This is a genomic window from Cellulosimicrobium sp. CpK407 (assembly GCF_051844275.1).
In the GTDB taxonomy this organism is placed as follows: domain Bacteria; phylum Actinomycetota; class Actinomycetes; order Actinomycetales; family Cellulomonadaceae; genus Cellulosimicrobium; species Cellulosimicrobium cellulans_G.
This window is the reverse complement of the sequence record NZ_JBGNYC010000001.1, coordinates 1-57,284: the sequence shown is the minus strand read 5'-3', so window position 1 is coordinate 57,284 and position 57,284 is coordinate 1. Positions and strand designations below refer to the sequence as shown.

The following is a 57,284-nucleotide window of genomic DNA, read 5'->3' as shown; positions in this document are numbered from 1 at the left end:
TGCTGCGCACGGGGCGGCGCGCGCTCGTCCTCGGAGGCCTCTCGGCGCTCCTCGTCACGACGACGGCCCTCGTCGGCGTCCTGCTCCTCACCTGACAGGTCCCCGTCGGCGGAGGACCTGGTCACGCGAGCGAGAACCGTGGTGGCGCGAGGTAGAGCCCTGGTAACGCGAGGTAGAGCCCTGGTCATTGACCAGGGCTCTACCTCGGCGGACCAGGGCTCTACCTCGGCGTGGAGGCCTCGGCGCGGGCGTGGACGGCGATGCCGAGGGTCGCGGGCAGGTCGACCAGGGTGTGGACCACGTGCACGCCCGACGCGCGGGCCGACGTCGGGTCCTCCGGGTGCGGGCCGCCGCGGCGCGTGCCGGGTCGGTCGAGCCAGACCCCGACGAGGCCGGCCGCGAGCGCGGCGCGCGCGTCGACGTCGAGCTCGTCGCCTACGTACGCCGTGCGGGCCGGGTCGGTCCCGAGCCGGCGGCACGCCTCGGCGAACACGCGCGGGTCGGGCTTGCCGAACCCGAGCGTGTCCACCCCGACGAGCAGCGGGACGTCGGGCAGGCCCGCGGCCGCGAGCTTGCGGGTCTGCAGCTCGACGCGCGCGTTCGTCAGGGACCCCACGCGGACCCCCGCCGCGACGAGCGCGTCCACGACCGGGCGCGCGTCCTCGAACCCTGCCCACGAGGCCTCGAACGTGCCCCAGAAGAGGTCCTTCCAGTCCACGTACGCGGCGTCGTCGAGCAGCTCGCCGCCGAACGTCGCCTGGAGCTCGTTGGCCCGCGCCATGCGCTGCGCGTCGAAGTCGACCTCGCCGCGCGTGTACGCGCGGTAGTGCCCGTTCGGGTCGGCGCGCCACAGCGCGAGGACCTCGTCGTACCGGCTCTCGGGCAGGTGCGGGAGCCACACGCGCGACGCCGCGGCGATCGCCTCCGCGAACGCGGCGCGCGTGTCGACGAGCGTGTCGTCGACGTCGAACAGGACGCCCTCGAGGGGCGCGGCGACCGCCGAGAGGTCGCGATCGGTCACAGTGCGTCCCGCAGGCGCACGAGGCGCTCCAAGGTCGAGCTCTTGCCGAGCAGCTCCATGGACTCGAACAGCGGCGGCGAGACGCGGCGGCCCGTGAGCGCGACGCGCAGCGGCGTGAACGCGAAACGCGGCTTGACGCCCATGCCCTCGACGATCGCGTCGCGCAGGCGCTCCTCGATGGCCGCCGTGACGAACTCGCCGTCCTGCAGCACGTCGAGCGCGGCGATCGCGGCGGCGAGGATGTCCTTCGCGTCCTCGCGCAGGGCGCCGCGCGCGTCCTCCTCGACCGTGAGCGCGTCGTCGGCCGTGAAGAGGAAGCCGAGCATCCCGACCGACTCCCCGAGCAGCACCATGCGCTCCTGGACCAACGGCGCCGCCGCGGTGAGGATCTCCTGGTTGCGGGGCGACAGGTCGGCGAACGAGTCCGCCGGGACGAGCCCGCCCGCGTGCAGGTACGGGACGAGGCGGTCGCGGAAGTCCTCCGGCGCGAGCAGGCGCACGTGCGTCGCGTTGATCGCCTCGGCCTTCTTGAGGTCGAAGCGCGCCGGGTTGGGCAGCACGTCGTGGACGTCGAACGCCTCGACCAGCTCGGTGACGGTGAAGATGTCGTGGTCCGGCGAGATGGACCAGCCGAGCAGCGCGAGGTAGTTGAGCAGGCCCTCGGGCGTGAAGCCGCGCTCGCGGTGCAGGAACAGGTTGGACTCGGGGTCGCGCTTGGAGAGCTTCTTGTTGCCCTCGCCCATGACGTACGGCAGGTGGCCGAACTCCGGCATCACCTGCGCGACGCCGATCTCCAGCAGCGCCCGGTACAGCGCGATCTGGCGCGGCGTGGAGGACAGCAGGTCCTCGCCGCGCAGCACGTGCGTGATGCCCATGAGCGCGTCGTCGACCGGGTTGACGAGCGTGTAGAGCGGCTGGCCGTTGCCGCGCACGAGCGCGTAGTCCGGGACCGAGCCCGCCTTGAACGTGATCTCGCCGCGGACGAGGTCGGTGAACGTGATGTCCTCGTCCGGCATGCGCAGGCGCAGCACGGGCTCGCGGCCCTCGGCGCGGAACGCGGCCTTCTGCTCGTCCGTGAGGGTGCGGTCGAAGTTGTCGTACCCCTTGGTCTTCACGCCTGCGGCGGCGTTGCGCGCGTCGGACTCCTCGGGGGTCGAGAACGACTCGTACACGTACCCGCCCTCGACGAGCCGCGCGATGACGTCCTGGTAGATGTCCGCGCGCTGCGACTGCCGGTACGGCTCGTGCGGGCCACCCACCTCGACGCCCTCGTCCCAGTCGAGCCCGAGCCAGCGCAGCGCGTCGAGGAGCTGCTGGTAGCTCTCCTCGCTGTCGCGCGCGGCGTCGGTGTCCTCGATGCGGAACACGAACGTGCCGCCCGTGTGCCGCGCGTAGGCCCAGTTGAACAGCGCGGTGCGGATGAGCCCGACGTGCGGCGTCCCGGTCGGGGACGGGCAGAAGCGGACGCGGACGGGCGAGGAACCAGGTGCGGGGATCACGGTGCCCAGCGTAGTTGCCCGACGCCGTGCGTCGCCCGGGCGTCCGGCGTCACCCGCGTCGTCGTCTCAGTCCGGCGCGGCACACGGCACGACGGCGCCCCGGCCCCTCCGCGCACGACCGTACGACCCGGGGCGCGTCCCAGGGTCAGTGGCGTCGGACGACCGGGTTGCTCAGGACGCCGATGCCCTCGACCTCGCACTCGACGCGGTCGCCCACGTCGACCAGGCCGACGCCGGCGGGCGTGCCGGTGAGGATGACGTCGCCGGGCAGGAGGGTCATCGCCTCGGAGATGTACGACACCAGGAAGGGGACGTCGAAGATCATGTCGCTCGTGCGGCCGTCCTGCTTCACCTCGCCGTTGACGCGGCTGCGCACGCCGACGTCCTCGGGGTTCAGGTCGGTGTCGATCCAGGGGCCGAGCGGGCACGACGAGTCGAAGCCCTTGGCGCGGGCCCACTGCCCGTCGGTGCGCTGGGCGTCGCGCGCCGTGACGTCGTTCGCGACGGTGTACCCGAGCACGTACCCGGGCGCGGCCTCGGGCGAGACGTCCTTGGCGAGCCGGCCGATGACGACCGCGAGCTCGGCCTCGTAGGAGACCTCCTGCGAGAAGTCGGGCAGGACGATCGGGTCGTCCGGGCCGACGACCGAGGTGTTCGGCTTGAGGAACAGCAGCGGGCTCGTCGGGACGTCGTTGCCCATCTCCCTCGCGTGGTCGGCGTAGTTACGGCCCACGGCGACGACCTTGGAGCGCGGGATCACCGGCGCCAGCAGCCGGACGCCGTCGCCCAGCTCGATGCGCTCGCCCGTCGGCGTGACCGGCATGTAGAGGGGGTCGCCCGTGAGGACCGCGAGGTACGTGCGATCCCCCTCCTGCTGGACGAGGGCGTAGCGGGGGTCGTCTCCGGTGGTGAATCTCGCGATGCGCACGGGCCCAGGCTATCCGGCCTGCGCCCGCGCGACCGCGCGGGACCGTGGCACGACCGTGCTCACGCGCGGGCGAGGACCTCGCCGTTGAGGACCGCGAACCAGCCCGCGGGCTCCTCGGCCCAGCGCAGCCAGTCCTGCGCGAGCTGTTCGAGCGCGACGTCGTCCGCGAGCGCCGACTCCTTCGCCTGCACCGCGAAGTTCGACGCGACGCAGCGCTCGGCCCAGAGCCCGCCCCACCAGGTGCGGTCGGCCGGGGTCGCGTAGCACCACGTGCTCGCGCTGGGCACGATGCCGTCGAGGTCGAACCCGGCGTCCTGCACCCAGGAGAACAGGCGACGACCGGCGTCGGCCTCGAACCCGTACGCGTGCGTGACCTCGTGGTAGAGCGTGTTCCACTCGGTCAGGCCAGGGGACTCGGGGTACCAGGTCATGGCGGCATAGTCGGCGTCGCGCACGGCGACGAGCCCGCCGGGCTTGGCGACGCGCTTCATCTCGCGCAGCGCGGCGATCGGGTCGGACAGGTGCTGGAGGAGCTGGTGCGCGTAGACGACGTCGAACGTGCCGTCGGCGAACGGCAGCTCGTACGCGTTCGCGTGCTGGAAGGTGATGTTCGCGGTGCCGCGCTGGGCGGCGAGCTCGCGCGCGCTCTCGAGGACGGCCTCGGACGCGTCGACCCCGACGACGCGTCCCCCGGCCACGCGGTCGGCGAGGTCGACGGTGACCGTCGCCGGGCCGCAGCCCACGTCGAGGACGCTCATGCCCGCCCGCAGGTGCGGCAGGAGGAACCCGGCCGAGTTCTCGGCGGTGCGCCACCGGTGCGAGCGCAGCACGGACTCGTGGTGCCCGTGCGTGTACGACTCGGACTCCTGCGCGGGGTCGCTCCCGGCCCCGGTGGGGGCGTCGGCGTGGTGCTCGGCGGCCGCGTCGGCGCCGTGGGGGGTGTGCGTCATACCCGCACCGTAGGCCGGACGTGCATCGTTCTCGACCCCGTTCTCACACTCTGGGCGCGCGGTCCGCGCGGGGTCGCACCGCCGTCCGCTCCGGCGTGGCGGCCGGGTGGGAGCGCGCCCGCGCGCGGACAATCCCCCCATGACGGCCGCGACCGGCACGACTCCCGCCCCTGGCGAACCCGCTCGCCCCTCCCTCGGGTTCGCGCGGCGGCATGCCGCCCTCCTGCTCGGCGGGCCGGGTCGAGTGGCGGGGGTCGACGTCGCGCGCGGGATCGCGGTCCTCGGGATGTTCACCGCGCACGTCGGGTACACCTCCGACGACTTCGGCGAGGTGGCCGGCTGGCTCTCGCTGTCGCACGGGCGGTCGTCGATCCTCTTCGCGCTCGTCGCCGGGGTGTCGCTCGCGATCGTCTCGGGCGGGCGCACGCCGCTCGACGGGCTGCCCGCGCTGCAGACCCGGACGCGCATCCTCGTGCGCGCCGTGATGCTCCTCGGGCTCGTGGGCCTGCTGGACCTGCTCGGCACGCGCGTGCTGCTCATCCTCGGCTTCTACGCCGCGTACTTCGTGCTCGCGCTGCCGTTCCTGCGCTGGCGCCGCCGCGACCTGCTCGTGCTGGCCGGAGCGGTCGCGGTGGTCGGGCCGGTGCTCGCGTACTGGCTCCCCGAGGTGCTCGCGCGCGCCGGGCTGCACCTGCCCGACGACGGGTCGGGAGCGCTGACCGACTTCTTCGCGTCCGGGCACTACCCCGCGGTCGTGTGGATGGCATACGTGCTGGTCGGGATCGCGATCGGACGCTCCGACCTGTCCTCGACCGCGACGCGCGTCGGGCTCGTGGGCGGCGGGCTGCTCGCCCTGGGCATCGGGTACGGGCTCTCGGCGACGATGACCGGACCCCTCGGCGGGGCACAGGCCGTCGAGGACGCCGCCGCGGCGTGGTCGAGCACGTTCCGGCCCGAACCCCTGGGCTGGTCCGACCCGTGGCCGACGAGCGCGTACCTGTGGCTCGCCGGCCCGCACACCGACACCCTGCCGGAGGTCGTGGGCTCGGGCGGGTTCGCCGTCGCGGTGCTGGGTCTGTGCCTGTTCGCGGGCCGGGTCGGGCGCTGGGTCCTGGCGCCCGTCGCGGCGGTCGGCGCGATGGCGCTCACGGTCTACTCGGCCCAGATCGTCGTGCTGTGGGCGTGGGGCGACGCGGCCTACGAGCAGACGACGAACGGTCCCCTCCTCGCCCTCGTGCTCGCCACGCTCGCGGTCGCGACCCTGTGGCGCTGGGCGCTCGGGCGGGGGCCGCTCGAACGGCTCTTCGCGGCCGTCGCGGCGCGCGCGTCCGCGGTCACGACCGACCGCGGCGCGTCGTAGGGTCGCCGCATGACGACTGCGAACGACGGAACCGCTCCCCGCCCCGCCCTGCGCCGCCTCGGCCGGTCCGGCCTGGCCGTCTCCGCCGTCGGGCTGGGCTGCAACAACTTCGGCCGCCCGACCACCGCGACGGAGACGCTCGACGGGACGCGCGCCGTCGTCGACGCCGCGCTCGACGCCGGGGTGACGTTCTTCGACACGGCCGACACGTACGGGGGCCGCCCCGGGCTGAGCGAAGAGCTGCTCGGCCAGGCGCTCGGGTCGCGCCGCGACGACGTCGTGATCGCGACGAAGTTCGGCATGTCCATGCGCGGCACGGCGGGCGACGACTTCGACGCCCGCGGGTCGCGGCGCTACGTCGTGCGCGCCGTGGAGGGCTCGCTGCGCCGCCTGGGCACCGACCGGATCGACCTCTACCAGTTCCACACGCCCGACCCGCGGACGCCGGTCGAGGAGACGCTCGCCGCGCTCGACGACCTCGTGCGCGCGGGCAAGGTGCTCTACGTCGGGCACTCCAACCGGGCCGGATGGCAGATCGCGGAGGCGGAGTTCACCGCGCGCAGCGCCGGGACCGTGCGCTTCGTCTCCGCGCAGAACCAGTACAACCTCGTCGACCGCGCGGCCGAGCTCGAGGTGCTGCCCGCCGCGGCCGCGTACGGGCTCGGGGTGCTCCCCTACTTCCCGCTCGCGAACGGCCTGCTCACGGGCAAGTACGCGCACGGCGCGCGGCCCGACGACGGTCGCCTCGTCCGGACCAAGCCGCACCTCCTCGAGTCGGCGCCCTGGGAGGCGCTCGCGCGTCTCGGCGCGTTCTGCCAGGTGCGCGGGATCACCGAGGTCCAGGTCGCGTTCGGGTGGCTCCTGTCGCGCCCGCAGGTGTCGAGCGTCATCGCCGGCGCGACGAAGCCCGAGCAGGTGCGGCAGAACGCCGCGGCCGGGGCCTGGGCGCCCACGACCGAGGACCTGGCCGAGCTCGACGAGATCTTCCCGCCGCTCGGGAAGGTCGCGCCCTACTGACGCACCGCGGCCCGGCCGGGCCGCCGACCCTCTGGTCCGTCGTCGCCGAGCGGCCTACCGTGGTGGCATGGCCTCGTGGGAGGACGTCGCGCGGATCGTGGCGGTGCTGCCGGACACGGACCTCAAGGGTCCGCGCCAGTGGACCGTGCACGGCAAGCTGTTCGTCTGGGAGCGGCCGCTGCGCACGAGGGACCTCGACGAGCTCGGCGACGCCGCACCCGCCGACCCGCCCGTCGCGTTCCGCGTCGCCGACGAGGGAGAGAAGGTGGCGCTGCTCGGCGACGACCCCGCGGTCTTCCTCACGACGAGCCACTTCGACGGGTACCCGATCGTCCTCGCGCGGCTCGACCAGGTCGCCGTGCCGGAGCTCGAGGAGCTGCTGCAGGACGCCTGGCTCGCGCGCGCCCCGAAGCGCCTCGCGCAGGAGTACCTCGACCGCACGGAGTGACGCACGGCGCACCACCCCGGCGCGGTCACCACGAGAACACGGCCACCGCGTAGTTGCCCCAGGTCGGTTCGACCCCGACGACGACGTCCTCCGGGTCGTACACGTTGTAGACGAGGTCCCACTCGGCGCTCGTCCCCCGGGCGATCGTGTCCGGGTCGTCGAGCAGCACGTCGGGTGCGTAGTCGTAGACCGTGCGGGCGACGAGACCGCCCGACACGGGCTGCAGCTCGAGCCCGTCGGGGTCGATCTCCTGCCCGGTGCCGTTGGTGACCCGCACGCGCAGGCGGACCGCGTGCGGGTAGTCGTCCTCCCGCTTGGTGGCGTCCTCGGTCGGGGTGTACGGCTGCGGGGCGGACACCGCGACCACCAGTCCGTCCGCGTAGCGCACCGACTCCCCGTACCAGACCCGGTCCGAGGCAGCGCCGATCTCGGGCCCCTCGTCGTAGCCGCCGCCGAACGGGTACCCGCGCAGCGAGCTGCCAGGACCGTAACCCGGACCGCCGGCCGTCATGACGTCGACCGTCACCCACGCGGTGAGCACCACGGTGCCCGCCAGGAGCGCGACGAGCGCGCGCGTCGCGCCCACCACGCCGCGCGTGCCGCGCCACCACACGACCGCGCCCACCGCGACCACCGCGGCACCCGCGACCGCGTAGAGGCCCCCGACGTGCGCCCAGCCGCGCCGCGCCGTCACCGCCTCGGTGGCGAGCACGGCGACGACGAGGAGGACGCCGAGCGTCGCCGCCACGAGCGCGGCCGTCGTCCACGACCAGCGCCTGCGGTGGCCGGAGCCCGTAGCGGGCTCCCCCGACCCGCCGTCCGTCCCGGCGTGCGGATCGCCACCCGGGGCCGGGCCTGGTGCCGCAGCAGGTGTCGACGCACTCGTCGGGGCGGGTCCGGCCTCGGGCGCGGTCCCCCAGGCCGGCGCGCGGCGCTCGCCAGGGTCGCTGCTCACGGTGAGCCCTTCGGGTGGTTCGGGTCGTCGTGTCGCGGAGCGGGCAGGGTCGTCATCCGAGCGCTGCGAGCACCCCGCCGGAGAAGGCGGAGTCGTGGAGCTCGATGCTGACCGGCGCACCGTCGAGGGGCACGTCGAAGACGACGCGCGGCGAGATCGAGTTGCCCGGGTTCACGGGCTCGATCCACGACTGGACGTCGTCGCCGAGGTAGAGCCCCGCGACGTCGTCCGCCGAGTACTCCTGGCCCGCCGCGTTCACCGTGTACTGGTTGCTCCCGAAGAACGTCTGCGCGGAGTCGCCCACGTTCGTGACGGTCAGGGACACGATGCAGTACTGACCCTGCGGTGTCTCGGAGAAGTAGTCGTCACCCACGCGCATGACCCCGCACTCCATCCCGCCGACGACGAACTCGAAGTCCCCGTCACGGACCGGCGTGCCGACGGCCGGCAGCGCCGGAGTCACCGGCTCCTCGACCGGGAGCGGCTGCGACGCCGCCGGATCGTCGCCCGGCGTCTCCGCGCCGTCAGACGTCACGACGTCGGGCTCCGGAGTCGTCGTCGCGCTCTCGGCGGTGTCGACCCAGGTGACCTCGGCGGGCTGCATCGCGGCGTAGGCGACCGTCGACACGATCGACCCCAGTCCCGCGACGAGACCGAGGCACAGTCCTGCGATCGCCGTGCCGGTCCCTCGGGGCACCCGACCCGCGCGGACGAGCCCGGCGATGCCCAGTCCGATGGCGACGAGGGCGAGGATCCCGGCCACGACGTTGACCACGGGCACGAGGCACAGGAGCAGCGCGACGATCCCGACGACGAGCGCCGCGACCGCGGACCCGTTACCGGCCGGCGGCCGCGGCGGCGGCCCGCTGCTCGGCGCGAACCCCGCCCCGTAGGGAGCAGACGGGTGCGCGGCCTGGGCCGGCCACGTCGGGGCCGGCCCACCGTGCCCCGGCACTCCTGGGCCCGCGCCGGGTGCGGTCGGGGGCGGCGGAGCGAAGGAGCTCGGGTGCTGGGCTCCCTGGTCTCCCCACGTCGGGTAGGTCACGTCGTTTCTCCGCTCTCGTGCCAAGCCGGTCCGGCACCGTGCCGGACCGGGACCGCAGGGTGGATCAGTACGCGCTCGCCTGCGTGACCTCGAACGTGGCCGTCTTCATGGCCTCGAGGTTCTCGGCGTCGATGACGTCGAAGATCTCGACGGTCTCCGAGGCGCCCGGCTCCAGGGTCTCGGAGTAGGCCCAGTCGCTCTCGATCACCGTGCCGTCGGCGGCGACCGCGTCGACGTCGATGTCGAACGTGAGGGGCTCGTCGGACGTGTTGGTGAACGTCACCGGCAGCGCGGACTCGACCCAGCCGTACTCGTCGGCCGTGCCCTCGAAGGTTCCGAACTCGACGCCGAGGTCGTTGGCGAGGACGTCCTCCGTCGCCTCGCCGAACGCCCGGTCGGAGTCCTCCTGGATCTCGGACAGCGTCTGCTCGTACTGCGTCGAGGCCTCGTTCGCCGCGACGACGAAGACCACCCACATGAGGATCGTCGCGAGGACGGACAGCACGCCGAGGACGATCGCCGTGATCGAGAAGCCCTTGCCCGACCTGCCCTGCTTCACCTGGGACAGCCCGACGAACCCGAGCACGACGCCCGTGATGCCGAGCAGCGCGGCGAAGATGTTGACGAACGGGATCCAGCTCCCGAGGAAGCCCAGGATCGCGAGGACGAACCCGACGATCGCGATCGTGCTCGTCGACGGGGCGGGCGCGGTGTACGCCGAGTAGCCGTTCCCGTAGGGGCTGCCGTACGGCTGCTGCGCCGGGTCGCCGTAGGGCTGGCCGTACGCCTGCTGCGCGGGGTCCGGGTACGGCTGCGGGTACGGCTGCTGCGCGGCGTCGCCGTACGGCTGGCCGTACCCGGTCGGCTGGCCGTACGCCTGCTGCTGGTCCGCGCCGTACGCGGGCGCCTGGCCCGCACCGTAGGGAGCCTGCTCGGGCGCCGCGCCGTAGCCCGGGGCGGCGTACGCGTCGTCCGCCGAGCCGTACGGCTGCGTCGGCGCCTCGCCCTGCGGCGCCCAGGCGTCGTGCGACGGCGCCTGCTGCGCGGGGTCCGCGCCGTGCGGGCGGTAGGGGTCGAACTGGTACGGGTCCTGCGGTGCCGTGGGCGGCTGCGACATGGTGCTCCTCCGCGGCCTCGCCGCGCGTATCGGTCGTTCGGGTGGCGGGTCGACGGTGGTCGGCCGCGCGGACGCGCCGGGTCTTCACAGCACGTTCACGAGCATTCTTCCCGGTCCTGCCCACATCGGGAAAATGCCCGCCCGGGTGAAACGCGTCTCGTCGGCGGGCTCGTCGGCGACCCCCGGCGCTCTCGTACCCTGGAACCGTGCCCCCGACCGCCACCGCGACCGCCTCGACGACCCCCGTCGCCGCACCCGTCGTGCTCGCGGCGGAGGACTGGACGGCGCGCGAGCGCGCCCACGCGGAGCGCGCCGACGCGTTCACCGCCGGGTGGCGGGAGCGCAAGCCGCTCGGCGAGAAGCACGCGATCGAGGACTTCCTCTTCACCTACTACCCCACGCGCCCGGCGCAGCTCCGCCGTTGGCACCCGGGCCCCGGCGTCGTGCTCGCCCGGCCGACGGGCCACGTGCGCGCCCCCGGCACCGCACCCCGGCCCGACGACGAGCCCGCCGACCCGTACGCGGCGCGCGCCGCGTGGCGGTGGTACCGCGAGACGCCGGAGGGCCTGACGCTCGACGCCGACGCGTTCGTCGCCGACCGCGGCGACACCGTGCGCTACCTGCGCGCCCTGCTCGCCGCCACCGCGTCGCGGCCCGGCCGGTTCGGGTGCTTCGGGCTGCACGAGTGGGCGATGGTCTACCGCGACCGGGCCACCGGCCGCGACCACCGCCACCCGCTCCCGCTCCGCCTCGGGCACGCCGGCACCGACCGCGTCGTCGAGTCCCACCCGGTGCAGTGCTCGCACTTCGACGCGTTCCGCTTCTTCACGCCCGAGGCCGGCCCGCTCAACCGCCTGCAGCCGACGCGCGAGACCCAGCCCGCCCTGGAGCAGCCCGGGTGCCTCCACGCGACCATGGACCTCTACAAGTGGGCCCTCAAGCTCACCCCCGCCGTCCCCGGCGACCTCGTGCTCGACTGCTTCGAGCTCGCGCGCGACGTCCGCGTCGTCGACATGCAGGCGTCGCCCTACGACGTGTCGTCGTACGGGCTCGACCCCGTCGCGATCGAGACGCCCGAGGGCAAGGCCGAGTACGTGCGCCACCAGCGCGAGTTCGCCGAGCGCGGTGCGGTGCTGCGCGAGCGCCTGCTCGCCGTGTGCGAGGCGCTCCTCGACCGTGCCCAGCCCGAGCCCGCACCGGCGCCCGAGGTCAGTGCGACAACATCCCGCTGACGAGGCAGCGCCAGGTCACGGGCCCGACGACGCCGTCGACGGCGACCTCCGGGAAGCCCGCGTGCAGCGCGTCCTGGAACCCGCGCACCCACGCCTCGGTGCGGGGGCCGAGCTGCCCGTCGATGGTGAGCACCGGGTCGGGTCCGCCGGACAGGTCGCGCGCGACGGCCTCGCGCTGCACCGCGCGCACGGCCTCGCCGACGCTCCCCCGGCGCACCACCACGACGAGCGCCGCCCACGTCGCCGAGCCCGCGACGCCGTCGACGTCGAGGCCGGCCACGTCCTGGAAGGCGCGGACGGCGCCCTCGGTGCGCGGCCCGAGCAGCCCGTCGACCGCGAGCTCGTGCCCGCGGTGGCGCAGCAGGTGCTGGAGCGTCTGGACCGGGTGCCCGTTCGCGCCGCGGCGCACGCGGGGCCAGGTCGGCAGTGTCGTGAGGACGGTCGTCATCGTCGTTCCCTCCGTCGTCGCAGGACCGGCAGGGTGCTCCCGCCGTCGGGGTCCCGCGCCCCCGTCCGGAGGGAGGGCGGCGGCCCGGCTCCTGATGCGTCGGCCGGCGTCGTGCGAGGATCGCGCGCATGACCCGCCCCCCGCTCGCCGCCGTCCCGACCGGCCACGTCGTCGTGCCCGACGCCGTCCGCGCGCTCGCGGGCGACGACGTCCTCACTCCCGTGTGGCGCAACGAGCTCGGCGGCCTGACCTTCCGGCTCGACGGTGCCGAGGGCGCCCGGTTCGCCAAGTGGGTCGCCGCCGGGACGCCCGAGATCGACCTCCCGGGCGAGGCGGAGCGTCTCGCCTGGGTCGGCGACCGCGCCCCGGTCCCGCGCGTCCTCGCCCAGGGCTCCGACGACGACGGCGCCTGGCTCGTCACGCGCGCCGTCCCGGGACGGTCGGCGGTCGAGCCGCGCTGGGTCGCGGACCCGGCGACCGCCGCGGTCGCGATCGGGCGGGGGCTGCGCGCGCTGCACGACGCGCTGCCCGTCGCCTCGTGCCCGTTCACGTGGGCCGTCGAGGACCGCGTGGCGAACGCCGACGCGCGCCTGGCCCGCGGAGACGGCCCGGACGGGTGGTTCCCGGAGCACCGCGGCCTGGGCGTCGCGGCAGCACGTGCCCGGCTCGGAGCGGCCCCGGCCGTCGACCGTCTCGTCGTGTGCCACGGCGACGCGTGCGTGCCGAACACGCTCCTGCACGACGACGGCTCGTTCGCCGCGCACGTCGACCTCGGCTCGCTCGGGGTCGCGGACCGCTGGGCCGACCTCGCCGTCGCGGCCTGGAGCACGGAGTGGAACTACGGCCCGGGGTACGACGGCCACGTCTACGCGGGCTACGGCGTCGACCCGGACCCCGAGCGCATCGCCTACTACCGGCTGCTCTGGGACCTCTCCTGACGACCCAGACCCCACCGCGAGGGTCTGGCGCAGGAGCTCACCATGGTCCGAGAGCCGGGCCCCTCCTCCAGGACACGTCGGTGGTCGAGGTCCCCGAGGGATCTCGGTTCGCCGACCGGAGCTTCACGCCGGAGGACGGCAACGGCAACTTCGTGCTCCTCGTCGAGGGCCCCGACCTCACCACGGCGCACGTGGGGGTGTCGAGCTTCCCGAGCTGACGGGCGTCAGCGGCGCGGCTGGTGCGCCGCGACGCCCTGCTCGGCCTGCTCGGCGGTCTCCGCGATCCGGCGCGCACGGGTCTCCGGTCGCTTCGCCTCGACGATCCAGCCGAGGATCGAGCGTCGGACGCCCGGCGTGAACGTGTCGAAGCGCTCGCGGGCACCGGGTCGCTCGGCGAGCGCCGCGGCGAGGTCGTCGGGCACCACGAGGGCCTCGGCGTCGTCGTGCCGCGTCCACGACCCGTCGGCCTTCGCCGCCTCCACGACGGCGCGGCCGGCGTCGGTCATGCGCCCGTCCGCCTCGACGCGCGCGACGCGCTCCTTGCTGAGCCGGGTCCAGCGGCTGCCGCGCCGGCGGCGCGTGAACCAGAGCGCGTGCCGGTCGGCGTCGACCGTCGCGGCCTGGCCGTCGATCCAGCCGTAGGACAGCGCCTCCTCGATCCACGGCTCGTACCCGTAGGTCGCGCGACCGCTCTCGCGGCGCCAGGTGAGCAGCCACACCCCCGGCTCCGGGTCGTCGTGGTGCGCGGCGAGCCACGCGCGCCACTCCTGCGGCGTCTCCGCGTGCGTCGCCGGCTTGCCCTGGTACTCCTCGGTCACTGCGCCTCCGTCGTCGGTGGGGGCACCAGCGTGCCCGAGACGTCGACGGGACGCCAGGCAGCTTGTCGACCGGGAGACCTGGTCCGGAGGCGCCCGGGACGTGACCCGGGAGGCTCGTCCCGCTGTGTCGCAGGCTGCCTCCCGGGTCGGTGCGTCAGCCGCAGGCCGGGACGACGACGTCCCGCGTGACCGCCTGGGTCGTGCCGCCCGGACCGGTCGCCGTGACGGTCACGGGCACGTCCGCCCCCGTCTCCATGTCCCGCACCGCGAACGACTGGTACGCGTTCGCGCCGGCGGCCACCGCGGCGAAGGTCCTCTCCCCCGCGCCGGTCACGAGCGCGACGGCGAGCACGCCGTCGGACAGGTTGCGGGCGCGGACCGCGACGTAGGGCGCGCCGGCGAGGCAGCGCGCGGACGTCTCGACGTCGACGAGCGGCGCCGTCGGCTCGCCGACGACCTCGCCGTCCACGGTGAGCGTGCCGTCGGCGTTCACGACGACGTCCGCCGCCATGGCGGACGCGAGGTCGAGGCGCTGCCACTCGGCCTCGCCCGCGACGTCGAGCGCGTAGCCCGAGTCGAGCGCGGTCGCGGCGAGCACGAGGCGGCGCTGGTCGCCCGTGAGGTCGGGGAACGCCGTGCGCAGCAGGTCCTCGGCGCCGGCGGGCACCTGGACCTCCCGGCCCGCCTCCCCGACGCGCGGGAACCCGTACGTGAGGCGCTGGTCGTAGACCGCGAGCGCCTGGTCCGTGGGGAGGTAGGGCACCTGGTCCTGCGCGCACACCGCGATCTCGTCGCCGCACGCTCGCTCCAGCACGGTGACGAGCTCGGTCCGGGCCTGCTCGAGGAGCACGCGGAACGCGGGGTCGGACCACCGGAGCTGCGCGATGTTCTGCCCGGTCATGCGGCCGCCCATGAGGTCGAGCGGGTAGTGGAAGCCGGTCACGAGGCGGTTGTCGCCGTACTCGGACGCGCGCGCGAGGATCTGCGGCGCGAGCTCCGGCAGGAGCGTGGCGAGCACGGTGCCCTGCGCGTAGCCGTGGTTAGTGTGCCCGCTGGGGAACGAGCCGTTGGTGCGCAGCCCCTCGTAGCTGCCGGAGGACTCGAACGCGTTGACGTGACCGCCGGCGGACGTGAAGCCGAGGCGGACGAACGGGCGCTTGTAGTCGTACGCGGCCTTGGCGGGCTCGTGGTTGCCGACCGACTTCTCGACGCGCCCGGACAGCAGGGCCTTCGTCTTGGGGAGCCGGCCGTCGGCGAGCGCGTCGCGGTAGATCGGCCCGAGCTCGCTGCCGAGCGCGTCCGCCATGGTCTCGTAGGCGGAGCCCCGCCCGTCGGTCAGGGCACGCTGCACCTGCAGGTCCCCGGCGACGTAGGCGTTGTTGCGCGCGAGCGAGCCGAGGTCGTTGGCGCTCGTGGGCTGGCCGGGCTCGTTGGGCGAGAGGATCTCCGGGTGGTTCGCGCGCAGGTCGGCGAACCCGCGCAGCATCCAGGTGAACCAGTCCTGCCCGGTCGGGGCCGACGGCGTCGCGTCGGACGCGTAGGTCCGGTCGAGGACGTCCTGCGGGAACGGCATCGACGGGTCGTCGGTCGTGGAGAGCGCGAGGGAGAAGAAGACGTCCGAGCTCGTCGCGTTGCACTGGTGGATCTCCACCGCGATCGTGTTCTCGCCCGGGACGAGCACGTCGGCGGGGATGACGAGCGTCTCGCGCAGCGGCGCGGTCGCGCCGGCCTTGTCCTGGTACTGCAGGTTTCGGGTGATCATCGAGTCGCCCCACCCGGCGACGCGCTCGCCGTTGACGTACACGGTGGCGGAGTCGTCGTAGACGAGCGTCCCGCGCAGGCCGGTGATCTCGTCGAGCGTCGCCTCGTCGAGGGTCACGGTCGTGCGGAAGAAGTAGGCGGGCACGACGACCTTGGGCGTCTGCGTGATCCAGTAGTCGAGCAGGGTCGTGATGGTGTGGCCGCCGCCGATGCCGCTCGCGGTCCCGTTGACCGCGCCGAAGCCCGGCCGGCCGGTCTTCCACGCCGCGTCGTCGAACGCCGGGTCGGCCCACACGGTCCGGTCCGCGTTCCCCGCAGCGGGGTCGGTGTTGTCGTCCAGGTAGCGCCAGGTCGTGCCGGCGCCGACCACCTCGGTCGGCGTGAATCCCTCGGCGGCGCGCGCTGCGGGCGCCTGGAGCGCCGCGGCGAGCACGAGCGCGAGCGTCGTCAGCGCTGCCAGCAGGGCGAGCGGCGCGGTGGTCCGGCGGTCGCGGGCTCGCGGGGCCGGGTACGTCGTCGTACCGGTCATGGGTCGTCCCTCTCGTCGATGTCGGTGTCGGTCTGCGTGCGTGCACGACGGCGGTGCGGGCCCGGTCCTGCCGGCCCCGCACCGCCGTCGGTCAGGAGCAGGACACGGCGTCGTACGCGGCCGTGACCTGCTGGGGCTCGCCGTCGGGCGTCGTCACCGTGACCGTGACGTCGCCCGCCTCGACGGCGGCGGCCCGGGTGGCGAACGACTGGTACGCGTTCGACCCGGGCGCGACGACGCCGAAGAGCTTCGAGCCGTACGGGGTCGCGAGCTCGACCGCGACGGGCTGCTCGCCGGTGTTGAGCGCGCGCACCGCGACGAACGCTTTGCCGCCGAGGCAGCGCGCCTGCGCCGTGACCTCGACCTGCGGCGCGGGGACGGCCCCCGTCGCGTCGGTCGCGACCGCGAACACGTGGAACCGCGTGTTGCGCGGCAGGGTGAGGCTCGTGAGCACCTTGCCGTCGGGCACGGTGACGGGCGCCGTCGCGTAGAGCCCGCAGCCGAACGCGTCCGTCCCGGTCCCGTTGCCCCGTGCGCCCGGCTTGGCGACGAGGATGTTGCCCGGCTCGGGCGAGCCCGTGCACCAGTCGCTCAGGGCGACCTGGACGGTCTGGCTCGTCCCGTCCGCGAACCCGAGGACGAGGTCGCCGCGCTGGGTGCCGTGCGTCGCCGTCCCGACGACCGAGAGCGTGCGCGCGGCACGCTGCGCCTCGGGCACCTCGAGCACCTGGCCGTCCGCCGCGACGTTGTCGGGCTCGCCCGCGGGCGGGGCGCCGAGCAGGTACGTCAGGTCGGTGCCCGGGACGGTCAGCTCGAGGCCCTGGACCACGCCGAGGTCCGCGAGCAGGTCGCGCAGGAGGTACGCGCCCGAGCCGTCGAGGTTCGCGTTGGCCGCGCCGAGGTCGCCGATGCCGACGTTGTCGAAGGCGTCGGCGATCCACGACTCCCCGGACACGACGACCGAGACCTCGCGGACCGCCTCGATCCCCGCGGCGTCGCGCACGACGAGCCGCACCGTGTGGGTCCCCGGCTCGGCGTCGGCGGGCGCGTCGATCGTCACCGTGCCCTCGACCGTGGCCGGCAGGCCGTCGGACTCGGCGGTCCAGTCCGCCAGGTCGGTCGTCGCGGTCACCGCGCCGTCGGACGTCACCTCGAGCGTGCCGCTCGTCGTCCCCGCGCCCTGCGCGACGACCTGGACCGCGACCTCGGTCCGCCCGCCCGGGGCGACGACGGGCTGCCGCGGCGTCGCGCCGACGAACAGGCGCTCGACCGTGCCGTCCGCGGGCACGACGGCGCCCGGCGAGGCCGCGGGGTCGGTCGCCCACGCGGACGGCTCGGTGCCGACGGTCACGTCGAGCGTGCCCGCCGCGGTGAGCTCGTCGCCCGTGACCCAGGCGCGGTCCAGCGGCTCGCCGCCGAGCGACACGGACTGCGTGTAGTGCGCGTCGGGCGCGACGCCGTCGGCCGTGAGGTGCAGCGCGTCGCGACCGAAGACCTCCGGGTCGAGCGTGATCGTCACGTCGTCGAACAGCGGGGTCGTGAGGCCCCAGAGGTCGGTGCCCGGCACGATCGGGTACACGCCGATCGACGACAGCACGTGCCACGCGGACATCGTGCCAAGGTCGTCGTTGCCCGTGACACCGTCCGGGCCGTCGGTGAAGAGCGTCGCCGCGGCGCGCACGACGTCCGTCGTCTTCCACGGCTGACCCGTCCACAGGTAGACGTACGGCGCGTGGAGGTTCGGCTCGTTGTTCGGGTTGTAGGTCTCCCAGCCGTAGTAGTCGTACGTGCCGTTGACCCACACCTCGCTCGCGACGCGCGCGGGGTCGGCGACCAGCTCGTCGTACGCGAAGAACGCGTCCAGGCGGTCGACTGCGGCGTCGGTGCCGCCCATGAGGTCGAACAGGCCGGGGACGTCCTGGGGCACGAGCCACTGGTACTGCACCGCCGTCCCCTCGTGGAACCCGTCGGAGTGCGCGGGGTCCGCATCACCCACGAAGAAGCCGTCGGCGTTGCGCGCCCGGAAGTTGCCCGTGCGCGGGTCGAACACGTTGCGGTATCCCTGGCCGCGGGCGGCGTAGCGGTCGGCGTCCTCGTCGTGGCCGAGGCCGCGGGCCATCGTCGAGAGCATCGCGTCGGCGATGGCGTACTCCATGGTCGCCGAGGCGCCGTGCTGGAGGTCGTAGTCCCCCGGCTTGCTCGAGCGCGCGGGCTCGTGCGGGACGAACCCGTCGCGCAGGTACTCGACGTTCGCCGCGCGCCCGTTGAAGGGCGAGCCCGCGGGCGGGACGCCGTCGGCGTTCTCCCTCAGGACCGCGTACGCCTCCTCCTCGTGGCCCGCGAGCAGGCCCTGGCGCCAAGCGCTGACGAGGAACGGCGTCGCCGGGTCGCCGGTCATGATGTTCGTCTCGACCGTGCCGTACCCCCAGCGCGGGAGCCACCCGCCCTGCTGGCCCTGACGCACGAGGGAGAGCGCCATGTCGGCCGACTCGTCGGGCGCGAGCAGGTACAGGAGCTGCTGCTGGGTGCGGTACGTGTCCCAGAGCGAGTAGTTCTGGTAGTAGGTGAAGTCCGGTTCCGCGGCGTGGACCTCCTGGTCCCAGCCGCGGTACCGCCCGTCGACGTCGGAGCCGACGTTCGGCGCGAGGAAGCTGCGGTAGAGCGAGGAGTAGAAGGTGCGCAGGTCGTCCGGGTCGCCCTGCGCGACCCGCACCAGGCCGAGCCGCTCCTCCCAGGCCGAGCGCGCGGCGTCGTGCACGGCGTCGAACGTGCCGGCCTCCGCCGCGAGGTTCGCCGCGGCGCCGTCGGCGCCCACGTAGCTCATCGCGGTGACGGCCTCGACGTCGAGGTCGCCGCCGGTCGTGTCGAACGTGACGTACGCGCCGCGACGGCCCTCGCCGCCGGCCGCGGCGTCCGAGCCCCCGGTGACGGTCGAGCCGTCCCACGTGCCGTGCGCGACGAAGGGGCGGTCGAAGGTCGTGCGGGTCCAGATCGTCTGCGGCTCGGTGTCCTGGCAGAAGCCGCGGACGGTGATGCGTGTCTCGACCGTGCGGTCGTCGACGACGCGCACGTCGGACTCCGTGACCCGGTTGAGCGCCTGGCCCGCGTTGAGCAGGACGTTGGCCTGCGTCGTCGCGGGGAAGGTGTACCGCTGGACGCCCGTGCGCTCGGTCGCGGTGAGCTCGGCCTCGATCGTGCCGGCTGCCGCCTGGAGACCCACGCGGTAATACCCGGGCGAGGCCTCCTCGTCGTCGTGCGAGAAGCCGAGCGCGTACTGGCCGTAGTCGGTCGAGGTGATCGCGCCCGTCGTCGGCAGGGTCGGGAGGGGACCGCCGAGGCCGCAGCCGACGCCGGAGAGGTGCACGAGCGAGAACCCGCGGACCGACGTGCGGTCGTAGTCGTACCCGACGTTGTGCCCGTTGTCCGGGGAGAGCTGCACCATGCCGAACGGGACGGCGGCGCCCGGGTAGGTGTTGCCGTCGTCCTTGGTCCCGATGAACGGGTTGACGTAGTCGACCAGCGGGCCGTCGACGGCGGCAGCGGCGGCATCGGACCCCGTCGCTGCCTCCGTCCCGGTGGTGGTCGTGGGCGAGGCGAGCCCCGGCGACGCGGACGCGGCCAGCGGGAGCGCGAGGCTCGCCGCGGTGGTCAGGGCGACGACCGCGCCCGCGCGACGCCGACGCGCGCCGCGACGCCGCGGGCGAGAGCGTGACGGTCCGGTACGTCCCGGGAATGGTTCGCGATCGGTGTCGACAGCGCTGTCTGCCCGCATGCGGTGCTCCCCTTGGTCCCACGGCGGCGTGAGGTCGGTGGTCGTCGATGACTCGGAGGCCGGGACCGGCCTCGACGCCGGTCCCGCGCCATACCCTCGCATACCCTGACAGCGCTATCAACCCCCGTGGGTCGATCCACCCGCTCTGCCGAACCCGGGGTCGTTCCCCAGTTCGGCGGCGAACCGGGGAACGACCCCGGATTCGGCACCGCCCGGTCCGCGTCGACCCCGGGACCGGCGCGACCGGGCTGCCGACGACCCCGGCGCTCCGCACCTGACAGACTCGTCCCGTGACCACCACGACCGGCCGCACCCCGGCTCTCCTCGCGCACGTGCCCGCACCGACGGGCAAGGCCCCCGACCCGGACGCGCTCTACGAGGGGTTCACCACGTGGGCGACCGAGCAGGGCCTCGAGCTGTACCCGCACCAGAGCGAGGCGCTCATCGAGCTGGTCACCGGCTCGCACGTCATCCTCTCGACGCCCACCGGCTCGGGGAAGTCGCTCGTCGCGATGGGCGCGCAGTTCGCGGCGCTCGCCGCGCACCGCTCGGGCCGCGGCGGCCGCACGTACTACACCGCGCCGCTCAAGGCGCTCGTCAGCGAGAAGTTCTTCGCGCTCGTCGCGGCGTTCGGGTCCAAGAACGTCGGCATGACGACGGGCGACTCCGCCGTGAACCCCGACGCGCCGATCATCTGCTGCACGGCGGAGATCCTCGCGAACATCGCGCTGCGCCGCGGCGGCGGTGACGGTGTCGCCGCCGGACCTGTCGACGAGGACGCGATCTCCCAGGTCGTCATGGACGAGTTCCACTTCTACGCCGACCCGCAGCGCGGCTGGGCGTGGCAGGTGCCGCTGCTCGAGCTGCCGAACACCCAGTTCCTGCTCATGTCCGCGACGCTCGGCGACACGACCCGGTTCGTCGAGGAGCTCGAGGAGCGCACCGGCCGGCCCGTCGCCGAGGTGACCACGGCCCAGCGGCCGGTCCCGCTGCACTTCAGCTACGTCGTCGAGCCGCTGACCGAGGTCATCGAGGAGCTCGTCAGCACGCGCCGCGCGCCCGTGTACGTCGTGCACTTCACGCAGAAGGACGCGGTCGAGCGCGCGCAGTCGCTGCTGTCCATGAACGTCGCGACGAAGTCCGAGAAGGAGGCGATCGCGGCCGAGCTCGGCGACTTCCGCTTCGGCACCGGGTTCGGCAAGACGCTGAGCAAGTTCCTGCGGCACGGCGTCGGCGTGCACCACGCGGGCATGCTGCCCAAGTACCGGCGCGTCGTCGAGCGCCTCACGCAGGCCGGGCTGCTCAAGGTCGTGTGCGGCACGGACACGCTCGGGGTCGGCATCAACGTGCCCATCCGCACGGTCCTGCTCACGAGCCTCGTGAAGTTCGACGGCGAGCGCATGCGCCACCTCACGGCGCGCGAGTTCCACCAGATCGCGGGGCGCGCCGGCCGCGCCGGGTACGACACCGTGGGCGAGGTGCTCGTCATGGCGCCCGACCACGTCATCGAGAACCGCAAGATGCTCGCCAAGGCCGGCGACGACCCCAAGAAGCTCAAGAAGATCGTCCGCAAGAAGGCGCCGCAGGGCTCGGTCAACTGGACCGACGCGACGTTCGAGCGCCTGCGCGACGCCGAGCCCGAGCCCCTGACCAGCCACTTCACGGTCACGCACGCGATGGTCCTCAACGTCCTCGCGCGCACCGCCCAGCACGGCCGCGGCGGGCACGTCGACGCGTCCGACCCGCGCCGCGACCCGGTCGAGGCCATGCGGCACCTGCTCCTCGCGAACCACGACACCGACACCCAGCGCCGCGAGCACGTGCGCCAGACGTTCCGCATCTACCGCTCGCTGCGGGTCGCGGGGATCGTCGAGCGCGTGCGCGTGCCCGACCCGTCGCGCCCCGCGGGCTACCGCCCGAGCGTGCGCCTCGTCGGCGACCTGCCGCGCGAGTTCGCGCTCAACCAGCCGCTGTCGCCGTTCGCGCTCGCGGCCCTGGACCTGCTCGACGTCGAGGGCGCGACCCACGCGCTCGACGTCGTCTCCGTCATCGAGGCGACGCTCGACGACCCGCGCCAGGTCCTCTACGCCCAGCAGAACGCCGCCAAGGGCGAGGCCGTCGCCGCGATGAAGGCCGAGGGGTACGAGTACGAGGAGCGCATGGCGCTGCTCGAGGAGATCACCTGGCCCCAGCCGCTCGAGGAGCTGCTGGCGCCCGCGTTCGCCATGTACAAGCGGTCCAACCCGTGGGTCGCGGACGCCGAGCTCTCCCCCAAGTCCGTGGTCCGCGACATGGTCGAGCGCGCCATGACGTTCGCGGAGTTCGTGTCCGTCTACGGGCTCGAGCGCACCGAGGGCGTCGTGCTGCGCTACCTCGCGGACGCCTACCGCGCCCTGCGCCAGGTGGTCCCCGAGGAGCACCGCACCGAGGAGGTCCAGGAGATCGTCGAGTGGCTCGGCGAGCTGGTGCGCGGCGTCGACTCGTCGCTGCTCGACGAGTGGGAGCGCCTCGCCCACCCGGTCGACGACGACGCGGACACCGAGGTGGGCGACGGCCCGCTCTCCGGGGCGGGCGCCGAGGCGCCGACCCGGCCGGTCACGGGCAACCCGCGCTCGTTCCGGCGCCTCGTGCGCAACGCGCTGTTCCGCCGCGTCGAGCTCGCGTCCCGCGAGGACTACCGCGCGCTCGGCGCGCTCGACGGCGGCGCGGGCTGGGACGCGGACGCGTGGGGCGACGCGCTCGACCCGCTCTTCGAGGACCAGGGCGACGACGCGATCGGCATCGGGCCCGGGGCCCGCTCCGCGGCGCTGTTCCGCGTCGTCGAGGCGGGCGCCGAGCTGCCGGCCGGCCACGAGGGCCCGACGGCGGAGCACGCCCCGGGCGGCGTCGTCCCCGCGGGCACGTGGCTCGTGCGGCAGGTGCTCGACGACCCGGCGGGCGACCACGACTGGGCGATCACGGCGAGCGTCGACCTCGCGGCGAGCGACGAGGCGGGCGAGCCGGTCGTGACCGTGCTGGCCGTCGGGCCGCTGTAGACCGGTGCCGCGACGAGCGCCGCGGCCGGGCGGCACGGGGTCGGGTACCACCACCAGCCGGGCGTCGCGGGCCGGGTGCACCGGCCGCGCGCCGCGGGTCGGGGCGCCGCCGGGCCCGGCCGCTCAGTCGACGGGGAGCAGCCCGCGCTCGGCGAAGACCTGCTTGGCCACGGCCGTCGCGTTGAGCGCCCGCGGGAACCCGCAGTAGACGGCGGCCTGCAGGAGCGCCTCGACGATCTCCTGCGGCGTCAGCCCGACGTCGAGCGTGGTGCGGACGTGGATCTCGAGCTGCGGCTCGCAGCCGCCGAGGGCGCTGAGCATCCCGAGGGTGACGAGCTGCCGGTCGCGCGGCTCCAGGTGCGGCCGCGCGTAGATCTCGCCGTACGCCCAGGCCGAGATCTGGTGCTCGAGCTCGGGCGAGACGCCCGCGAGCGCCTCGGCGATCGCGGCGGGCGCCGTCTCGTTGACGGCTCCGAACACCGCCTGCCCGTGCTCGTAGCGCTCCGCGCGCGTGGTCGGTCGGTCGGTCGTGGAGTTCCCCTGCGTCACGCCGAGCAGCGTAGGGGACGGGACGTGACCTGCGCCGACGGTCTCACCCCCGGCGAGCGGTGCGGTCAGACGGCCTCGCGCCGCCGGTCGAACCGCTCCGGCAGGTGGACGAACCCCGCGGCGACGTACGTGGCGACGCCCCCGACGTTGGACGCCGGCGTCGCGACGAGCGCGCTCGACGCGCCCAGCGCGCGGAGCGCCGCCAGGCCGGCGAGGGTGACTGCCCGGCCCAGGCCCCGACGACGATGATCGGCGTGCACGCCCATCGGCTCGATCAGCCCGGGACGCCCCGGGCCGGCGGACCACACCGCGATCACCGCTGCCGCGGGCTCGTGACCGGCGCGGGCCGGGTCGTCGGGGACCGCCGCGCCGTCGTGCACGAGGAGACACCGCGCGTCGGCGTACGGGAGCCCGGTCGCCAGGGCGTGCCAGCGCTCCGGCGCGGCCCGCGTCCCGCCGAACGACGAGCGCAGCGCCTCGGCCCACGCGGCGGCCTCCGACGGCCCGACCTCGCGCGCCCGGACCCCCGAGTCCTCCACCGGCGTGGCCAGGTCGCGGCGCAGGAGCGCCCACCGCTCGTCGACGCGCCAGCCCGCCGCGGCCAGGTGCTCGTCCACGAGGGCACCTACCGGTGCCTCGACCGACGCTCCGCCCGGCCCCAGCACGCCCCGCTCGGGTCGGGCGGCGTCGTCGGCGAGGCGGCGCGCGAGCTCGTCGTCGCGCTGCAGGTCCGGCGCGATCCCCAGGCGGAGCAGGTCGAGGCCGTCGAGCAGCCCGACGGCGACCACCCGTCCCTCGCGGCGCCACGTCCGCAGCGCGGCGGCGGTCGCCGGAGCGCCGAACCGCCAGTACCAGCCCACGTCGCCGGGATGGAGCTGCAGCGGCGCGGCGTCGTCCTGCCACGAGCGGAGCACGTCGACGACCTCGCCCAGCTCGTCGACCCCGGGGGTGCGCGTCTCGATCGTCACAGGTCGATCAGACACCACGACGCGGGCGCCGGTCGCACCCTTTTCGCCGGGCCGCGCCGCCTCACCCGTCCGCGGGACGCAGGTCGAGGCGCATGACCCGGCGTCGCGTCGTCGGGCGCGCCACCTCCACCAGACCCGCCGCACGGAACGCCTGGACGCTGCCGACCGAGTTCTCCCCCCAGGTGATCGGTGCGCCGGCCGGGTCGAGGATCGGGTACCCCTCGACCGCCGTCGCGCCGTGCTCGCGCGCGTACCCGACGGCGGCCCGCGCGAGGTCGTACGTCAGCCCCAGCCCGCGGAAGCCCGCGCGCACCACGAAGCACGCGACGGCCCACACGCCCGCGTCGTCCTTGTCCTGCGCGTCGCCCGCCGCACGCCCCGACCACGGGACCGGGCTCCCCCGCAGGCGCCGGTAGGTCGGGCGCGGTCCGACCGCGACCCAGCCCGCGGGCTCGCCGTCGAGGAACGCGACGAGGCCGCTCGTGGTCGGCGCTCCCGGGTCGTCGCAGCTCGTCTGCTCGTGCAGGAGCCGGGCCCGCTCCTCGGGCGGCGTCCGGTACCAGACGCGGTCGCCGAGCACCTGGCGCTGGCACCAGCACGTCGCGGGATAGCCGCGCTCGCCGAACACGGTCGCGAGCTCGTCCCACGTCACCGTGCTGGCCGGGCGCACGACGACGGCCCCGGTCGCCCCGGGGAGCGTCGTGCCGCGCGTCGCCACGTCCCGACGCTACGCCGACGCCGCGCTCCCCGCTCCCGGTCGCGGCGCGCGCGCAGGCCCCTACGGTGAACCCATGAGCGACGCACCGCGCACGGGCCGGCACCCCGGCGAGCCCCACCACCCGGAGAGCACCGGGTCACGCCTCAACCGGCTGCGCGCCGGGGTCCTGGGCGCGAACGACGGCATCGTGTCGACGGCGGGCGTCGTCGTCGGCGTCGCGGCGACGAGCACGTCGATCCCCGTCATCGCGACGGCGGGCGGGGCGGCGCTCCTCGCGGGAGCGCTGTCCATGGCGGCGGGCGAGTACGTCTCCGTGAGCACGCAGCGCGACACCGAGAAGGCCCTGCTCGCGACCGAGCGCCGCGAGCTCGCCGAGATGCCGGACGCCGAGCTCGCGGAGCTCGCGGGGATCTACGAGGCGAAAGGGCTCACACCCGACCTCGCGCGCCAGGTCGCGGTCCAGCTCACCGAGCGCGACCCGCTCGCCGCGCACGCCGACGCCGAGCTGCACATCGACCCCGACGAGCTCACCAGCCCGTGGGAGGCCGCGGTCGCGTCCATCGTGTCGTTCACGGTGGGCGGCCTGCTGCCGCTCGCGGCGATCCTCCTCGCCCCGGCGACCATCCGCATCCCGCTCACGTTCGTCGCCGTCGTGCTCGCGCTCGTGCTCACGGGCTGGGGCTCCGCGCGCCTCGGGAACGCGCCGACCCGGCGCGCGACGGTCCGGACCGTCGTCGGCGGCGCGGTCGCGATGGGCGTGACCTACGCGATCGGGTCGCTGCTCGACGTCAACGTGTAGCGCGGCGCTGCGGCAGAATCGGCCCGTGGCCAAGAAGTCGAAGTCGTCCGCGCACGCCGGCACGCCCGCGGTCGCGCTCCTCGAGCGCGAGGGCGTCGCCCACACGCTGCACCCGTACGAGCACGACCCGTCGAGCGACCTGTCCTACGGGCTCGAGGCGGCCTCGGCGATCGGGGTGCCCGCGGAGCAGGTGTTCAAGACCCTGCTCGCGGTCGTCGACGGCGCCGCGCTCGTCGTGGGGATCGTGCCCGTCGACCGTCAGCTCGACCTCAAGGCCCTCGCCAAGGCGGCGGGCGGCAAGAAGGCGAGCATGGCCGAGCCCGCCGCGGCCGAGCGCGCGACGGGCTACGTCGTCGGCGGCATCTCGCCCCTGGGCCAGAAGCAGCGCCACCGCACGTTCCTCGACGACACCGCGCTCGCGTTCGACGCCGTCTACGTCTCGGGTGGCCGCCGCGGTCTCGACGTCGGCCTCGCGCCGTCGGACCTCCTGCGCCTCACGGCGGGCACCACGGCCCCGATCGCGAGGTAGAGCCCCCGTCGGCCGAGGTAGAGGCCTGGTCTGCCGAGGTAGAGGCCTGGTCTGCCGAGGTAGAGGCCTGGTCATGACCAGGCCTCTACCTCGCGGTACCGGGGGCTCTACCTCGCGGTCCGTCAGCGCTGGTAGGCGGTGTACGGGGCGTCGGTCGGGACGATGTCCTTGCCGAGCGGCAGGAGCGAGACGGGGATCATCTTGAGGTTCGCGATCCCGAGCGGGATGCCGATGATCGACACGAACAGCGGGATCGCGGTGACGACGTGACCGATCGCGAGCCAGATCCCGGCCACGACCACCCAGATGACGTTGCCGATCGTCGACCACGCGCCCGCGGTCGGCTTGTCCACGACCGTGCGGCCGAACGGCCACAGCGCGTACCCGGCGATGCGGAACGACGCGATGCCGAACGGGATCGTCACGATGAGGATGCAGCAGATGATGCCCGCCAGGACGTAGCCCAGGGCGAGCCACAGCCCGGCGAACACGAGCCAGATGATGTTGAGCAGTGTCTTCACGGCACCGTCCTTTCGCGCACCATTCTCGCCGATCAGGGCGCCGGTGCGGATCCGGGACCACCCTGAGACGACCCGGGTCTCGGGCGACCCGCCCGGCCTAGACTGACCGCATGCCCCTCCCCGACCCGTCGTCCGTGCTGCCCGCGCAGATCGCGCAGAACCTCGCCCGGGTGCGGAGCAGGGTCGACGACGCCGCCCGCGCGGCCGGGCGTGCGCCGTCGGACGTGCGGCTGCTCGTGGCGACCAAGACGCAGCCGGCGGACGCCGTGCGCGCGGTCGTCGAGGCCGGCGCGGACCTGATCGGCGAGAACCGCGTCCAGGAGCTCGTCGCGAAGGCCCCCGACCTCGCCGACCTCGTGGCCGCGGGGCGTGTCGAGGTCCACATGATCGGCCACCTGCAGCGCAACAAGGTCAACCAGCTGCTCGCGACCGCCACGGGCGTCGAGAGCGTGGACTCCCTCGCGCTCGCCGAGGCGCTCGCGGCGCGCTGTGCGCGCGACGGCCGCGTGCTCGACGTCCTGGTCCAGGTCAACGTCTCCGGCGAGGAGTCCAAGTCGGGCGTCCGGCCCGACGACGCCCCCGCCCTCGCGACCGCCGTCGCGGCGCTCGACGGGCTGCGCCTGCGAGGCTTCATGACGATCGGCGCGAAGGCCCCGGACGAGACGCTGGTGCGCGCGGGTTTCGCGCGCCTGCGCGAGGTGCGCGACGCCGTCGCGCGCTCGGGCGCCCCGGGCACCGCGGAGGCGCGCGAACTCTCGATGGGCATGAGCGGCGACCTCGAGCTCGCCGTCGCGGAAGGCGCGACGATCGTCCGCGTCGGCACCGCCGTCTTCGGCCCGCGACCCACGCCGAGATAGAGCTCGCGGTCGCGACGTAGAAGCCCGGGAGCTCTACCTCGCGACCGGCAGCTCTACCTCGCGGGTGACGGCGTCACGGGACGCGCGCGGTCCACTCCGGCGTCGAGAACTTCGTCCGCACGAGCTCCTGGGCGCGCTCGCGCTCCTCGGGCGTGACCTTGCCCTCGACCGTCCGGTAGCGCGACCGGAAGTGCCGCTTGAACGCCTCGATGACGTCCTCGCGCGCCATGCCCGTCTGCGAGCGCACCGGGTCGACGCGCTTGTTCGCGCTCGTCGTGCCCTTGTCGGAGAGCTTCTCGCGGCCGATGCGCAGCACCTCGGTCATCTTGTCGGCGTCGATGTCGTACGCCATCGTCACGTGGTGGAGCACCGCTCCCCCGCGCAGGCGCTTCTGCGCCGCGCCCGCGATCTTGCCTGCGGGCGAGGCGATGTCGTTGAGCGGCTTGTACGTCGCCTCGACACCGACGTCCGCGAGCGCGCCGAGCACCCAGTCGTCGAGGAACGCGTAGGAGCGCTCGAAGCTCAGGCCCTCGACGAGCGACCCGGGCACGTAGAGCGAGTAGGTGATGGTGTTCCCCGGCTCGACGAACATCGCGCCCCCGCCGGAGATGCGGCGCACGACCGTCACGCCGTGGCGCTCGGCGCCCTCCGGGTCCACCTCGTTGCGCAGCGACTGGAACGACCCGATGATCACCGCGGGCGACGCCCACTCCCAGATCCGCAGCGTCGGGCCGCGGCGGCCGGCGTCGAGCTCCTCGGTGAGCACCTGGTCGAGCGCGAGGTGCATCGCCGGCTCCTCCGGGCCCTCGTGCACGATCTCGAAGGTGTGGTCGCCCCAGCCCGTCGCGTGCCCGAGGGCTCGCCGGACGGCGATGGCGACCGCCTCCGGCGAGAAGCCGATCATCGTGACGTCCTCGCCGAGAGCGCCCTGGACGGCGCTCGCGAGCTGCGCGACCGTCGCCGTCTCCGGCATGCCCGTGAGCGCGCCGTCGATGTCCTCGAGCGCGTCGTCCGGCTCGAGGAAGAAGTCGCCGCTCACCGCGACGCGGGCGAGCCGCCCGGCCTCCACCTCGACGTCGACCGCCACGAGCTTGCCACCGGGAACCTTGTACTCACCACGCACCCGTCCACCCTAAGCCCGCGGGGCCCCGGCTCGACGGGAGACGTCGGTCACGGGGGTCCGGTGACGGCTCAGCGCGGGTCGACGCCCGCGTGGACCAGCCCGTAGATCGCGGAGTCGGTCAGCGCCTCCCAGGCGGCCTCGATGAGGTTCGGCCCGACGCCGACCGTCGACCACGAGGTCGAGCCGTCGGTCGTCTCGATGAGGACGCGCGTGATCGCGTCGGTCCCCTGCTCGGTGTCGAGGATGCGGACCTTGAAGTCGATGAGCTCGAACACGTCGATCTCGGGGTAGACGCGGCCGAGCGCGAGCCGGAGCGCGTGGTCGAGCGCGTTGACGGGCCCGTTCCCCTCGCCGGTCGTGACGATGCGCTCGCCCCCGGCGTGGAGCTTGACGGTCGCCTCCGCCGTGGCCTCGGTGCCGCGCGACCCGGCCCGCTCGACGATCGTGCGCCAGCTCTCGACGCGGAAGTACGGGGGGCGCTCGCCCGTGATCTCCTCGCGGAGCAGCAGCTCGAACGACGCGTCCGCGGCCTCGTAGGTGTAGCCGTTCGCCTCGTCGTCCTTCACGCGGTTGGTCACGCGCGTGAGGAGCTCGCCCTGGCCCGACAGGTCGAAGCCGAGCTCGCGGCCCTTGAGCTCGATCGACGCGCGACCGGCCATGTCGGAGACGAGCATGCGGATGTCGTTGCCGACCGCCGTCGGGTCGATGTGCTGGTAGAGGTCCGGGTCGACCTTGATCGCGCTCGCGTGCAGCCCCGCCTTGTGCGCGAACGCGCTCGCGCCGACGTACGGCTGGCGCGCGTACGGGGAGATGTTGGTGATCTCGCTGATCGCGTGCGAGATGCGCGTGGACTCCTCGAGCCCCTCTCCGGTCAGGGTCCGCAGCCCGTGCTTGAGCTCGAGGTTCGCGACGACCGTCAGCAGGTCGACGTTGCCCGTGCGCTCCCCGTACCCGTTGACCGTCCCCTGGACGTGGGCCGCGCCAGCCTCGACGGCCGCGAGCGTGTTCGCGACGGCGCACCCCGAGTCGTTGTGCGCGTGCATGCCGAGCAGCGCGTCGCCCGGGAGCGCGTCGCGCCCGTGCGGGAGCCCGACGGCGTCGCGCAGCTCCTCGACGATCTCGACGACCCAGGTCGGCAGCATCCCGCCGTTGGTGTCGCACAGGGCGACGACCTCGGCCCCGGCCTCGAACGCGGCCTGCACGGCGGAGCGCGTGAACGCCGGGTCGTGCCGGTAGCCGTCGAAGAAGTGCTCCGCGTCGACGACGACCCGCCGGCCCTCGCCCACGAGGAACGACACCGTGTCGGTGATCATGGCGAGCCCCTCCTCGGGCGTCGTGCGCAGCGCACGCTCGACGTGCCGCACGTCCGACTTGGCGACGAGCGTCACGACGGGCGCCTCGGAGTCGACGAGCGCCCGGACCTGCGGGTCGTCCCACGCGCGCAGCCCGGCCTTGCGGGTCGAGCCGAACGCCGCGAGCACGGCGTGGCGCAGGTCGAGCTCCTTGGCCGCGCGGCGGAAGAACTCCGTGTCCTTGGGCACCGCGCCCGGCCAGCCGCCCTCGATGAACCCGACGCCGAGCTCGTCGAGCAGCGGGGCGATGGCGAGCTTGTCGGCGACGGAGAGGTTCATGCCCTCCTGCTGCGCGCCGTCGCGCAGGGTCGTGTCGTAGACGTGGAAGACCCGGGACTCGCGGGGGCCGGTCACGGGGGTCGTCGCCGAGGTCATGGTGCCTCTTCCTGCCGTTCGTCGTGTCGCGGACGCCGCAGCGCCCGCCCCTCTGGTCCGTCTCCCAGGACGCCGGGCGGGGCCCTCGTGAGGCGGGAGGCCCGGCATCCGTGCCGCCGGGCGGGGGTGGCGCCCAGCAACAAAAAAACCCCCCGAGGGTGCGGGAGGTCTGCGCGTCCGGTGAGTGCTACCGGGCGCGCTACTCGATAATGAGCTGGGAGACGAGGTGTGTCACAGGGCACATGGTGCCACAGGTTCGGCGAGGATGGACACGAGCGTCCATCCACCGAGCCGCCCACCGCCCTCTGGCGCGGCGGCGACCGACCGAGGAGTGACGATGAGCGACCCGACGCCGGGCGGCTACGACCCGCAGAACCCCCCGACGCGCCGGTACGGGCAGCCCCCCGTGCCGCAGCACGCCCAGCCCCCCGCGATCCCCCCGACGGACCCGCAGGCCGGCTTCCCCGAGCAGAGGCCGCCCGTCAATCCCGCGGACCCGCGCCTCGCGGTCGAGGCGGGCCGGTTCTGGGCGGGCGCCGCGGCGACGGCGCTCGTCGCCGCGCTCATCGGGCTGCTCGGCGTGATCATCTTCGAGCGCATCTTCGCGATCACGCTCGTGCCGCCGCCCGACCTGTTCGGCACGGGGTCGCGCCAGGCCGCGTGGGCGATCGACGGGGCGATCCTCGCCGTCCTCGCGGCGGGCGTCCTGCACCTGCTCATCCTCAGCACGCCGCGCCCGCGCGCGTTCTTCGGCTGGATCATGGCGCTCGTCATCGTCGTGATCGCGGTGCTCCCGTTCGCCTGGTCGAGCGACGTCACGGCGGCGGCCCTGTCCGGGCTCATCAACCTGCTGATCGGCATCGCGGTCTGGTCGCTGCTCGCGGGAGTCGCCGGGCGCACCATCGTCGTGCGGCCGGCGACCGCCGTCTGATTCACCGGTCGTCGCGCGTCCCACGCGCCGACCGACACGCACGACGACGGGGTGCCCCTCTCGCGGGAGGGGCACCCCGTCGTCGTGCCGGGTGCGGACGGGCCGCCGGCCTCAGGCGAGGCGGCGCAGCCAGCCGTGGCGGTCGGCCGCGCGCCCGGTCTGGATGTCGGTGAGCTCGGCGCGGATCGCCATGGTGAGCGACCCCGCCTCGCCGCCGCCGATGGTGTGGTCGAAGTCGGACCCCGCGAGGCGCCCGATGGGGGTGATGACGGCGGCCGTGCCGCACGCGAACACCTCGGTCACGGAGCCGTCCTGAATCCCGGCGAGGACGTCGGTGAGCGGGATGCGGCGCTCGACCACGTCGTGCCCGCGGTCGGTGAGGAGGCGGATGATCGACGAGCGCGTCACGCCCTCGAGGATCGAGCCGCTGAGCTCGGGGGTCTCGACCGAGCCGTCCGCCTTGACGACGAACACGTTCATGCCACCGAGCTCCTCGAGGAACGTCCGCGTGCCGGAGTCGAGGAAGCACACCTGCTCGCACCCGTGCTGCTGCGCGACCACCTGCGGGAGCAGGCTGGAGGCGTAGTTGCCGCCGCACTTCGCGTCACCGGTGCCCCCGGCGCCCGCGCGGCTGTACTCGCGGTCGACCCAGATGGACACGGGCTTCACGCCGCCCGAGAAGTAGGGCCCCACCGGGGAGGCGATCACCAGGTACTCGGCCTCGAGCGACGGACGCACGCCGAGGAACGCCTCCGACGCGTACATGAACGGGCGCAGGTAGAGGCTCGCCTCGTCGCCGCTGGGCACCCAGTCGACGTCCGTGCGCACGAGCGCCGTGATCGACCCGACGAAGTCGTCGACGGACAGGGCCGGGAGCGCGAGGCGGTGGGCCGAGCGGGCGAAGCGCGCCGCGTTCGCCTCGGGGCGGAACGTCCACACCGACCCGTCGGCGTGGCGGTACGCCTTCATGCCCTCGAAGATCTCCTGCGCGTAGTGCAGGACGGCGGTCGCCGGGTCCAGCAGGAGGGGGCCGTACTTCTCGATGCGGCGGTCGACCCACCCGTCCGTCGAGTTCCAGCTGATCCGCGCCATGTGGTCCGTGAAGACCGTGCCGAACTTCGGGGCCGCGATCGCGGCCTCGCGCTCGGCGGGCGGCGTCGGGGCGTCCGTCGGGCGGACGTCGAACAGGGCGATGAGGTCTTCCTCCGAGGAGGACGGCTGGTGCTGCGCTGCGAGGGTGCTCATCATGAGGCCTTTCACCTGGCGACCCGGGTGGTCTCCGCCTAGTTTTCCACGACCGCACGGCTCGTGCGGCGATCCGCGCGAGGGTACGACGACGGCAGGCGTCACCGGGTCAGAACGGGAGGGATCCGGTCCTGGGGCGATGACGACCGAGGTGCGGGGACTGCGGGCGAACCGGTGCCCGGGTCCGTGCGGGACCCGGGCGGCGTGTCAGCCGGCGACGCGAGCGGCGAGCTCGCGGCCCACCTCGGCCGTCGAGCGTACTCGGCTCCCCCGCTCGGCGAGGTCGGCCGCGACGGCCGCCTCGACGCGCTTCGCCTCGTCGCCGAGGCCCAGGTGGTCGAGGAGCAGCGCGACCGACAGCACCGTGGCGGTCGGGTCGGCCTTGCCCTGCCCGGCGATGTCCGGCGCCGAGCCGTGCACGGGCTCGAACATCGACGGCGCCGTGCGGTCGGGGTTGATGTTCGCGGACGCGGCGAGGCCGATCCCGCCCGTGATCGCGGCGGCCTGGTCCGTGAGGATGTCCCCGAACAGGTTGTCCGTGACGATGACGTCGAACCGCGACGGCTTCGTCGTGAGGAAGATGGTCGCCGCGTCGACGTGCAGGTAGTCCGTCGTGACGTCGGGGAACTCGGCGTTGACGGCCTCGACCGTCCGGCGCCACAGGTGGCCCGCGTGCACGAGGACGTTGTGCTTGTGCACGAGCGTGAGGTGCTTGCGCGGGCGCGCCTGGGCACGGGCGAACGCGTCGCGCACGACGCGCTCGACGCCGAACGCCGTGTTGAGGGAGACCTCGGTCGCGATCTCGTGGGGCGTGCCGGTGCGCAGCGAGCCGCCGTTGCCGACGTACGGGCCCTCGGTGCCCTCGCGCACCACGACGAAGTCGATCTCGCCCGGGTCGGCGAGGGGCGAGGTGACGCCCGGGTACAGCTTGCCCGGGCGCAGGTTCACGTAGTGGTCGAGCGCGAAGCGGAGCTTGAGCAGCAGGCCGCGCTCAAGCACGCCCGACGGGACGCTGGGGTCGCCGATCGCGCCCAGGAGGATCGCGTCGTGGCCGCGGATCGCGTCGAGGTCCGCGTCGGTGAGCGTCTCCCCCGTCGCGTGCCAGCGGCGCGCACCCAGGTCGAACGGCGTCGTGGAGACCTTCACGTCCGAGCCGGACACGGCGGCCTCGAGCACGGCGAGGCCCTGCTCGACGACCTCGGTACCGATGCCGTCCCCGGCCACGACTGCCAGATCAATGGTGCGCGTCATGCCGTGAGCCTACGCCGCCGCGCCACCCCTCGGGACGACGGTCTCACGTCTCGGACTGCGCTCGAGTTGCGCGACGGGGCGAGACAGGGCACTATTAGGAAACTTTCCTAAAGCCCGCCCGAAGGAACGCCATGACCGCGCCCACCTCGTCGAGGATCCCCGGCACGCCGGGGCTGCTCCGCACGATCAACGATCGCGCGGCGCTCGAGCTCCTGCTCGACGCCGGGCCGCTCACCCGGTCCCAGATCGGCGACAGCACGGGCGTGTCCCGACCGACGGCCTCGCAGATCGTCGCACGGCTCGAGCAGTCCGGACTCATCGAGCCCACCGGCTCCGTGCAGGGGGCACGCGGGCCGCAGGCGACACAGTACGCCGCACGCACCGACGTCCTCGTCGGGCTCGCGCTCGACGTCGTGCCCGACGGCGTGCGGGCGAGCGTCGTCGACGCGCTCGGCCGGACGCTCGGCGAGACCACCGTCGCCGCGGGCCCGGACCGCGCCGCCGCGACCGACGTCCGCACGGCGCGCGACGAGGCCTGCGCGGACGCGGGCATCCCGGTCGCGCGCGTGGCGACCGCCGTCGTCGGCGTCCAGGCGGCCGTCGCCCCGCGCACGGGCGACATCGCCCTCGTCGGCGAGCTGCCCGGCTGGCCGCGCCAGGGGCTCCGGGGGCATCTCGAGGACGCCCTCGGCATCGACGTGCGCGTCGAGAACGACGTGAACCTCGCCGCGATCGCCGAGCGCGACGCGGGTCGCGACGAGCAGAGCTTCGCCCTGCTGTGGCTCGGCGAGGGCATCGGCATGGGGGCGTGGCTCGAGGGCCGCGTCCACCACGGCACCTCGGGCGGCGCCGGCGAGATCGGCTACCTCCCCGTCCCCGCCACCGGGATCGACGACTCCGTCAACGTGCAGGACCTCGTCGGGGGCCTGCGGCTCGTCGAGCTCTGCGCCCGGGCGGGCGTCCCCGGGGTCACGGAGTCCACCCCCTACGCCGCGGCCGTCGCCGCGATCCGCGAGCACGGCGACACGGCCGCCGTCCGCGCGCTCGTGCAGGATCTCGCCCGTCGCGTCGCGATCGTGCTCCAGCCCGTCGTGGCGATCCTCGAGCCCGACGCCGTCGTGCTCGGCGGGCCGACGGGGGTCGCGTGCGGCGCGGGGCTCGCCGAGGCCACCGCCACCGCTCTCCGCGGCACCGACCAGCGGACGGGAGCGGTCGTCGCGACCGCCGTGCCCGAGCTCGCGGTCCTGCGCGGGGCGCGCTCCGTCGTCGCGCAGGACGTGCGCACGCTCCTGCTCGCCGCAGCGGGCCGACCGGACCACCCGGTCGGCCCGTCATCGATCCCGGGGTAGTCCTCTTCACCTGCCCCGCGAGCGGTGGCCGGCCGACCGTGGCACGGCCGGCCACCGCTCATCCCGCCTCAGCGCGGGTAGCGCAGCTCGAACCGCTCGCACACGAGCGGCATGTCGGGAGCGAACTCTCGCTCCAGCACGCGCCGGAAGTACGTCTCGTGACCGTCGCGCCACGACTCGAGGGAGCCGTCGTCCTCCCCCTCCGCCAGGGCGAAGTCCGCGTCGACGTCCTCGAACGCGACGATCTCGACCGACGTCGTCCGGACGAGCGCCCGCGGGTGCCCGGCACCGTCGAGCAGGATCGACAGCTCGCCGACGCGCGGGACGGGCTCCCCCGAGTCCTCGTACTCCCACAGCGCGGACGACGTCGCGGTCTTCTCCCCGCTCAGCACCGCCGCGAGCAGGTCGTCGGCCAGCGCGGGGTTGTCGCCGAACGACCACGCGGGCGGCGGCACCGTCTCGGAGACCGTGGTGCCGGTGACCACGCCCACCCGCGCCATCCCGGCGCTCGGCCGTGCCAGCTCCCAGAACGCGAGGATCTCCGCCGCCCTCTCGTCCACCACCACGTCGTCCGTCACCGGTTCCCCCTCGTGCGCCTGTCGGGTCATGCCCCCTATCGTGGCGTACCGAGGGTCGATGTGCCCGATCTCTCGCGGTTCGTCCCGCTCGTGTCGCACCGAGCGACGGCCCCGGCCACCGCCGCGACGACGGCCGACGAGGGACGCAGCACGACACCCATTCCCACGACCTGGGCGAGGCCCTCCTCGGTCGTGCCGGAGACGGCGTCGGGCACGACGACGGCCCGCAGATCCCGCTCGCTCGCGTCGGTGAGCGTCGCGCGCGGGCAGTTCGGGAAGTTGCAGCCCGCCACGACGACGGTGTCGACGCCGCGCTCACGCAGGAGACCCTCGAGCGGGGTGCGGTGGAACGCGCTCCACCGAGGCTTCCACACGACGATCTCGCCAGGCCCGAGGTCCTGTGGACGCCCGGCGAGCAGCACGTCGGGATCGAGCGGGGGCGCGCCCGCCGGCACGAGCTCGGGAAGGATCGCGGAGCCCGGCGTGCCCGGACGCACCACGGCGGCGCCGTCGCCGATCGCCCGGCGCCGCACCAGGTCCACGTCGTCCCCGTCGTACAGGCGCACGACGTGGACGACAGGCAGGCCCGCCCGCCGGTACGCCTCGACGAGCGAGGTGAGCGCGGGCACGACCTCCCGCGTTCCCGCGACGGGCGTGCTCCCGCCCTCGGCGAAGTCGACCTGCGTGTCGATCACCAGCAGCGCCGACGTCTCCCAGTGCGGAGCCAGGAACGGATCCAGCAGCTCGTCGTGCGCGGCCGGCGGTGCCGTCGTCGTCACGGTGCCTCCTTGGTCGGCACGGTCGCGTGCCTGGTTGCCGCGAGGACGGGCGGGACGATCCCGGTCGCGCCGCGCGAGGGCGGGGTGGCCCGAGAGCCCGAGGCGGAGCCGACGTCGCGCACGACGCCGGCTCCGCCTCGGGCAGGCAGGACGGCCTGCGTCAGCGTGCGGCGCTGCCCTCGGTGTAGTCGGCGTCCTGCTGCTTCCACGCGAACAGCGACCGCAGCTCCTTGCCGACCTTCTCGATCGGGTGCTGCGCGGCCTTCTCGCGGAGCGCCGTGAACTCCGGCGCGCCGGCGTCCTGGTCGTCGATGAAGCGCTTGGCGAACGCGCCGGACTGGATGTCCGCGAGGACGCCCTGCATGTTCTCCTTGACGCGCGGGTCGATGACGCGCGGGCCGGAGACGTAGTCGCCGTACTCGGCGGTGTCGGAGACGGACCAACGCTGCTTGGCGATGCCGCCCTCCCACATGAGGTCCACGATGAGCTTGAGCTCGTGCAGCACCTCGAAGTAGGCGATCTCCGGCTGGTAGCCGGCCTCGGTGAGGGTCTCGAACCCGTACTGGACGAGCTGCGACACGCCACCGCACAGGACGGCCTGCTCGCCGAACAGGTCGGTCTCGGTCTCCTCGGTGAACGTCGTCTTGATGACCCCGGCGCGCGTGCCGCCGATCGCCTTCGCGTACGACAGCGCGACGTCCCACGCCTGGCCCGACGCGTCCTTCTCGACGGCGATGATGTCGGGGATGCCGCGGCCCGCGACGAACTCGCGGCGCACGGTGTGGCCCGGCGCCTTGGGCGCGACGAGGATGACGTCGACGCCGTCGGGGGCCTCGATGTAGCCGAACCGGATGTTGAAGCCGTGCGCGAAGGCGAGCGTCTTGCCGGCGGCGAGGTTCGGCTTGATCTCGTCGTTGTAGATCGAGCGCTGGTGCTGGTCCGGCGCGAGGATCATGATCAGGTCGGCCCACGCCGCGGCGTCGGCGACGGACTTCACCTCGAAGCCCTCGTCCTGGGCCTTGGCGGTCGACTTCGAGCCCTCGCGGAGGGCGACGACGACCTCGACGCCGGAGTCGCGCAGGTTCTGGGCGTGCGCGTGGCCCTGGCTCCCGTAGCCGACGATCGCGACCTTCTTGGCCTGGATGATGGACAGGTCGGCGTCGTCGTCGTAGAACAGCTCAGCCACGATGGATCTCCTCGGTTCTTCGTTGCGGTGCAGGGGTCTGTTGCGATGTCTCGCGGTGGAACGACGATCGGTGCGCACCGACGCCCGTGCGGGTCTTGGTGCGAGGGTAGGCGATCGTCAGGCGGAGCGGACCACGCGTTCCAGCGCGCGGTCGGTGATCGAGCGGGAGCCGCGCCCGACGGCGACGGTCCCCGACTTCACGATCTCGCGCACGCCGTACGGCTCGAGCGCGCCGAGCAGGGCGTTCAGCTTCTCGCCGGTGCCCGTCGCCTCGATGGTCACGGCGTCGGGCACGACGTCGACGACCTTCGCGCGGAACAGGTTGACGACCTCGAGCACGCCCGTGCGGTTCGCGCCGTCGGCGCGGACCTTGACGAGCAGGAGCTCGCGCTGCACGGACGCGGCCGCGTCGAGCTCGACGATCTTGATGACGTTGACCAGCTTGTTGAGCTGCTTCGTCACCTGCTCGAGCGGGCGCTCCTCGACGTCGACGACGACGGTGATGCGCGAGATCTCCTCGTGCTCGGTCGGGCCGACCGCGAGCGAGTGGATGTTGAAGGCGCGACGGGCGAACAGGCCCGCGACGCGCGTGAGCACGCCGGGCTTGTTCTCGACGAGCACGGAGAGGGTGTGGCGGGACATGGCGGGTCAGTCCTCTCGGTCCCACGCGGGCGAGATGCCCCGCGCGTACTGGATGTCGTCGTTGCTCACGCCGGCGGCGACCATCGGCCACACCATCGCGTCGCGGGAGACGTTGAAGTCGATGACCACGGGGCGGTCGTCGATCTCCATCGCGCGCTTGATCGCGGCGTCGACCTCGCCCATCGACTCGACGCGGATGCCCTCGCACCCGTACGCGTCGGCGAGCTTGACGAAGTCGGGGACGCGCGCCGTGCCGTGCCCGGTGTGCAGGTCGGTGTTGGAGTAGCGCTTGTCGTAGAACAGGGTCTGCCACTGGCGCACCATGCCGAGCGAGGAGTTGTTGATCAGCGCGACCTTGATCGGGATCTCGTTGATCGTGCAGGTGGCGAGCTCCTGGTTGGTCATCTGGAAGCAGCCGTCGCCGTCGATCGCCCACACGGTGGCGTCTGGGCGGCCGACCTTCGCGCCCATCGCCGCGGGGATCGAGAAACCCATGGTGCCGAGGCCGCCGGAGTTGATCCAGGTGCGCGGGTGCTCGTACCGGATGAACTGCGCCGCCCACATCTGGTGCTGGCCGACGCCCGCGACGTAGACCGACTCGGGGCCGGAGATCTCGCCGAGACGCGAGATGACGTGCTGCGGGGCGAGGTGACCGTCGTCGGGCTGGGTGTACCCGAGGGGGTAGGTCTCGCGCCAGTCGTCGATCTGGCGCCACCAGGCCTCGACGTCCGGCTTCCCCTTGGCCTCGTGCTCGCGCTCGAGCTCGGGAAGCAGGTCGGCGATGACCTCCTTGAGGTCGCCGACGATCGGGACGTCCACGTCGCGGTTCTTGCCGATCTCCGCCGGGTCGATGTCCGCGTGCACGACCTGCGCGTGCGGCGCGAAGCTCGAGAGCTTGCCCGTGACGCGGTCGTCGAAGCGCGCGCCGAGGGACACGACGAGGTCGGCCTTCTGCAGCGCCGCCACGGCGGGGACGGTGCCGTGCATGCCGGGCATCCCGAGGTTCTGGGGGTGCGTGTCGGGCACGGCGCCGCGCGCCATGAGCGTCGTGACGACCGGCGCGCCCGACAGGTCGACGAGGCGGCGCAGCTCGGCCGACGCGTTCGCGCGGACCACGCCGCCGCCCACGTAGAGCACCGGGCGCCGGGCCGACGCGAGCAGGCGCGCGGCCTCCTTGATCTGCTTGCTGTGCGGCTTCGTCACCGGGTGGTAGCCCGGGAGCTGTACGTCCTGGGGCCACGAGAACGTCGTGCGCGACTGCATCGCCGACTTCGCGATGTCCACGAGCACCGGGCCGGGACGGCCCGTCGAGGCGATGTGGAACGCCTCCGCGATGGTGCGCGGGATGTCGTCGGGGTCGGTGACGAGGAAGTTGTGCTTGGTGATCGGCAGCGTGATGCCGACGATGTCCGCCTCCTGGAAGGCGTCCGTGCCGATCGCCCCCGCGGCGACCTGGCCGGTGATCGCGACGAGCGGGATCGAGTCCATGTTCGCGTCGGCGATGGGGGTGACGAGGTTGGTCGCGCCCGGGCCCGAGGTCGCCATCGTGACGCCGACCTTCCCGGTCGCGTGGGCGTAGCCCTGCGCGGCGTGGCCGCCGCCCTGCTCGTGGCGGACGAGGATGTGGCGCAGCCGCTGGGAGTCCATGAGCGGGTCGTACGTCGGGAGGATCGCGCCACCCGGGATGCCGAAGACGACCTCGGCGCCGACCTCCTCGAGGGAGCGGACGATCGACTGCGCGCCGGTCATCTCCTCACCGGTCGAGGTGCCCTGCGTGCTGCCGGCCGGGCGAGCCGTGGCAGCGCGCCGGACGTCGCCGCGCGGGGCGACCGACGCGGGTGTCGGGGCGGGCTTCGGCGCCGGCGCCGCGGGCGTCGGGGCCCCCGGTCGCGGAGGTGCCGGGGTGGGACCCTGGGCCATGGTGTCTCCTGCGTGTCGTGGCCTCGGCCCGGCGGGCGCCCCGTGGGGCGCTCCGCCGGGAACCGGAGCCGACCGTGGTGGTGCGGTCGTGCTGGTCGCGGTGTGCGGGTGCCGGTCCTCGCGGGTCTCGCGGGTGCGGCGCTCGCGGTGGCCTGGTGAGCCTGCCGCGGTCTGTCTGCCGTGCTGATGGCGTTGTGGTGGCAACAAAAAACCCCTCGGACCCGGGATGCCGGGCTGGACGAGGGGTGAGCGCGCTGACGAAGCCTGGTTGCGTGGCCTCAGCCGGCGCGCTCAGGAAGTACTACAAGGAGGATCGTCTGCACGTCATGGGACTGTACGCCCATGTCTCGGCGATGTCACGTGTCGAGGCGCCCGTCTCACGCACTGGGACGTGCGGCATCCTCGCCCACCCGGCGGAGCACCCGTCCCTCCCACGGCAACAGGTGCCCGACGGCGCCCGGCCGACCCTCGGCGTCGGGCCCGCCCGGGTGCGTGGCCACCAGGGTCGACGCGTCCTCCCAGCCGGCGAGGACGTCGTCCGGCACGTCCTGGGGCTGCCCGCCCACGTTCACGAGGACGAGCAGCTCGTCGCGCACGGCCGCCCCGTCCGCCCGTGTCGTGTCGAGGCCGCGCGTGAACGCGTAGACCGCCTCGTGGTCCGGCAGGAGCATGTGGAAGTCCCCGAGCGCGACGACCGGCTTGTCGCGGCGCAGGGCGACGAGCCGCCGGTAGAAGTGCAGGACCGAGTCCTCGTCGGCCCACGCCGCCTCCGCGTTGATCGCGGTGTGGTTGGGGTTGACCTCGAGCCACGGCGTCCCGGTCGTGAACCCGGCGTTCGCGCTCGCGTCCCACTGCACGGGCGTGCGGGCATGGTCGCGGCTCGCGTGCGCGAGCACGGCGAGCATCTCGCCGTCGGTGCGCAGCCGCGGTCCGCCCGTCCGGCCGGTGAGCTCGCGGAAGTACCCGAGCGACTCGACGTCCTGGTACTGCTCGACGCGCGTGAACGGCGCGTTCGTCATGCCGAGCTCCTCGCCCTGGTAGACGTACGGCGTGCCGCGGTGCAGGTGCAGCAGGAGCGCGAGCGCCTTGGCCGACGCGACGCGGTGCGCGGGTGAGTCGTCGCCGAAGCGCGAGACGACGCGCGGCTGGTCGTGGTTGTCCCAGTAGAGGGCGTTCCAGCCGCGGTCGGCGAGGCCGGCCTGCCACCGGCCGAGCGTCGCCTTGAGGTCGGCGAGCTCCCACCGGACCGGGTCGTAGCGCGTCGCCCCGTGGTCGATGCCCATGTGCTCGAACTGGAACACCATGTCGACCTCGCGACGGTCGGGGTCGGTGTACCGGACGCCGTGCTCGACGGTCACCCCCGGCGTCTCCCCCACCGTGAGGATCTCGCGGCCCTGCGCGAGGTACGGGGCGAACACCTCGCGGTGCATCTCGGCGAGGAACTCGTGCACGCGCGGCCCGTCCGTGTAGTGCGGGCTCCCGTCGCCGTACGTCCCCCAGTGCACCTCGCCGTCGGGCAGCGAGCCGTCCGGGGCGACGTCCTTGGAGATGAGGTTGATGACGTCCATGCGGAACCCGTCGACGCCGCGGTCGAGCCACCTCCGCATCATGGCGTAGACCGCGTGGCGGACCTCCGGGTTCTCCCAGTTGAGGTCCGGCTGCTTGGTGTCGAACAGGTGCAGGTAGTACTCCCCCGAGGCCTCGTCGAACCGCCACGCGCTGCCCCCGAAGAAGGAGCGCCAGTTGGTCGGCTCCGCGCCCGGCGCCCCGGGCTCCATGCCGGCGCGCGCGGGACGCCACCAGTACCAGTCGCGCCGCGGGCTCTCGGCGGACGACCGCGACTGGACGAACCACGGGTGCTCGTCGCTCGTGTGGTTGACGACGAGGTCCATGACGAGCTTCATCCCGCGCGCGTGCAGACCCTCGATGAGGGCGTCGAGGTCCGCGAGCGACCCGAACAGCGGGTCGACGTCCTCGTAGTCGCTGATGTCGTACCCGTTGTCCGCCTGCGGCGACCGGTACACCGGGGACAGCCAGACGACGTCCACGCCCAACCGCTCCAGGTGATCGAGGCGCCGGGTGATCCCGGGGAGGTCCCCGACGCCGTCGCCGTCGGTGTCCTGGAACGAGCGCGGGTACACCTGGTACACGACCGAGCGCGTCCACCAGGGTGCGTCGGCGGGCGTCTCGGCGCCGGGCCACCCGCCGCGGGGCCGGGCGTCCGGGGTGGGTGCGGACGAGGTCATCGCACGGCTTCCTCTCGGGTCACGGGGTCGTGGTCCCAGCCTGCCCGACGCCGCGCGCCGCGGCGACGCGACGGCCGGGGTCCGTGAGGACGTCGACGTCGTCGACCCACTGCTCGACCGTCCCGACGCCCGGTGGCAGCGCCCGCACGGCCGGGTCCTGGATCGCGGCCGTCACCGCGTCGGCCACCGGCCCGAGGCCCCGGTACGGCCGGTCGAAGAAGGGGACGACGACGTCGGCCACCGTCGGGAGACCCGCCTCGCCCTGGAGGTCGTGCAGGGACGCCAACCCCCGGCACAGCGCCGCCTCGCGCGGGCGCCACTCGTCGGCCACGAGCGCCGCCGCGAGGTCGGGCCCGGCGGCGGCGCCGGCGTGCGGGAGGGCGGTGAACGCCGTCCCGAACCACTTCGCATACGGGGGCCAGCACCGCTCCAGCAGGAAGCCGAGGTGCATCGCGACGCGCACGAGCCGGGCCGCGACGACGCGCGACCCGAGGTCGTCGCCGCGCTCCGCCGTCCGGCCGACGAAGGGCAGCTCCTGCCCGATCCGTGCCCAGTCGACAGCGACCGCGTACCGCCACAGGTCGTCGGGATACCAGGCGAGGCGGTCGCGCGCCGCGGTCAGCGCGCCCTCGGTGTCCACGAAGACGGGGCCCGCCGTCACCTCGAGCACCGCCTGACCGGTCAGCGCGAGCCAGTCGCCCGGGGTGAGCGGACGCGTCGCGTCGAGTCCCAGGCGGGACGTGGTGAAGCCCGACGGCGACGCGACCTCGACCTGGTGCGGGCCGTCCGGGCTCCACGTGGTCGGGAACCGGGTCGGGTGCCCGGCGAACGTGCCAGGCAGCGCCGCGTCGAGCAGCGCGTCGACCTCGTCGACCATCGGCTCGTCGACCAGCAGCGTCAGACGCAGGCCCCAGTCGTGGTCGCGCGACGTCGCGTCGTCGAGCCCGAGGACGTCGGACCCGCTCCCGAGGCGTCCCGCCGCGTGCGGCAGCCCCGGCCAGCGGCCGAGCACGATCGGCCCGACGACCTCGTCGTAGTAGCGACGCGCGAGGTCGGCCCCGGTCTCCACCCGGGCAACCTAGCGGGTCGGCGTCACGACACCCAGGGCTTTCGCCGCTACCACCGCTCGGCCCCGACGAAGCTCGTGGGAGCCGGCTCGACCCCGAGCACGTCGCGCAGGACCGTGAGGTCGTAGGTGCGTTCCATCGCGAGGTGGCTCAGCGCGTACCGCGTGAGGCGCGGCGGCCCGGGACGTCGCAGCCGCCGCGCGACCGTCTCGACCGCGCCCGCGAGCGCCCACGCGGGGCGCACCGGGACGGCGACGACCCGGACGTCGGTACCGCGGCGGCGCAGCGCGTCGCCGAGCGCGTCGCGCAGCACGACCGGCTCGGCGTCGGCGACGTTCGCGACGAGCAGCCCGCAGGTCGGTCCTTCCCCGCGTCCGGGCGCGCGCGCCGCGTCGTCGGGCAGCACGACGGCGGCGCGCACCGCGGCGAGCAGCGTGTCGACGTGCGTCAGCGACTGGAGCACGCGGCCGCCTCCGGGCAGGACGAGGCGCCCGCGCCGCACGGCGGCCTCGACCCGCGGGAGCAGCGTCGTGTCCCCCGGGCCGTAGACGGCGTGCGGGCGCAGGACGACGACGGCACCGCGGTCGGGGTGGTGCGCGACGTCGCGGGCCAGCGCGCGCTCCGCCTCCGCTTTCGTCGTGCCGTAGGCGTCGAGGTACCGGTCGACCGGAGCCTCGTGCTCGAGGGCGCGCACGCTCGGGCGGTACGGGTCGTACACGCTGCCGGACGAGACGTGCACGAACCGCGCCCCCGGGAACGTGTCGCGCACCGCGAGCGTCCCGCCGACGTTGGTCGCGCGCGCGACGTCGAGCGCGCACCAGTCGGACACGGCGGCGCCCGCGTGCACGACGGCGTCCACCCCGGGCGGGCCGGCGAGCGGACCGGCGGTGAGGTCCCAGGCGAGGTGTCGGGTGCCCGGGAGGCCCGGGTCGCGGCGGGAGGCCGTCCAGACCTCGTGGCCGTCGGCGACGAGGCTGCGGGCGACCGCTCCCCCGACGAACCCCGACGCCCCGGTGACGACGACCCTCACGCGACGGCACCGCGTGCGTCGCGGCCGGCGGCGGCCGGCTCGGCAGGCACGAACGGCGCGGCGGCGCGCGAGAGCGCCGCGCGGTCGGGCTTGCGCGAGCGCCCGGCGAGCGGGACGCGGTCGGCGTGCAGCACGACGTCGGGCAGCGCGTCGTGGTCGAGCACGCCCGGCAGCGCCGTCCGCACCCGGGCGACGAGCGGGTGGTCCGGGTCGAGGCCGACGTCGCCGTCGGGCCGCGCACGACGGGTCGGCGCGCCGTGGGTCACCGAGCCCGTCGAGGTGCCGGTCGAGATACCCGTCGGGGTGCCCGTCGATCTGACCGACGAGGTGACCACGAGCGCGACCCGCTCGTCCCCGTCCACCTGCGGCACGCCGACGAGGACCGCCTCGCCGACGCCGTCGAGCGCCGCGACGCGCGGCTCGAACAAGCCCGGGTAGATGTTGGTCGTCCCACGGATGATCATGTCCCGCGTGCGGCCGACGAGCACGATCCTCCCCGCGTCGTCGAGTCGCGCGAGGTCGCCGGTGCGGTGCTCCACGACCCGCGCTCCCCTGCCGCGCGACGGGTCGTCGAGATCGTGCAGGTAGCCCGCCATGAGCGACGGCCCGGACAGCACGAGCTCGCCGACGACGTCCGCGCCGCCGTCGGCGGGGCGGTCCGCCGGGTCGTCCGGCCCGTCGACCTCCACCGGGTCGAGGTGCGCGACCGTCCCGGGCAGCGGCAGGCCGACGAGGTCGCCGTCCCCCGCGTGCGCGAGCTTCTCCCGAGCCTCGACCACCGCGACCGGCAGGATCTCCGTCATCCCGTACACCGCGACCCAGCGCGTGCCGGGCAGGACCCGTGTCGCGCGCGCCAGCAGGGCGCGCGTCACGGGGGCTCCGCCGACGAGCGCGACGCGCGGGCCTCGCGGGGACACCGTCCCGTCCTCGACGGCGTCGAGCAACGCCGTGACGTCCGCGGGCACGAGGTAGGTGCCGGCCGCGCCGTCGAGCTGACGAGCGAACGTCACGACGTCGCGGCTCGGCGGGTCGGCCGGCACGGACCACGTCGCGCCCGCGAGGAGCGCCGGGACGCCGAGCAGCATCTGGTCGGTGTGCACGACGTCGCCCGGCGCGAGCGCGAACACGTCGCGCAGCAGGTCGCACCCGGCGAGCAACGACCCGGCCGTGTGCACCACGGCCTTGGGTTGCGCCGTCGTGCCGGACGTGAAGACGGTCAGGGCCTCACGGTCCGGGTCGAGCGCTGGCAGCGCCGCGCGGTCGACCGGGCCGGCGCCGAGGCGACGCGCGGCGCGCGAGCCGCGTGGCACCCCGGGGAGCCACGGCCCCGCGTGCACGTGCCGCAGCGGCAGGCTCGCGTAGTCCGGCAGCAACAGGCCGCGCGAGCGGGCCAGACGGCGCAGCGGCCCCCGCGACACCGCGTACAGCAGCGACTCGGTCGTCGCGAGAGACGGCCCGGCAGCGCCCACGCGTGCCGTGAACAACTCGGGGGTCGACCCGGGGTCGACGAACACGATCGTGCCGCCCGCGCGGACGACCCCGAACGCCAGCACGACGCCCTCCGGCCGGGGACGCACCGAGAACAGCGCCCGGTCGCCGGGCGCGAGCCCGTCCGCCGCGAGCGCCGTCGCGGTCGCCTCCACGCGGCGCGCGAGGTCGGCGTACGTGACCTCCTCGCGCACGCGCGCGCCCTGACGGCCGGGCCGCGTCCAGCGCCGGAGCGCGACGGCGTCCGCGGACGCGTGCCCGGGTGCGCCCCGCTCGAGGATCGGGCCCAGCAGGTGGCGGGCCGCGTCGTCGGCCGCGGTCACGCCGCCTCCCCCGCGGGCGACGCGGCCGATCCCGCGACCGGGCGCGCGGCCGCGCTCGACGCGCGGACCCCGCCGCCGGCCGCACGCACGCCGAGCGAGCGGTACGCGGGGATGAGCACCCCGCGCGCGACGGCACGGTCGGTGACCTCGACGCTCCGCCCCGCCGCGGCGACGGGGCGCAGGGCGTCCAGCACCGCGCCGACCTGCGCCATGGCGAGGGGCATGCCGAGGCAGAAGTGCGGGCCGGCGCCGAACCACAGGTGCCGCACGGCGGGGTCGACGGGTGCGTCCGGGTCGAAGGGGCCCGCGTCCTTGCAGCAGGAGATCGTCGCGATCACGACCCGGTCCCCCGCGCGGACGCAGACGTCGGCCACGGTCGCGTCGGCGCGCACCGAGCGCAGCATCGCGGGCGTGGGGGCCGTGACGCGCAGCGCCTCCTCCACGACGCGCCCGCGCAGCGCCGCGCCCTCGGGACCGGACGGCGCGGCCAGGAGCCGGTCGAGCCAGCCCGTGTCCGCCGTGAGCGCGACGAGGCGCGGCACGAACGACTGGATCGTCTCCGTCCCGGTGAGGACGAACGCGCCGACCGCGCCCATCGCCTCGTCCTCCGAGAGCCCGAGCTCACGCATGCGCCCCGGCACGGTCGCGGGGTCGCCGTCCCGGTACGCGTCCCGCGCGGGCGCCGAGAGCCGGGCGAGGACGGCGCGCGCGTGCCGCACCTGCGCGGGCGTGAGGCTGCGTCGGTGCAGCCGCACCAGGCCGACCACGGACTGCGCGGCCGTCATCGCCTCGCGCACGGCGACGTCGGTGGGCGGCAGCCCGGTCATGGCGCAGATGACGGTGCCCGCCATGGCCGCGGTCTCCGCGACGAGGTCGACGCGCGCGCCCGCCAGCAGGCGCGGCGCGAGCCCCGCGAGGACGTCCGGGACGCTGACCGCCACGAGGTCCCGCACCGCCCGCGGGGTGAAGAGCCCGGAGAGCGCGCGGCGCAGGCGCGCGTGGTCGGCGCCCTCCATGTTGAGCAGCACGGACGGCCCGAGCACGGGCGTCCACAGGTCCGACGGCGCCCCCGGGCCCACCTTGGTGAACCGCTCGGTGTCGAGCAGCACGGCCCGCGCGGTCGCGGCGTCGGACACGACCACCCCGATGCCGGGGACGCGCACGACCGGGCCGCGGTGGCGCAGCGCCCGGATCGCCGGGTAGACGAGCGGGTGCGCACCGCGCTGGACGCGCTCCTCCCAGCGCATCGCCGCGGCGAGCCCGACCGGGGCCGGCGCGACCGCCGTCGTCCCCGTCACCGGATGTCCACCACCTCGGGCCGGTACCGGTGGTCGGCGTACCAGCCGAGCGTCCGCACGAGCCCCCACGCGTGCGCGCGGCGCGCCGACGCGAGCACGACGACCTCGCGGTGCGCGCCGTACTTCCGGGTCAGGCGCCGCACCGCGTTGACGAGCGCCCGGTCCTCGTGGACGTCCTCGATCGCGGTGCGCGGGAACCCGCCCGCGGCCTCGTAGAGCTCTGCGGTGATCGCCATGTTGCAGCCCGGCGCCATGACGTACGGGCCGAGGTAGGACGGGTCCTGGTTGCCGGGCCGGAAGCGCCCGAACGTGCTCGCCACGCTCACCGCCGCCGACAGCACCCCCTGCTGGACGCGCGAGACCGGCCGGTCGTCCGTCCGCGCCACGAGCCGGCCCGCGACGAGGTCGTGCCCGCTCGCGAACGCCGCCCGCACGCGCCGGGTCCAGTCCGGCAGCGGGAGGCAGTCGGCGTCCGTGCGGGCGAGGTGCGTCGCCCCCTGCCCGATCGCCGCGCGCATCCCCGTGTCGGCCGCGGCGCCCGTGCCCTTCTGCGGCTCGTCGACCACGCGCCATCGCGTCATGCCCCACGCCGCGGCGGTCGCGCGGACGAGGTCGCCCGTCCCGTCCGACGACCCGTTGTCGACGACGACGAGGTCGAAGTCGGTGTCCTGCTGGTCGCGCAGCGCCTCGAGCGTCGCGACGATCCCGTGCGCCTCGTCGCGCGCGGGCACGACGACCGCGAGCCGCTGCGGGCTCGCGACGTGCCGCGTGAACCGGCGCGCGGTCACAGCCGCACCACCGTCGCGCCGATGCTGATGCCGCCGGCGAGCCCGACCAGCACGACGACGTCCCCCGGCCCGACCCGGCCGGTCTCCAGCGCCGTGGCGAGCTGCAGCGGGAGCGTCGCGGAGGCGACGTTGCCGTGGTCGGCGACGGTGACGAGCGTGCGGCCCGTCGGGAGGCCGAGCGCGGCGTGCACGTCGTCGAGGTACGCGACGGCGACCTGGTGGACCGCGACGAGCGCGACGTCGTCCCAGCCGAGGCCCGCGCGACCCAGCGCGTCGAGGACGACGCCCGGGCCCAGGGCGAGGAACGCGTCGCGCAGGCGCGAGCCGTCGATCTCGAAGTAGGTCCGCTCGAGGTCGCGCGGGTGCGCGGTGCCGCCGCCCGGGAGCATGCCGACGTCCCAGTGCGTCGACTCCGCGCCGAACGCGCTCGCGAGGATGCCGCGCGGTGCGGGCGCCCCGGCGGCGTCACGCGCGTCGGCCTCCGCCGGCGTGGCGCGGCGCACGAGGACGGCCGCCCCGGCGTCGGACATCGTGTAGCCCGGCGCGGAGAGCAGGTACGTCGCGCGGTCCGGGACGTCCCAGCGCACCGCGCGCGACGGCGCCTCGCCCGACGCGATCAGGACCGTCGCGTAGCGCCCGGTGCCGATGAGCGCCTCCGCGACCTCGATCGCGTTGAGCACCGAGTTGCACGCGTTCTTGACGTCCATCACCGGCGCGCGGACGCCGAGCTTCGCCGCGACGATGTGACTCGTCGCGGGCTCGACCATGTCCTGGCTCGCCGACGCGAAGAGCAGCAGGTCGACGTCGTCGGTCGCCAGCCCCTCGGTCGCGAGCAGCTTCTCCGCGGCCGCAACCGCGAGGTCGGACGCGTCCCAGTCGTCCGGGAGCACGTGCACCTGCCGCACGCCCGTGAGGCGCGCAACCATCGGCACGCGCGGCGCCGCGCCCGGGTTGCGCTCCGCGAGGGCGCGCTCCGCGTCGCGCACGTCGACCGTGCGCTCGGGCAGGTGCACCCCGACCGCGGCGAGCACCGCCGTCGGGGGTGCGAGGGGCGGGCGGGACGCCGTCCCGGCGGGGTTCACTGGCACGCGCGACACAGTAGCCAAGCAGACCCGCTCCGACGGTGGTCGTCCACAGGATCCGATGGGGTGAAGTGCCCATCCCCAGATCGCGGCGTGCCCACCCGGAGCCGCCGCGTGTGCGCCACACTGACCGGGTGACTGCGACCACGACCGCGCCGGTGACCACCCGCGAGCGACGCCGCGCCCTGCCCACGACCCGGCGCGAGCTGCAGGTGCTGGCCGCCGCGCGGCCCGCGATGGCCGGCGTCCTGCTCGCGGGCGGGGCGCTCGCCGGGGCGCGCGCGGGCGGCGGTCTGCGCAAGGTCCCGGGGCTCGGCTGGGTGACCGCGGACCCGACGGTCGGACGGCGGATCCTCACCGACCACCGGCACTTCACGATCGTCGGGGAGGGCGGGGTCGGGCACCTGTGGGCGCAGATCCTCGGCGACTGGGTGCTCGACCTGTTCGACGGCCCGGGCCACCACGACCTGCGCACGCGCTCGCGCGAGCTCTTCACCGAGGCGAGCGCCGCGGCGCTCGTCGACGGCGCGTGGTCCGTCGCCCTCGACGACGCGAGGCGGACCCTCGCGGCGGGCGGGACGGTCGACGTCGGCCGGCTGGCTCGCGTGCTGGTGGGACGGATGATGATCTCCCTGCTCGGCATCCCGACGCTCGGCGGCGCGGCCGCCCCCGACGGCGGGTCCGCCGTCGTCCCGGGCGACGACGACGCGCTCACCGCCTTCGCGACGGGCGAGCGCCTCGCGTCGATCGCGCTCGGCAGCGCGGGCTCGACGTACCTCTCGCCGGAGCAGGTCGCGGCGGCGCAGGAGATCGTCGCCGAGCTGACCCGGGGCGTGCCCGACGGCTGGCGGCACGCCCCCGCCGACCGCCTGCTCGGCCGGTGTCGCGAGCTCGGCCTCGGGCTGGAGGAGACCACGGGGCTCGCGAGCCTGCTCATGGTCGCAGGCACGGAGACGTCGGCGTCCGCGATGGCCCGCACGACCGCGCTCCTCGTCGACACGGGCGAGCAGCACCGCCTGCTGCGCCTCATGGCCGACGAGCGCGCGCACCCCGTCGAGCGCGCCGCGGGCGAGCCCGACGCCGTGGAGAACGCGGTGCGCGAGGGCCTGCGCGTGACCAGCCCGGCGTCGGTCATCGGGCGCGGCGTCTCCGCGGACGTCGAGGTCGCGGGGCGCACGCTGCGCGCCGGGGAGCGCGTCATGATTCTCACGTGGGCCGCGAACGTCGCCGCCGGGCCGTTCCGCGCCGACCGCCCCTACGTGCGCGAGACGCGCCAGCTCTGGTTCGGCGCGGGCCGCCACCTGTGCCTCGGGGCGGCGCTCGCACGCGCCGAGATCGCCGCGCTGCTGCACGCGTTGTGGGACGACGGCGTGCCGCTGCGAGTCGTGTCCCGCCGGGCCAAGCGGCGCGTGCTCGTGCCGGGGTACGACGAGCTTGTCATTACCCGGACGTAGCCCCGTCCCCCAGGGGAAGAACGGTGTCCAAACTTCTAACCATTTTCTCCACGTGATCGATGCAATCATTCAAGTGCGCGTACTCCATCGGTCGAAATTCAATTTGCACAACGTCCCAATCTCCCTCATGCGCGATCTGATTCCTACGATCATAGATCAGTTGAAGCTGCAACCTCAGCCGATCTGGCCTAGACCCGAGCGCTATCGCACACGACAACCACACCTCTTCAGCGTCAAGCCCAATCGCCAATAGGAGCTTGTCGAGAGAATCTGGCGAAACTAGCGTCTTGTACGACAGAGCTAGTCGAATATGGGCGGCAGCATGCTCACCGCATACCAAATCAACACGCCTCGAAAGAAACCGACCCACGCGATCTGCTGAATCCCCCGAGGCAGCGGCCTCTCGAACGAGCAGTTCGATGCCTCGTTCGTGCGCGTAGGTATCGAACGCGGCCACGGTAAGGACATACGCGCTCCGCAATAGCGTTGGCACTGACTCGAGGTGGCCAGAATCCGCCGCTCGATACGCCGCAGCCTCGACGTTTCGAACTTGCTCAAGAAGGCGCTCGAAGACTGCGAGTGCCGGTGAACTCACCGTCACTCCTGCGAGTCGAGCAGAGACAATACCCTATCGGCGGCAAGCTCGAAGATCCTCTTGAGGCTCTCAATCTGTGCACGAGATCCGTCGAGCACAACACCGACTTGGTCCAGTTGCTCATCTGTGAGTTCGAATACTGGCACATGATAGTCCTGAGATTTCGGGAGAAGGCTATTGAACTCTTGGACCTGTGCGATCACTCCTGAGGCCGGAATTCCTGCGTCGCGATACATCCGCTCCTCAAAGGTAAGACCAGCACTCCGAAGCGCGGGAAGGAACTGCGTCTCGGAAGCAGCGGCAACCTTTTCGATCCATGCTCGGAACGGACCAGTAGGCGTCCCGTATGGTTCCGCGTCAGTTGCACGCCGATAAAGCCGGTACCGCTGAATCACTACGCCACCCAGTTTTAGCCTCGGCGCAGGAAATGGGTACGAAGCTTCGCTCAGAACCTCGTTCTGAGCGGCAGTATCCGCCCACCTTGCCCACCGGGGCAAAACGCGCGCGAGAGACTGGAGCGCCATAATCGAGAAGAAGTCCGGCGATGTGGGAACGATGAGCAAGTCGCTAATCGAAACGAGATTCTGGTTTAGCGCGCCGAGGCTCGGGCTCATGTCTATGACGACGTAATCAATGTTCAGCGCCTCCGCCGTCTGCGACAAGAGGTAGTGAATTGCCCCCGGCAGGTTGCGGAGCGCGGACATCGAACCAGCCAATTCCTGAGCAATCGCAAGGGAGACTTCGTACTCACCTAAGCGAAGGTGTCCTGGCAAGAGGTAAAGCCCGTCGCGACCCTCGACCGGCAGGCAATCCACTGCCTCGAGAAGTCGTGGCTCCGAGTCAAACGCAGGCTTAAGGGCACCGTAGAGCGTGCGCGAGAAGTTCTCTGTCCAAAAGTCCTCGGCTGCATCCTGCGACGTTGAGTATTGTTCGCTTTCAGTATCGTCTTCAATTGGAGCGAGTTCATCGTCATCATCCGGCCACTCGGGGTTCAATCCCAGCACGACTCCCGTGAGATTGCATTGCGGGTCCGCGTCAACCATCAGGACACGCTTCCCCCGATTGGCGAGCATCCACGCGAGATTGAAAGTCGTCGTAGTCTTCGAAACCCCGCCCTTGTGGTTGAACATCGAAATGATCTTGAATGCCACCGGTGCTCCTCGTCTCCTAGGTTGCCATACAGTACCGCTGCGCCGGGTTGGGGTAGGGCAGGGCACACGCAATGGACTGCTCGCTTCGTTGGACGAGGGAACGCTTCCTAGTCCGCCGGGGTCACGCTCCACGTGCCCGCGGTCTTCACGGCCAGGACGCCGGGCAGCACGAGGTCGAACGTCTCGGTGAACGCCTCGGAGTCGCCGAACACGCGCGACGCCCCGCGCGTGACGCCGAAGTACCGGCCCTGGAACGAGTCCTCCGGGCCGGCGGGCGTCCACGCGACCTCGGCGCTCGTCGCGGTGCCGTCCAGCCGCAGGACGGTCGAGCCGGTGCCCGACTGCGCTCCCGTCACGGGCGGCAGGTCGTTCCAGCTCTCGAGCCGCACCGACCAGTCCCCCGGGGTCTCGAGCCAGATCGACTGCTGCGGCGCGGAGTCCTCGAACACGTCCATGAGGTAGGAGCCCGTCGCCTCGCCGAGGGTGCCGGGGTACGGGGTGACGTCCGTGGGCGCCATGAACGCGCGCGCCCCGGCGCAGTCGCCGCAGTCGAGGTGCACGACGACGGCGAACTCGCCGTCGCGCACGAACGACACCGCCGCGCTCCCCGTACCGCTCACGACGGCGGGCGCCCCGGCGGCGACCGTGCCGGCGTCGACCGCCTGCGCGGGCGGCTCCGACGGCCGGTCCGCGAGCGGGTCGTCCGCATGGGCGGCCGCGTCCGTCGGCTCGTCGGTCGCGCCCGCCGCGTCGTCGGGCTCCGCCGACGCGGTCGGGGTCGCGGCCGACGTCGTCGGTCGCGGGCCCGGCTCGGCACCGGTCGAGCACGCGCCGAGCACGACGACGCAGGCCGCGGCGACGAGGAGCGGCACGACGGCGGGGGCGGGCCTCCGGCGACGCGGGGAGCTCACAGGACCGGTTCTCATGGGACCAGGGTCTCAGGCGCGCCCGGCCCCGGTCGCAGGCGTCTCACCGGTGCGGCGGCACGGGTGGACGGTCAGTCGCGCGCCTGCCACGTGCAGACGCACGCCTCGTTGCCCTCGGCGTCGGCGAGGACCCAGAACGCGGGCGCGCGACGGTCGGACACGAGGTGCCCGCCCGCCGCGATGGCGGCCGTCACGCGCGCCTCGGCGACGTCGTGCGGCACGGTCACGTCCACGTGGATGCGGTTGCGCTGCTCGCGCGGCGCGTCCATCTGCTGGAACCAGAACGCGGGGGCGTGAGCCGTCGGGTCGTGGAGGTCGGGCGCGGGCAGCTCCGGGGAGCCCTCGTCGAACCCCAGGACCGCGCGCCAGAACGGCTGGACCGCCGAGCCGACCAGGGTGTCGATCGCGATCTCGAGGTCCTGCACCGCCGTCGGGTCCGCGACGAGGTCGAGCTCGCGCGCCGCGGCCGAGACCTGCCGCGCGAGCGCCACGTCGCGCGTGCTGACGCCGCCGACGTCGTGCGAGGACAGCCGGACCGTCACGGTCCCGTAGCGCAGGTCGACGTCGGGGTGGTGGTTCGCCGCCTCGGCGAGCTCGCCGATCGCGTCGACCAGCTCCACCCCCGCGGTGAACGACCCGGTGCGGAACAGCGTCTGCACCGTCCCGAGGATGTACCGCCAGTCCTCGACGCCGTCGCTGTCGTGGAACTGGCGCGCGGTGATGCGGTCGTCCGCCGTCTGGGTCATGGCCGTCCTCCGGGTGGGCGTCGCTGCGTCGAGGTGCGACACCACGCTAGTGCCCGCGCCCGACGCACGCGCGGCCCGCGCCTACTCGAGGATCGCGCCGCGAGACGCGGACTGGACGAGCTTGGCGTACTTGGCGAGCACGCCGCGCGTGAACGTCGGCGGCAGCGGCGCCCACCCGTCACGGCGCGCGGCGAGCGTGTCCGCGTCGACGAGCAGGTCGAGCGTCTTGTTCGCCACGTCGAGCCGGATCGGGTCGCCGTCGCGCACGAACGCGATGGGCCCGCCGTCGACCGCCTCGGGCGCGACGTGCCCGACGCACAGGCCGGTCGTCCCGCCGGAGAAGCGGCCGTCGGTGAGCAGCAGGACCGTCTTGCCGAGCCCAGCGCCCTTGATCGCGCCCGTGATCGCCAGCATCTCGCGCATGCCTGGGCCGCCCTTGGGCCCCTCGTACCGGATGACGACGACGTCGCCGTCGGTGATCGTCCCGTCCTCCAGGGCGTCGAGCGCCGCCCGCTCGCGCTCGAAGACGCGCGCCGTCCCCTCGAACACGTCCTCGTCGAACCCGGCGGACTTCACGACGGCGCCCTCCGGCGCGAGCGACCCGTGCAGGATCGTGATGCCGCCCGTGTGGTGGATCGGGTTGTCGAGCGCCCGCAGGATCTTGCCGTCCGGGTCCGGCGGGTCGATGTCGGCGAGGTTCTCCGCGACCGTGCGGCCCGTGACGGTGAGCGCGTCGCCGTGCAGCAGCCCGGCGTCGAGCAGGGCCTTCATCACGACGGGCACGCCGCCGATGCGGTCGACGTCGTTCATCACGTAGCGCCCGAACGGCTTGAGGTCGCCGAGGTGCGGCACGCGGCTCGCGACGCGGTCGAAGTCGGCGAGCGTGAGGTCCACCTCGGCCTCGTGCGCGATGGCCAGCAGGTGCAGCACCGCGTTGGTCGAGCCGCCGAACGCCATGACGACGGCGATCGCGTTCTCGAACGCCTCCTTCGTCATGATGTCGCGCGCCGTGATGCCGAGCCGCAGCAGGTTGACGACGGCCTCGCCCGAGCGGTGCGCGAACGCGTCCCGGCGCCGGTCCGCCGACGGCGGCGCCGCCGACCCGGGCAGCGACATGCCCATCGCCTCCGCGACCGACGCCATCGTGTTCGCCGTGTACATGCCGCCGCACGCGCCCTCGCCGGGGCAGATCGCCCGCTCGATGCGGTCCACGTCCTCCCGGCTCATGAGCCCGCGCGCGCACGCGCCGACCGCCTCGAACGCGTCGATGAGCGTGACGTCCTTCTCCGTGCCGTCGGAGAGCTTGACCCAGCCCGGCATGATCGAGCCCGCGTAGAGGAACACGCTCGCCAGGTTCAGCCGCGCCGCCGCCATGAGCATCCCGGGGAGGGACTTGTCGCACCCGGCGAGCAGCACCGTCCCGTCGAGGCGCTCCGCCTGGACGACCGTCTCGACCGAGTCCGCGATGATGTCGCGGCTCACGAGCGAGAAGTGCATCCCCTCGTGGCCCATGGAGATGCCGTCGGACACGGAGATCGTCCCGAACTGCAGCGGGTACCCGCCGCCCGCGTGCACGCCCTCCTTCGCGCCCTGCGCCAGCCGGTCGAGCGACAGGTTGCACGGCGTGATCTCGTTCCACGAGCTCGCGATGCCGATCTGCGGCTTGGCGAAGTCCTCGTCGCCCATCCCGACGGCGCGCAGCATCCCGCGCGACGCCGTCGCCTCCAGACCGTCCGTGACCTGGCGGGAACGAGGCTTGAGGTCGGGTCCGGCGTCGGCGCGCGGGGTCTGCCCAGTCATGCCCCCACTCTAGGAACGCGGTCGCCGGACGGCGCGCCGGACGTCCCGAGACACGCCGACCCGGCCAGGGACCGCACGGCATCATGGGCCCGTGCGCACACGATCCCTCGCCACCGCTGCCCTCGTCTCCGCTCTCGCCCTGGTCGTGACGACCGCGTGCACCGCCCCGGGGCCGTCGGGCGCGGACCCAGGCGACACGACGTCGGCGGCGCCCCCCTCGTCGTCAGGCTCCCCGACCGCTGCCCCCGACGACGTCGCGACCGAGGACGAGACCGAGCCGGCACCCGAGGAGGAGCCCGCGGAAGAGCGCAACGAGACGCCCGAGGAGTCGTTCCGCGCGTGGCTCGCCGCGAGCCGCGCGCCGGACGTGGAGGTCGCGTGCGGCTACCTCACCCCGGAGCTCGCCGAGCGGATGGTCGCCGAGATGACGTCGCAGGGGTGGCCGGGCATCACGGACTGCGCGTCGATGATCACGACGACCGCCGGCCTGTACGCGGCCGTCGGCGACGTCCCGGACGTCGAGATCGCGGTCCGCGAGGAGCGCGCCGAGACGACGGTGCTGTCCGTCGTCTACGGCGGCGGCGACTGCGGCAGCGCCGTCATGGCGCCGGCGGGGACGCGGTGGGTCGTCACGGAGCAGTCCGAGGAGGAGTGCTGACGCCCGCCGCGGACGCACGCCCCCGGCGCGACGACGGGCCCGCACCTCGCGAGGTTCGGCGTGTACGTGACGGGGTCGCCGGCGGCC

The 57,284-nt window shown here is 73.9% G+C and carries 50 protein-coding genes (1 of these 50 running past the window's edge); 15 read left to right on the top strand and 35 right to left on the bottom strand.

Annotated features, from left to right (window positions below):
* Window positions 1–95: the 3' portion of a YeiH family protein gene (locus tag ABWU78_RS00250; protein WP_253050538.1), read on the top strand. Its footprint begins 1,084 nt before the window's first position; only the last 95 of its 1,179 coding nucleotides appear in the window; its start codon lies off the left edge, out of view; it ends in the stop codon at window positions 93–95.
* Between the two features lie 125 nt (window positions 96–220).
* On the opposite strand, the gene ABWU78_RS00245 is transcribed toward ABWU78_RS00250, so the two are convergent.
* The 4 genes from ABWU78_RS00245 to ABWU78_RS00230 all read right to left on the bottom strand — a co-directional run bounded on the left by ABWU78_RS00245 (window position 221) and on the right by ABWU78_RS00230 (window position 4,398).
* Window positions 221–1,021 (bottom strand): HAD family hydrolase, encoded by an 801-nt coding sequence (locus tag ABWU78_RS00245; protein WP_439157233.1) that lies wholly within the window; start codon window positions 1,019–1,021, stop codon window positions 221–223.
* Complete coding sequence (gltX, locus tag ABWU78_RS00240) at window positions 1,018–2,520, bottom strand: glutamate--tRNA ligase (RefSeq protein ID WP_439157232.1); 1,503 nt, start codon at window positions 2,518–2,520, stop codon at window positions 1,018–1,020. The genes ABWU78_RS00245 and gltX overlap by 4 nt, the downstream gene beginning before the upstream one ends.
* Window positions 2,521–2,665: 145 nt before the next feature.
* Window positions 2,666–3,448 (bottom strand): fumarylacetoacetate hydrolase family protein, encoded by a 783-nt coding sequence (locus tag ABWU78_RS00235; protein WP_439157231.1) that lies wholly within the window; start codon window positions 3,446–3,448, stop codon window positions 2,666–2,668.
* A 59-nt stretch (window positions 3,449–3,507) separates the two neighbouring features.
* Window positions 3,508–4,398 (bottom strand): methyltransferase domain-containing protein, encoded by an 891-nt coding sequence (locus ABWU78_RS00230; protein ID WP_253050546.1) that lies wholly within the window; start codon window positions 4,396–4,398, stop codon window positions 3,508–3,510.
* A 139-nt stretch (window positions 4,399–4,537) separates the two neighbouring features.
* Between ABWU78_RS00230 and ABWU78_RS00225 the strand changes: the two genes are divergently transcribed.
* The 3 genes from ABWU78_RS00225 to ABWU78_RS00215 all read left to right on the top strand — a co-directional run bounded on the left by ABWU78_RS00225 (window position 4,538) and on the right by ABWU78_RS00215 (window position 7,223).
* On the top strand, window positions 4,538–5,758 hold the full coding sequence (locus tag ABWU78_RS00225) for a heparan-alpha-glucosaminide N-acetyltransferase domain-containing protein (protein ID WP_439157230.1): 1,221 nt from the start codon (window positions 4,538–4,540) through the stop codon (window positions 5,756–5,758).
* A gap of 9 nt (window positions 5,759–5,767) precedes the next feature.
* Entirely contained in the window at window positions 5,768–6,775 is a 1,008-nt protein-coding gene (locus ABWU78_RS00220; RefSeq protein ID WP_439157229.1) for an aldo/keto reductase, read from the top strand.
* Window positions 6,776–6,842: 67 nt separating this feature from the next.
* Entirely contained in the window at window positions 6,843–7,223 is a 381-nt protein-coding gene (locus tag ABWU78_RS00215; protein ID WP_439157228.1) for an MmcQ/YjbR family DNA-binding protein, read from the top strand.
* 25 nt (window positions 7,224–7,248) lie between these two features.
* Here the strand turns inward: ABWU78_RS00215 and ABWU78_RS00210 are convergent, their stop codons facing one another.
* The 3 genes from ABWU78_RS00210 to ABWU78_RS00200 form a co-directional block, all read right to left on the bottom strand.
* Window positions 7,249–8,178 (bottom strand): hypothetical protein, encoded by a 930-nt coding sequence (locus ABWU78_RS00210; RefSeq protein ID WP_439157227.1) that lies wholly within the window; start codon window positions 8,176–8,178, stop codon window positions 7,249–7,251.
* Between the two features lie 52 nt (window positions 8,179–8,230).
* Window positions 8,231–9,223: a DUF4190 domain-containing protein gene (locus ABWU78_RS00205; protein ID WP_253050556.1), complete on the bottom strand. Its 993-nt coding sequence runs from the start codon at window positions 9,221–9,223 to the stop codon at window positions 8,231–8,233.
* Between the two features lie 64 nt (window positions 9,224–9,287).
* A complete protein-coding gene (locus ABWU78_RS00200) occupies window positions 9,288–10,340 on the bottom strand; it encodes a DUF4190 domain-containing protein (RefSeq protein WP_253050558.1) in 1,053 nt (350 codons plus the stop codon).
* A 206-nt stretch (window positions 10,341–10,546) separates the two neighbouring features.
* On the opposite strand from ABWU78_RS00200, the gene ABWU78_RS00195 reads away from it, so the two are divergent.
* On the top strand, window positions 10,547–11,572 hold the full coding sequence (locus tag ABWU78_RS00195) for a 3-methyladenine DNA glycosylase (protein WP_439157226.1): 1,026 nt from the start codon (window positions 10,547–10,549) through the stop codon (window positions 11,570–11,572).
* On the opposite strand, the gene ABWU78_RS00190 is transcribed toward ABWU78_RS00195, so the two are convergent.
* Complete coding sequence (locus tag ABWU78_RS00190; RefSeq protein WP_353708851.1) at window positions 11,550–12,020, bottom strand: peptidoglycan-binding domain-containing protein; 471 nt, start codon at window positions 12,018–12,020, stop codon at window positions 11,550–11,552. The two genes, ABWU78_RS00195 and ABWU78_RS00190, sit on opposite strands and share 23 nt — an antisense overlap.
* A 128-nt stretch (window positions 12,021–12,148) precedes the next feature.
* On the opposite strand from ABWU78_RS00190, the gene ABWU78_RS00185 reads away from it, so the two are divergent.
* Together ABWU78_RS00185 and ABWU78_RS00180 are read left to right on the top strand one after the other, a co-directional pair.
* Window positions 12,149–12,958 (top strand): aminoglycoside 3'-phosphotransferase, encoded by an 810-nt coding sequence (locus ABWU78_RS00185; RefSeq protein ID WP_439157225.1) that lies wholly within the window; start codon window positions 12,149–12,151, stop codon window positions 12,956–12,958.
* An 80-nt stretch (window positions 12,959–13,038) separates the two neighbouring features.
* The gene (locus tag ABWU78_RS00180) at window positions 13,039–13,176 is read left to right on the top strand and encodes a hypothetical protein (RefSeq protein WP_439157224.1); all 138 of its coding nucleotides are present in this window, start codon (window positions 13,039–13,041) and stop codon (window positions 13,174–13,176) included.
* A 6-nt stretch (window positions 13,177–13,182) separates the two neighbouring features.
* On the opposite strand, the gene ABWU78_RS00175 is transcribed toward ABWU78_RS00180, so the two are convergent.
* The 3 genes from ABWU78_RS00175 to ABWU78_RS00165 all read right to left on the bottom strand — a co-directional run bounded on the left by ABWU78_RS00175 (window position 13,183) and on the right by ABWU78_RS00165 (window position 19,838).
* Entirely contained in the window at window positions 13,183–13,776 is a 594-nt protein-coding gene (locus ABWU78_RS00175) for a YdeI/OmpD-associated family protein (protein ID WP_439157223.1), read from the bottom strand.
* Window positions 13,777–13,930: 154 nt separating this feature from the next.
* Window positions 13,931–16,066 (bottom strand): acid phosphatase, encoded by a 2,136-nt coding sequence (locus ABWU78_RS00170; protein ID WP_439157222.1) that lies wholly within the window; start codon window positions 16,064–16,066, stop codon window positions 13,931–13,933.
* 91 nt (window positions 16,067–16,157) lie between these two features.
* Window positions 16,158–19,838 carry a GH92 family glycosyl hydrolase gene (locus ABWU78_RS00165; RefSeq protein ID WP_439157221.1) on the bottom strand — a complete coding sequence of 1,227 codons (3,681 nt, stop codon included), beginning with the start codon at window positions 19,836–19,838 and terminating at the stop codon, window positions 16,158–16,160.
* A gap of 290 nt (window positions 19,839–20,128) precedes the next feature.
* Here ABWU78_RS00165 and ABWU78_RS00160 point away from each other — a divergent pair, with 290 nt between their 5' ends.
* Window positions 20,129–22,873, top strand: a complete 2,745-nt coding sequence (locus tag ABWU78_RS00160; protein WP_353708845.1) for a DEAD/DEAH box helicase — start codon at window positions 20,129–20,131, stop codon at window positions 22,871–22,873.
* Window positions 22,874–22,996: 123 nt separating this feature from the next.
* On the opposite strand, the gene ABWU78_RS00155 is transcribed toward ABWU78_RS00160, so the two are convergent.
* The 3 genes from ABWU78_RS00155 to ABWU78_RS00145 all read right to left on the bottom strand — a co-directional run bounded on the left by ABWU78_RS00155 (window position 22,997) and on the right by ABWU78_RS00145 (window position 25,108).
* On the bottom strand, window positions 22,997–23,422 hold the full coding sequence (locus ABWU78_RS00155; RefSeq protein ID WP_439157220.1) for a carboxymuconolactone decarboxylase family protein: 426 nt from the start codon (window positions 23,420–23,422) through the stop codon (window positions 22,997–22,999).
* Between the two features lie 65 nt (window positions 23,423–23,487).
* Window positions 23,488–24,390, bottom strand: a complete 903-nt coding sequence (locus ABWU78_RS00150; protein WP_353708844.1) for a GNAT family N-acetyltransferase — start codon at window positions 24,388–24,390, stop codon at window positions 23,488–23,490.
* 61 nt (window positions 24,391–24,451) lie between these two features.
* On the bottom strand, window positions 24,452–25,108 hold the full coding sequence (locus ABWU78_RS00145; protein ID WP_439157219.1) for a GNAT family N-acetyltransferase: 657 nt from the start codon (window positions 25,106–25,108) through the stop codon (window positions 24,452–24,454).
* Window positions 25,109–25,181: 73 nt separating this feature from the next.
* On the opposite strand from ABWU78_RS00145, the gene ABWU78_RS00140 reads away from it, so the two are divergent.
* Together ABWU78_RS00140 and ybaK are read left to right on the top strand one after the other, a co-directional pair.
* Window positions 25,182–25,907: a VIT1/CCC1 transporter family protein gene (locus ABWU78_RS00140; protein ID WP_439157218.1), complete on the top strand. Its 726-nt coding sequence runs from the start codon at window positions 25,182–25,184 to the stop codon at window positions 25,905–25,907.
* Window positions 25,908–25,932: 25 nt separating this feature from the next.
* Window positions 25,933–26,436 carry a Cys-tRNA(Pro) deacylase gene (gene ybaK / locus ABWU78_RS00135; RefSeq protein WP_353708841.1) on the top strand — a complete coding sequence of 168 codons (504 nt, stop codon included), beginning with the start codon at window positions 25,933–25,935 and terminating at the stop codon, window positions 26,434–26,436.
* Between the two features lie 122 nt (window positions 26,437–26,558).
* Here the strand turns inward: ybaK and ABWU78_RS00130 are convergent, their stop codons facing one another.
* Window positions 26,559–26,957 carry a YccF domain-containing protein gene (locus ABWU78_RS00130; RefSeq protein WP_047232538.1) on the bottom strand — a complete coding sequence of 133 codons (399 nt, stop codon included), beginning with the start codon at window positions 26,955–26,957 and terminating at the stop codon, window positions 26,559–26,561.
* A gap of 110 nt (window positions 26,958–27,067) precedes the next feature.
* On the opposite strand from ABWU78_RS00130, the gene ABWU78_RS00125 reads away from it, so the two are divergent.
* On the top strand, window positions 27,068–27,814 hold the full coding sequence (locus ABWU78_RS00125; RefSeq protein WP_353708840.1) for a YggS family pyridoxal phosphate-dependent enzyme: 747 nt from the start codon (window positions 27,068–27,070) through the stop codon (window positions 27,812–27,814).
* 73 nt (window positions 27,815–27,887) lie between these two features.
* On the opposite strand, the gene ABWU78_RS00120 is transcribed toward ABWU78_RS00125, so the two are convergent.
* A complete protein-coding gene (locus tag ABWU78_RS00120; RefSeq protein WP_353708839.1) occupies window positions 27,888–28,937 on the bottom strand; it encodes a lipoate--protein ligase family protein in 1,050 nt (349 codons plus the stop codon).
* 68 nt (window positions 28,938–29,005) lie between these two features.
* A complete protein-coding gene (gene cimA, locus ABWU78_RS00115) occupies window positions 29,006–30,664 on the bottom strand; it encodes a citramalate synthase (protein ID WP_439157217.1) in 1,659 nt (552 codons plus the stop codon).
* Between the two features lie 337 nt (window positions 30,665–31,001).
* Between cimA and ABWU78_RS00110 the strand changes: the two genes are divergently transcribed.
* Complete coding sequence (locus tag ABWU78_RS00110) at window positions 31,002–31,595, top strand: hypothetical protein (RefSeq protein WP_253050588.1); 594 nt, start codon at window positions 31,002–31,004, stop codon at window positions 31,593–31,595.
* Window positions 31,596–31,706: 111 nt separating this feature from the next.
* Here ABWU78_RS00110 and ABWU78_RS00105 read toward each other — a convergent pair whose 3' ends face one another.
* Entirely contained in the window at window positions 31,707–32,840 is a 1,134-nt protein-coding gene (locus ABWU78_RS00105) for a branched-chain amino acid aminotransferase (protein WP_253050590.1), read from the bottom strand.
* A 207-nt stretch (window positions 32,841–33,047) separates the two neighbouring features.
* Complete coding sequence (locus ABWU78_RS00100; protein ID WP_353708837.1) at window positions 33,048–34,091, bottom strand: 3-isopropylmalate dehydrogenase; 1,044 nt, start codon at window positions 34,089–34,091, stop codon at window positions 33,048–33,050.
* A gap of 131 nt (window positions 34,092–34,222) precedes the next feature.
* On the opposite strand from ABWU78_RS00100, the gene ABWU78_RS00095 reads away from it, so the two are divergent.
* The gene (locus ABWU78_RS00095) at window positions 34,223–35,440 is read left to right on the top strand and encodes an ROK family transcriptional regulator (protein ID WP_439157216.1); all 1,218 of its coding nucleotides are present in this window, start codon (window positions 34,223–34,225) and stop codon (window positions 35,438–35,440) included.
* A 68-nt stretch (window positions 35,441–35,508) separates the two neighbouring features.
* On the opposite strand, the gene ABWU78_RS00090 is transcribed toward ABWU78_RS00095, so the two are convergent.
* The 12 genes from ABWU78_RS00090 to ABWU78_RS00035 form a co-directional block, all read right to left on the bottom strand.
* Window positions 35,509–36,048: an ASCH domain-containing protein gene (locus ABWU78_RS00090; protein WP_439157215.1), complete on the bottom strand. Its 540-nt coding sequence runs from the start codon at window positions 36,046–36,048 to the stop codon at window positions 35,509–35,511.
* A gap of 5 nt (window positions 36,049–36,053) precedes the next feature.
* On the bottom strand, window positions 36,054–36,797 hold the full coding sequence (locus tag ABWU78_RS00085; protein ID WP_439157214.1) for a cysteine hydrolase family protein: 744 nt from the start codon (window positions 36,795–36,797) through the stop codon (window positions 36,054–36,056).
* Window positions 36,798–36,957: 160 nt separating this feature from the next.
* Window positions 36,958–37,983 carry a ketol-acid reductoisomerase gene (ilvC, locus tag ABWU78_RS00080; protein ID WP_439157213.1) on the bottom strand — a complete coding sequence of 342 codons (1,026 nt, stop codon included), beginning with the start codon at window positions 37,981–37,983 and terminating at the stop codon, window positions 36,958–36,960.
* A gap of 117 nt (window positions 37,984–38,100) precedes the next feature.
* The gene (gene ilvN / locus ABWU78_RS00075) at window positions 38,101–38,625 is read right to left on the bottom strand and encodes an acetolactate synthase small subunit (RefSeq protein ID WP_047232530.1); all 525 of its coding nucleotides are present in this window, start codon (window positions 38,623–38,625) and stop codon (window positions 38,101–38,103) included.
* Window positions 38,626–38,631: 6 nt separating this feature from the next.
* Window positions 38,632–40,545: an acetolactate synthase large subunit gene (locus tag ABWU78_RS00070; RefSeq protein WP_439157212.1), complete on the bottom strand. Its 1,914-nt coding sequence runs from the start codon at window positions 40,543–40,545 to the stop codon at window positions 38,632–38,634.
* 377 nt (window positions 40,546–40,922) lie between these two features.
* Window positions 40,923–42,791: an alpha-glucosidase gene (locus ABWU78_RS00065; protein WP_439157211.1), complete on the bottom strand. Its 1,869-nt coding sequence runs from the start codon at window positions 42,789–42,791 to the stop codon at window positions 40,923–40,925.
* Window positions 42,792–42,810: 19 nt separating this feature from the next.
* Entirely contained in the window at window positions 42,811–43,860 is a 1,050-nt protein-coding gene (locus ABWU78_RS00060; RefSeq protein ID WP_439157210.1) for a DUF4037 domain-containing protein, read from the bottom strand.
* Window positions 43,861–43,907: 47 nt separating this feature from the next.
* The gene (locus tag ABWU78_RS00055) at window positions 43,908–44,888 is read right to left on the bottom strand and encodes an NAD-dependent epimerase/dehydratase family protein (RefSeq protein ID WP_439157209.1); all 981 of its coding nucleotides are present in this window, start codon (window positions 44,886–44,888) and stop codon (window positions 43,908–43,910) included.
* The gene (locus tag ABWU78_RS00050) at window positions 44,885–46,699 is read right to left on the bottom strand and encodes a class I adenylate-forming enzyme family protein (protein WP_439157208.1); all 1,815 of its coding nucleotides are present in this window, start codon (window positions 46,697–46,699) and stop codon (window positions 44,885–44,887) included. The genes ABWU78_RS00055 and ABWU78_RS00050 overlap by 4 nt, the downstream gene beginning before the upstream one ends.
* Complete coding sequence (locus tag ABWU78_RS00045; RefSeq protein ID WP_439157207.1) at window positions 46,696–47,997, bottom strand: cytochrome P450; 1,302 nt, start codon at window positions 47,995–47,997, stop codon at window positions 46,696–46,698. Before ABWU78_RS00045 ends, ABWU78_RS00050 begins: the two co-directional genes overlap by 4 nt.
* Window positions 47,994–48,785: a glycosyltransferase family 2 protein gene (locus ABWU78_RS00040; RefSeq protein ID WP_439157206.1), complete on the bottom strand. Its 792-nt coding sequence runs from the start codon at window positions 48,783–48,785 to the stop codon at window positions 47,994–47,996. Before ABWU78_RS00040 ends, ABWU78_RS00045 begins: the two co-directional genes overlap by 4 nt.
* On the bottom strand, window positions 48,782–49,873 hold the full coding sequence (locus ABWU78_RS00035) for a 3-oxoacyl-ACP synthase III family protein (RefSeq protein ID WP_253050614.1): 1,092 nt from the start codon (window positions 49,871–49,873) through the stop codon (window positions 48,782–48,784). The genes ABWU78_RS00040 and ABWU78_RS00035 overlap by 4 nt, the downstream gene beginning before the upstream one ends.
* A gap of 128 nt (window positions 49,874–50,001) precedes the next feature.
* Between ABWU78_RS00035 and ABWU78_RS00030 the strand changes: the two genes are divergently transcribed.
* Complete coding sequence (locus ABWU78_RS00030; protein WP_439157205.1) at window positions 50,002–51,321, top strand: cytochrome P450; 1,320 nt, start codon at window positions 50,002–50,004, stop codon at window positions 51,319–51,321.
* Between the two features lie 597 nt (window positions 51,322–51,918).
* Here ABWU78_RS00030 and ABWU78_RS00025 read toward each other — a convergent pair.
* The 4 genes from ABWU78_RS00025 to ilvD all read right to left on the bottom strand — a co-directional run bounded on the left by ABWU78_RS00025 (window position 51,919) and on the right by ilvD (window position 56,539).
* Window positions 51,919–53,067 (bottom strand): ParA family protein, encoded by a 1,149-nt coding sequence (locus ABWU78_RS00025; RefSeq protein ID WP_439157204.1) that lies wholly within the window; start codon window positions 53,065–53,067, stop codon window positions 51,919–51,921.
* Between the two features lie 107 nt (window positions 53,068–53,174).
* Window positions 53,175–53,993, bottom strand: a complete 819-nt coding sequence (locus ABWU78_RS00020; RefSeq protein ID WP_439157203.1) for a hypothetical protein — start codon at window positions 53,991–53,993, stop codon at window positions 53,175–53,177.
* Window positions 53,994–54,064: 71 nt separating this feature from the next.
* A complete protein-coding gene (locus ABWU78_RS00015; protein WP_353708827.1) occupies window positions 54,065–54,739 on the bottom strand; it encodes a VOC family protein in 675 nt (224 codons plus the stop codon).
* Between the two features lie 81 nt (window positions 54,740–54,820).
* A complete protein-coding gene (ilvD, locus tag ABWU78_RS00010; protein WP_439157202.1) occupies window positions 54,821–56,539 on the bottom strand; it encodes a dihydroxy-acid dehydratase in 1,719 nt (572 codons plus the stop codon).
* Window positions 56,540–56,630: 91 nt separating this feature from the next.
* Between ilvD and ABWU78_RS00005 the strand changes: the two genes are divergently transcribed.
* A complete protein-coding gene (locus tag ABWU78_RS00005; protein WP_439157201.1) occupies window positions 56,631–57,197 on the top strand; it encodes a hypothetical protein in 567 nt (188 codons plus the stop codon).
* Window positions 57,198–57,284: the final 87 nt, after the last annotated feature.

Excerpts from the sequence above, each read along its gene's own strand:
- ABWU78_RS00215 (WP_439157228.1), top strand. The coding sequence starts at position 6,843 with ATGGCCTCGTGGGAGGACGTCGCGCGGATCGTGGCGGTGCTGCCGGAC.
- ABWU78_RS00090 (WP_439157215.1), bottom strand. The coding sequence starts at position 36,048 with ATGACCCGACAGGCGCACGAGGGGGAACCGGTGACGGACGACGTGGTG.
- ABWU78_RS00065 (WP_439157211.1), bottom strand. The coding sequence starts at position 42,791 with ATGACCTCGTCCGCACCCACCCCGGACGCCCGGCCCCGCGGCGGGTGG.
- ABWU78_RS00220 (WP_439157229.1), top strand. The coding sequence starts at position 5,768 with ATGACGACTGCGAACGACGGAACCGCTCCCCGCCCCGCCCTGCGCCGC.
- ABWU78_RS00110 (WP_253050588.1), top strand. The coding sequence starts at position 31,002 with ATGAGCGACCCGACGCCGGGCGGCTACGACCCGCAGAACCCCCCGACG.
- ABWU78_RS00100 (WP_353708837.1), bottom strand. The coding sequence starts at position 34,091 with ATGACGCGCACCATTGATCTGGCAGTCGTGGCCGGGGACGGCATCGGT.
- ABWU78_RS00105 (WP_253050590.1), bottom strand. The coding sequence starts at position 32,840 with ATGAGCACCCTCGCAGCGCAGCACCAGCCGTCCTCCTCGGAGGAAGAC.
- ABWU78_RS00230 (WP_253050546.1), bottom strand. The coding sequence starts at position 4,398 with ATGACGCACACCCCCCACGGCGCCGACGCGGCCGCCGAGCACCACGCC.
- ABWU78_RS00095 (WP_439157216.1), top strand. The coding sequence starts at position 34,223 with ATGACCGCGCCCACCTCGTCGAGGATCCCCGGCACGCCGGGGCTGCTC.
- ABWU78_RS00020 (WP_439157203.1), bottom strand. The coding sequence starts at position 53,993 with ATGAGAACCGGTCCTGTGAGCTCCCCGCGTCGCCGGAGGCCCGCCCCC.
- ABWU78_RS00170 (WP_439157222.1), bottom strand. The coding sequence starts at position 16,066 with ATGACCGGTACGACGACGTACCCGGCCCCGCGAGCCCGCGACCGCCGG.
- ABWU78_RS00070 (WP_439157212.1), bottom strand. The coding sequence starts at position 40,545 with ATGGCCCAGGGTCCCACCCCGGCACCTCCGCGACCGGGGGCCCCGACG.
- ABWU78_RS00225 (WP_439157230.1), top strand. The coding sequence starts at position 4,538 with ATGACGGCCGCGACCGGCACGACTCCCGCCCCTGGCGAACCCGCTCGC.
- ABWU78_RS00165 (WP_439157221.1), bottom strand. The coding sequence starts at position 19,838 with ATGCGGGCAGACAGCGCTGTCGACACCGATCGCGAACCATTCCCGGGA.
- ABWU78_RS00185 (WP_439157225.1), top strand. The coding sequence starts at position 12,149 with ATGACCCGCCCCCCGCTCGCCGCCGTCCCGACCGGCCACGTCGTCGTG.
- ABWU78_RS00200 (WP_253050558.1), bottom strand. The coding sequence starts at position 10,340 with ATGTCGCAGCCGCCCACGGCACCGCAGGACCCGTACCAGTTCGACCCC.
- ABWU78_RS00015 (WP_353708827.1), bottom strand. The coding sequence starts at position 54,739 with ATGACCCAGACGGCGGACGACCGCATCACCGCGCGCCAGTTCCACGAC.
- ABWU78_RS00140 (WP_439157218.1), top strand. The coding sequence starts at position 25,182 with ATGAGCGACGCACCGCGCACGGGCCGGCACCCCGGCGAGCCCCACCAC.
- cimA (WP_439157217.1), bottom strand. The coding sequence starts at position 30,664 with ATGACCTCGGCGACGACCCCCGTGACCGGCCCCCGCGAGTCCCGGGTC.
- ABWU78_RS00125 (WP_353708840.1), top strand. The coding sequence starts at position 27,068 with ATGCCCCTCCCCGACCCGTCGTCCGTGCTGCCCGCGCAGATCGCGCAG.
- ilvD (WP_439157202.1), bottom strand. The coding sequence starts at position 56,539 with ATGACTGGGCAGACCCCGCGCGCCGACGCCGGACCCGACCTCAAGCCT.
- ABWU78_RS00190 (WP_353708851.1), bottom strand. The coding sequence starts at position 12,020 with ATGACGACCGTCCTCACGACACTGCCGACCTGGCCCCGCGTGCGCCGC.
- ilvN (WP_047232530.1), bottom strand. The coding sequence starts at position 38,625 with ATGTCCCGCCACACCCTCTCCGTGCTCGTCGAGAACAAGCCCGGCGTG.